Below are 54,830 nucleotides of genomic sequence, written 5' to 3'. Positions count from 1 at the left end.
TTCTTCATGGAACCTCCTCGGGAAAGGGGACGAGAAAATTCCACTTCTGGCGTCAGCTAATGGGCGGGGGGATTACCGTTCGAGGGGCGACTTCCTCAGCGGTAACCCCAACCCCGGTTACACAAAATTCTGCACACGCTCAAACAAGCATCGGCTATGCTGAACCACTCCGGGAATCCTGAGGCGGTTCATTCTATGCGGCATTTGTGGGACAGTGCCACCCGGCATTGCTGCATCCATCAACAGCGACCACACATCCCACCAATATTTAAATATAAAATAATGCAAATTATAGCTGTTAACTCCGCTCTAAGCCGGCTTGCGCTAATGACACTCGTAGCGCTGCCCTATATGGCATCTGCGGCAACTCAACGCGGCGATGTCATCAGCAGTCGCGTACTGACCACCTTTACCAGTGCTCAGATCGCCAAACAATTGGGTAAACAGGGCGATGCTCCACCACCACGCTGCGACGTCGGCGTCGCGGAAATCGTCTACGCGACCATCGGCGTGCATGACGAACCCACAACCGCTTCCGCCGCCGTGCTTATTCCCTCCGGCATCAACTGTGCGACGTTGTATCCCCTGCTGGGATGGGGACAGGGCGCACAGTTGAAAAGGAACAGTTCGCAGGCAGAAGGATTCCGCGCATCACGCGGCAACCATGAGGTGATCAGCCAGTTTGCGGCACAAGGGTATGCGGTGGTGGCGACCGACTACTTAGGCATTGGCAAGTCCAGCTATCCCTTTGCACCCCATCTTCAAGCCGCACCTGAAGCCAGCGCCATCGTGGATGCGCTACGCGCCGCGCGTGTCGTGCTTGCACAGCAGCATGCGCCGCTTTCGGGCAAGGTCATGCTCTCCGGTTTTTCCAGTGGTGCCCACGCCGTGATGGCTGCACAACGCGAGATCGAGCTGCACCTGTCCAGCGAATTCAACCTGGTCGCAAGTGGTCCTATCTCCGGGCCCTATTCCCTCTCCAAGACCGTGCTGAAAAACTGGGGCGGCCCCAAGGCCGAGGGACTCAACACGCTCACGCTCGTACTCAACACCTTTACCTTGATCGGCATGCAGCACACCTACTCCAATCTCTACACGACACCCATGCAGGTGTTTCAGCAGCCATTGGCGAACAAGGTCGAGAGTCTGTTCCCCGGGAAATTCGATGCGATCACGCTTGGGCTCGAACAACTGCCCGACGTCAAGGACGTGTTTCAGCCGGAGTTCGCGCGCGACGTCGTCAGCAACGCCAAAAACGCCTTCATCAAAGACCTCATGCGCAACGATCTGGTCAATTGGACCCCGCGCACGCCCACACTGCTATGCGGAGTGCAGCAAGACAATGTCGTGCCCTTCAGCGTTGCACAGGAGACACTGGCCGATTTCAGGCGTAATGGCAGCAACCAGGTGAAACTCATCGCCGTCACACCCGATGATTCCCCGCTTGTGCACCTCTCCAGCAAGACGCCCTGCATGGCTGCCGTGCGCACTCAATTGCTGGACCAGCAGCGCTGAATGAACCGCGCGTGCATCTACTGTTGCACGCGCGGTTCAAGCGGTGGGTCACGCTTCGAGAAAAATCCTCTTCAGACGCCAATTGCCAGCTGTGCCCGATCCATGACGTCCAGGGATGGCCAGGACATGGCACGGATCCAGGCACACAAAAGTGCAGCGACCACTGGTCTCGCACAGTCGCCGCAAGACAGTTGCAGGGTGCCGAACCTCGAAAGGGACGAGGTAGTGGATGAGCGATGGAAGCGCCGTTTTATCTGGCAACTTCATGTTTTCACAAAAGAAATTGGATTCTGTGAGTCATTTTTACACGTATGTCGGCTGAACCCCTTACACGCTTACGCGTTACTCGATGCACTAAAGACATGCCTCAATTTACTTGATCGCAGAATGCGATCTGCGATCAAGCAGGCGCTTCCGCTGGTGCGTTGATGATGTCTGCATCAACGCAGCCAGCAATCGCTCAACCCGCGATGGTAAAGACAGATCCGGAATCCACCCGGATCCCGGCGCCGTTGATGAAGCTGGCGCGCTCGGAGCACAGGAAGGCAACGGCCGAGGCCACTTCCTCCGCGCGGCCGCGTCGCTTCAGCACCATGCCGGGACGCTCTTCGTCCAGGAACGATTCGATCGCCTGCTCGAACGTGGTTCCGTTTTCGCTTGCGCGTTTGTGCATCATCTTGTCGGTCATCGGGGTGGCGATGAATGCGGGCGACACCGTATTGACCAGCACGTTGTCCGGGCCGTAGGCCTTGGACAGGCCCTTGGCCAGGCTCAGGATTCCTGCTTTCGATGCGCAATAGGCCAGCTCCTCCACATAGGGCTGCACGGCGTCTTCCGAGGCAAACAGCACGATCCGTCCCCATTGCTTGCGGCGCATCGCGGGAATGGCCTGGCGGCACATGCGCACCGCGCCCATCAGGTTGATGTCCAGCGTTTCGAGCCAGCCCGCATCGCTGACGTCCAGGAAATCACCGGTTGCGCCGGTCACGCCCGCTGCGTTGATGTAGATGTCGGGGTCACCCAGTTGTTCGCGCACCTGTGTCCAGATGGCGGTGACATCCTGCTCGCGGGTGACGTCACCCTCGATGGCGATGATCTGCCCCAGGCCAGATAACTCGGCCACGGCCTGGTCGAGCGTGCCGTCGGGCAGATCGGTGATTGCCACGCGCACGCCGGCTTCGAGCAGCTGCCGCGCGGTTTCCTTGCCCATTCCCGAGTCGCCGCCACTGATGAGGGCGATCCGATTGTTGATTCCGAGATCCATGCTGAACTCCTGGTGGTAGGGATTGGTGGTGGTACGCGCGTCACTAGCGGGCGAGAAAGCGCTCCGCCGTGCGCAGGCCAATTGCCATCTGCGTCAACGCGGGATTGGCTGCCAGTGCACTTGGGAAAATCGAGTTGTCGCAGATGTAGAGGTTGGCGATATCGAATGCGCGGCCGTCCGGGTTCACTACCGCCTGCTCCGGATCCGTGCCCATCCGGCAGGTGCCCAGCGTGTGCGCGGAGCGGGCGGCGGCGAAGATGCGTTGGGCACCTGCCGCCTCCCAGATTGCGTGCAGCGATGCGCGGGCGTGCGCATCGAGTGCGCGTTCGTTGGGTCCGTAGCTGAAGTCGATACGCGCCTTGCGCTGGCCGAAGGCATCGCGCTCGTCGGACAGGCTCAGCCGGTTGCCCTCCTGCGGCAGGCATTCGCCATTGATGCCGATGCCGGCCAGGCGGTTGTAGCGCGCCATGGTAGATACGAGCTCCCTCCCCCACAGGCCCGCGCCACGCGCCAGCGTGTTGGCCAGGGTGATCGGCTGCACGCCCAGGCTCTGCACCAGATAGCCGCCGACGAAATCGGCATTGGCCGGGCGCAGCATGTCTTCGGTGATCAGCGACGAGGGGTAGCCGCGGTTCATGCGCATGTCCGCATCGAACTCCCCCCACACCTGGGTCGCCACATGCGCCATGAAATTGCGCCCCACCTGGCCGCTGGAGTTGGCCAGCCCCAGGTTGAGCAGCAAGCGCGGTGTCTCCACGCCGCCTGCGCACAGGAACACGCTTGTGCAACGCTGGCGCAGTTCGCGCCCATCCTGTCGATAGACCACCGCGCTGACCATGCCACGGGCGTCACGCTCGATATCGATGACCCGGCAATTGGGTCGCAATTGCGCGCCGTGCGCGCGCGCCAGTGGCAGCCAGGTGGTATCGACACTCACCTTGGCGCCGTTGCTGCAACCTTGATGGCAGGCGCCGCAGTTGTTGCAGGCTGCGCGCATGCCGTGGTGCGGCTGCTGATGCGCCCTGGTCACCAACGCGGCTGGGGCATCGGTGGCGGTGATGCCCAGCGTGCGGCAACCGCGCTCCATCGCGTTGGCCGACGCATTGCGCTGCGGCGGCGCATAGGCGTAGCTGCGCTCGGGATCCCACGGATAGTGCGCCGGCCCGGAAACGCCGATGAACTCCTCGACGCGGCGGATGTAGGACAGCAGTTCTTCATGCGCGATCGGCCAGTCCATGCCGCGCTGCCCGGTCTGTGTCGACAGGCTCAGATCGCGCTTGTCCGGACGCGGGCAGAAGGCGCCCCAATGCATGGTCGAACCGCCCAGGCCCGAACCGGAATTGTTGGCGCCAAATGCGGTGGGCGTCTGCCCGCCGCTCAGGCGCTCTTCCATCCAGTAGATGCCGGTGGTCAACTCATCGGGCAGATGGGACGCGGGGCTGAAGGCCGCACCCGCCTCCAGCACCACCACCGAAAGACCTTGTTGCGCAAGCCGTGCAGCCAGGGGGCCGCCACCTGCGCCGCTGCCCACCACCACGGCATCGACTGGAGTGTCGGAAGTGGCCAGGCTCATTGAAGACCCTTGGCAGGAAGCTGCCAGGCTTCCTGTTGATCGGCTGCAGTCTGTTGATAGCCCGCGCTGTCGATACCGGCACCGCCAACCGCGAAGCCGTCGTATCCCATTGCTGCCATGGTGGCGGGAAGGCTGATCCAGATCCGCGCGGCTTCGGCGCGGACGTCCTCGAACCAGTGCGCCAGCTGCGCTGCATCCAGCCCGTGCGCCGAGGAATCACCGGCTGTCGATTGCGACACCTCGCGCAGCCAACGGTCCTGGGTCTCGGCAGGCAATCCGGCGAAGCCATTGCTCAGCGTGTCGAGCGTGTCGAGCCCCAGCGGTACCGCAAGCCGATCAGGTGGCAACGCGGCATGGCGCCAACCATCTCCGGCGCCTTCGGCAAGCTGGATATCGATACGCCGGGCAATCTCGCGTGCATCGCCGACCCCATCCAGGACACGCGCGACCACTGCGCCGAGGAGCTCCAGCTGATGCTGGCTCAACACGCCCTGCGCACTGGCGGGCGGGCCAGCATGCCGGCGGAGCAGCAGCTTGCGCATGCGCGGCGCGACCCTGTCTGCATTGAGCAGCGTGATGAAGTCATCGGGCAGGCATTTGTCCATGCTGCGATCCACATGCGCTGCGATCAACTGCGCAAGCTGTTCCGGCTGCTCATACGGAATCAGGTGCGCGGCATCGGCCACCACGGCGATACGCGCATCGTGATAGTGCGGCGCGTTCAATGCTGCCTGCGCGGCTTCGCCGAGATCGCCATCGTCACTGCCGGCGACGATCAACGCCGGCACGTCCATGCAGCCGGCCTGCGCGCTGCAGTCCTCACGACTGGCTTGCGCGAGCCATGCGATCCACGCTTTTGCACTGGCTCGCAGCACATCGTTTACAGCCGCGTCCCTCACAGGCGCAGGCAACGTCGTCGCACAGTTGTCGTCGATGAACTGCTCGGCTTCTTGCCGGGTGGAATGGCCCTTCTCGAACCAGGCCAGCATCGTGCGTCGCCGCGCTTCGTCCATCGGCTCGGGCGCCGGCGGCGATGCGGCGACCAGGATCACGCCGGCAAGACCGGCAAGCCCGGCCATGCCATCGCGTGCCTGCGTGGCTGCCAAAGTGGCGATCTTTCCACCCATGCTGTGTCCGATCGCGAGCCAGCACGTCGGTTGCCGCCGAATCACCTCGTCGACAAACCAGGCAACCAGCGCGGCGGTATCGAGATGCCCCAGCGGCGGCGCGTCACCAAAGCCTGGAATATCGAGCGCCACACAATTGAAGCGCGCCTCCAGCCGCCGGATGACACCAGACCACTCGTTGCTGCTGGACCCGAGGGCGTGCAGGAAGAACAGCGTCGGCTTCGCCATGTAACACCTCAATCCATCAGGCGCGCATGATGACCGGCGCATCGTCCACGCCTCGTGCAGATGAGTCCGACACGGTGTGATGGTTTGAGGCCTCGCGCCTGGCCGGGAACACCGCTCGTCGGATTCTGGTTGGCGTGCTTTCCGGGTGGCAGATCGGCGTCCCATCTGCTGCCTTGTTGCACGCCTCGATACCTACCCGCGCCACTGCAACTGCATCGGGTTCAATGGATAAGCGTCTGCATCTGCATCGCTCGCGCGGCGTTTCTCAAAGCGACAGAACGCCTCACACCAGGTCGCGATAATCCTGCAGGATCACCATCACCAACTGGCTGCGCGAGCGCACGTCGAGCTTGTTGAACAGCTGCTGGAAGGTCGCCTTGATCGCGCTCTCCGAACTGCCCAGCTGGCGCGCGATCAACTTGTTGGACTGCCCACGCAACAATCCCCGCAGCACTTCGCGCTCACGGTCTGTGAAGCTGGGCCGGCTTTCCTGGGTGCCCTGGGCGACCAGCGACTGCAGATAGCGCTGGTCGATCAGCACCCGGCCCATCGCCACCGCATGGATGCTGTCGATCAGTTCGTCGGTGGAGACATCCTTGCGGCAGATGCCGGATACGCCGAGCCGGATCAAGGCCAGTGCGTCGCGCTCGGGCAGGCCGGCGGTGACGACCAGCGTGGCCGGGCGGCGCGCCTGCTCGGCCTGGCGCCGCATGTAGTCCAGCGCGTTGTACTCGCCCATGTCGTAGTCGAGGATGACCACGTCCGGCGTCAGCGACGCGATCTGGACGATGGCCTGCGCCAAGGTGCCGGATTGCCCCACCACCTCGAAGCGGGCGTCGGCACCGAGCAGGCGCAGCAGGCCCTCGCGGAACAGCGTGTGGTCGTCCAGCAGGTAGAGGCGCACCGGTTCGCGCCGCGACTCATCCATCCAGCGCCTCCGCATACGGTGCATGCGCCAGCGGCAGATGCAGCTCGAAACAGGCACCTTCGCCGCCGGGCGCATGGCGCAGCAGACCGCCCTGGTTGGCCATCAGCGCACGCGAGATGTATAGCCCCAGCCCGGAGCCGTCGCTGTCGCTGCGGAACGGCTGGAACAGGCGGCCCGGCTCGGCGATGCCGGGCCCGGTGTCGCGCACGCTCAGCACCGCACGCTCCTGCTCCAGGCGCCCACTGACGATCAACTGGCGGCGTTGCGGTGGCAGCGCCTGCACCGCGCGCAGCGAATTGCGCGCCAGATTGAGCAGCACCTGCAGCAATGCATGGCGGTCGCCGTGCACCGAGGGGAAGTCGGCCGGGATCTGGATTACCAGCTGGCCATCGACGTCCTCCCAGTCCGAACGGATGATCACGTCCAGTTCGCTGCACAGCGTCTGCAGCCGGGTTTCATGCGCCTCGTCGGGCAGCTGCCGACGCAGGTTGAAGGACGCCAGTTCCATCAATGCCGCCACCAGGCTGCGCAGTGCGGCCAGGTCCGGATCTGCGCCAATGGCCGGATGCCGCGCCAGGTTGGAGGTGACCACGCCCGCCGCCGAACACAGGTTGCGGATCTCGTGCGACACCGCGCCGGCCAGCAGGCGATTGTTCTTGAGCACATCGTCAAAGTGCGCCGATTCGCGCGCGCGCACCTCCTCGCTGGTGTCGACCAGGATCGCGGCCAGGTGGCGCTCGGCGCTGTCTTCGTAGACCGAGAACCAGGTGGTGGCCGGGAAGCGGGTGCCATCGCTGCGGCAGCCCCAGGTGCTGGCGGAGGTGCGCATGCCATCCAGGTTGGCGCTCATGCTCAGCGCATCGTCCAGCAGCGGCAGGAACTCGCGCACCGCGCGGCCCTCCAGCCCACCCTCCTCGGCCATGTCCAGGATCTCGTGCGCGGCGCGATTGGCGGCCACGATGCGGCCGTCGCCGGCCACCGTCAGCAAGGCCGCCGGGCTGCTCTCGGCGAGCAGCCGCAATTGCCGCTCCAGCCGCCGGCGCAATCGCTGTTCGGCGCTCAGCTGCACGTAATGGGCCAGGATCACCCGGCGAGTGCGGCTGATTTCGGCCACGAGCAATCCGCAGCCGGCATAGGCGATCGTCGCCATGAAAAAGCGCAGCGCCTGTTCAACCAATGTTTCGTCGGTCACGAACAAGCCGCGCAGCACAGCACAGGCAATCGCGGCGATGACGATGTCGCGCCGCGACAACACCGTGGCCGCCAGTACCACCGGCAGGATGTAGAGCAGCCCCAGCGACACACCTAGATGCGAGTACCACTCCGCCCACACCAGCGAGGCCAGCATCGCCAGCGACGCCCACAGCGTCGGGCCACGATTGAGCTTGACCACCTGCCCGCGCCACTTGAATGGCAGTCTCAGTCTGTCCATTGCCTACCCCTGCACTTGCGCTGCAATGCCGCTCCTCTCTCGCTGTGGTTGATGCCACAGCATCGTGGCCAGGCCTGCGGATTTCACCCTATCGAAAGATAGCCCGGCCGCATCGTTCGGACGGTACGCGCACTGTCCAACGCTGGCGCAAGGATGGCAGACACGACCGTGGAGGCTGGGTGTAATGGCCCTACCCCACGTCGATGTTGCCTCTCCCATGATCACCCGCAATACGTTTCCGTTGCGACGCATCTGGCCCAAGACCTACAAGCGCCTGCTGGTACTGCTGGCGTTCGACTGCGCCGTGGCCGTGCTCTACACCTTCTTCGACTGGCAGTGGCTGTCGATCGAAGCGCTACCGCTGGCCCAGCTAGGCTCGGCGCTCACCATCTTCCTGGCGTTCCGCGCCAATGCGGCCTATGGCCGCTGGTGGGAAGCGCGCCAGCTCTGGGGCACGCTGGTGAACACCTCGCGCGCCATCGCCCGCCAGGCCCTGACCGCGCTGGATGTGGATCCGGCCGACCCGCGCCAGGCGACGCTGCGCGACGACATCGTGGTGCACCAGGTCGCCTTCGTGCACGCCCTGCGCTGCCATCTGCGCCGACAGAATCCGTTCCCCGAGCTAGCCGGGCTGCTCGGCCAGGCACGCGCCGACGAGCTGCGCGGCTACGCCAACATCCCCAATGCGCTGACCCTGCGGCTGGGCCAGCAACTGCAGCAGGCGCGCGACTGGGGCATGCTCGACAGCCTGCGCTGGTCGTCGCTGGACGCCAACCTCACCACGCTGGCCAACATCCAGGGCGCCTGCGAACGCATCAAGAACACCCCGCTGCCGCGGCAGTTCTCCTCGCTGCCGCGCACGCTGGTGAACATGTATTGCTGGCTGGTGCCGCTGGGCCTGATCGCCGGCATGGGCCTGGCCATGCCGATCGCCTCGGTGCTGATCAGCTTCACCCTGATTGCCATCGACAGCGCCAGCAGCGCCATCGAAGACCCGTTCGAGAACACCGTGCATGACACCCCGATGACCGCGCTGTCGCGCGGCATCGAACTCACCCTGCGCGAAATGCTGGGCCAGCGCGTACCGCTGCGCGAGGTGCGCGCCATCGACGGTTTCATCTACTGACCACGGAGCCCGCCATGCAGACCACCCCCACCCAGCTGATCTTCGCCACCAATTTTTCCGAGACCTGCCATGCCGCCATCCCGACCGTGGCGCAACTGGTGGACCGCCTGCGCGCGCGCCTGACCATCCTGCACGTGCACGCCAAAGGCAAGCGTGCGCAGGCCCAGCAATCGCTGGATTCCTTCTTTGCCGAAGCCTCCAATTACCCGGGCTGCGAGCGCGCACTCGCCGGTGGCCCCGCCGCCGCCGGCATCGTCTCGTTCTGCCGCAGCCGCGACGACGCGCTGCTGATCATGCCGCCGTCCGAGCGCACCGGCCTGCCGCGCCCGCTGCATGTCTCGCTGCGCGCGCGCGTGCTGCAGCGCGTGGCCACGCCCATGCTCACCCTGCCCTACGCCGATGCGATTCCGCGCGACGGCGCGGTCGGCGGCCATGTCGCCTGCTGGATCACCGGCCGCGAAACCAGCCTGGAATCGCTGCGCGATGCCGCCGCCCTGGCACGCCGCCGCGGCGCCGACCTGCACCTGCTGCACGTCGTGCCGGAGATCAGCGAGGGCCTGCTGGTCGACAGCCTGTTCAACGACAAGCCGCTGAGCGAAGAGGCGGCCGCCAGCTGGCTCGGCGACCTGGTCCAGCAACTGCCCGACGAAGACCTGCGCGTGCGCATCCACGTGGCCGTCGGCAACCCGCGTCGCGAGATCGCCGGCCTGCTCAAACGCGCCTGCGCCGACGTGCTGGTGGTCGAACACGATGCCGTCGTCCGCCGCGGCGTCTGGCGCTCCTCGCTGCAGTCCGCCCTGGCGAAGACGCCGTGCGTGCTGATCTGCCTGCCGCCGCCCCATCTGCGCCGCCCCATCCTGGGCACCAATGCCGACCAGGCAGGCACAGCGCCCGGCCGTAGCCTGGCAAGGCGGCTGCTGCGCGTGTGAGGGCTAGGCGACTGCCTGGCCAGGCAGCCGGCGTTGTCGGCTGCGTAATGAAGGACTTGCCGCACCCCGAAAAATATCCTGAGCACGAGGCGGTTCTACCGAAGTCATGACCCGTGCCGCGGCCCACGGGCCAGCGTGTCTGCGGACGCGCAGCTACGCCCGCCATCGGTGTATCGACCAATTCATTGATCGAGCGCGTTGGCAGCTCCGTCCGGACCGGGCGACGTGGATGTCATGCCGATGCATGGCGCCTGCGGGTCTGAGGCAGACTACGCACATGGACAAGATTCGGCCGTTTCAACCGTTGGACTTCGATGCGTGCATGGCGCTCTTTGACGCGAATGTGCCGGCATTCTTCAGTGCCGGGGAGCGCGTCGATTTTGCCGGCTTCCTGATCCAATACGCCACGGCGTGGCACTACCAACTTCTGGAGCGCGACAACCAGATCGCTGGCTGCGCCGGTTATGCGATCAGTGCCGATGGCATCACGGCCAGCTTGTGCTGGGGCATGGTCCATCCGGGCCTGCACCGCCGCGGCGTGGGAACGCAGTTACTGCTGGCCCGGCTTGACGCATTGCGCCGGATGCCGGACGTCCGGCGCGTGGTATTGGATACCAGTCAACATACCCAGCAGTTCTACGCCCGCTTCGGCTTTGTCGTGCAGCAGGTGACGGAAGATGGCTATGCGCCCGGACTGGAGCGGTGGGACATGGCGCTCGACCTGCAGTCTTGTGCAAGGCCTACAGGTCGCGCTCGGTCTGCAAAGTAACGAGATTGTTCACCGCTCGCGGGTGTCGGAGCAGTCATGCAGATGAGTAGCCTCTTCCGTAATGCCGCTTTTTTCCAGGCTGGTCACCAATTGACCCAGCGGATACGGCTTTCTTAGCAGTTCGTCCGGGCGACGCAGCACGGTTACCGCGCCGCATCCTTGTTCACCTGGGCACGCGCGAGCGCAGCGGTGGATACCAGCAGATCCGGCAACTCCTGGCGAAAGGCCTCGGCTTGCCCGGTCTGCAAGACACCGTGAAAACTCGCGTTGTCGAATACCGGCCTGCCCTGCAGGAAGAAGCCATCGCGGCCTTGCACGACGAAATTGAAACATGCCTGCCAGCGCGGGTCCGGGCTGGCCGACAACTGCACCACGACCGCGCTACCGGCCGATGCTGCGCCCGCCGGGGTGACCGTGATCGTTCGCGCGGTGATCTGAGTACTGCTGTTCATGGCGTACATGATCAGGCTTGGGGCGTCGTGGCGGAGTGAGTCGGTGATGGCACGCGAGCCGGCATCCGGAGCGGCCTGCGGGTGTCGGCGCCTGCGTTGTTGCATTGGACCAATGGCCCGGTAGCGGCTCAGCGGCCGCAACGCCATCGCACGGATGCCGGCTGTGCGCCTCTACAGGTGAGCAACCTGAAGCCGCTACGGTCGTATCGGTGCCATCCATGTGGCCGCTTGCTCAGGCTTGCCTGCCGGCCGCAGGCCGCACCGATGCACGGGCGTGCGGCGCGGCAAAGCCCTGCCGCCTGGCGGCCCATGCCACCGCCAGCGTGGCGCCAAGCAGCACCAACAGCACGGGCGAAAACGCGCGTACGCCGAACTGGTCGAGCAGGACGCCGCGGACCAGACCGCCGCCGGCGATGGCGGTATTCCAGGCGGTGACCAGCATCGACTGGGCGACATCGGCATCGGCGCCCGCCGAGGTGGCCAGCGCCGTCTGAAACAGGGTCGCGCTGCCGCCGAAGGCAAGGTCCCACGCCCCGACTGCCGCGTAGACGGTGGCCGGCATGTCGCCAGCCAGGCCCAACGCCAATGCCGCAGCGCCGAACAGCCCGATGCTGATCAGCGTCAGCACGCGCAGATGGCGGTCGATCAGAACGCCCACGATCCAGATGCCGACTACGGACGCGCCGCCGAACACCAGCAGCACCAGGTCGATGCGCTCGGCCATGCCGGCCTGCGCCAGAAACGCAGCGATATAGGTGTAGAGGATGTTGTGCGCCAGCACGAAGGCCAGCACCACCAGCAGCACCGACCGAATGCCGGGCAGCATCAGCACGCTCCCGAGCCGTTGCTGCCTGTCCCTGGCCTGCCCTGCAAAATCCGCCAGCTGCAGGCGCACCCAGACCATCAATAGCAAGGCCAGCACACTCATGATGCCGAAGCAGACACGCCAGCTCACCAAGGTGCCGAGAAACGCGCCAGCCGGCACGCCCAGCGACAGCGCCAATGGCGTGCCGACCATCGCCACCGCAATGGCACGGCCTTTCTGATGGGCAGGCACCAGGCGCGCGGCATAGCCCGCCAGCAGCGCCCACAGCAGCCCGGCCGAGACGCCGGCCAGAAAGCGCGCCAGCATCGTCAGTGCATAGCTGGTGGACACGGTCGTGACCGTATTGGCGATGGCGAAGCCGGCGATGGCAGCCAGCAGCAGCGGACGGCGGGCAATCCCCTGCGTGGCGATGGTCAAGGGAATCGCCGCCATCAACGAGCCGATCGCATAGATCGTCACGGTCTGCCCCACCCAGGCTTCGGAGACCTGCAAGCCGTTTGCCATGTGCGGCAGCAAGCCTGCGGGCAGCGCTTCGGTGAGGATGGTGATGAACGCCGCCATGGCCAGTGCCAGCAGCGATGCCAGCGGCAGGCGGTCGTTGCAAGACGACCTCACTGCCCCGCTCCCACTGCGGCATACACCGCATCACGCAGATCGGTGACGAAGCGGCCCGAGATGCCCTCGTAGAGCGTATTGGTGAAGGCGACCACACTCAATCCTGCCGCCCGGTCCACGCACCAGGAATGACCATAGGCTCCTCCCCAGCGCCAGCTACCTACGGACTCGGGCGATCCGGCAAGCACTGGGTCACGCAAGACCGAAAAGCCCAGTCCAAAACCGACGCCTGGCAGATCCGGCAGTGCAGCGCCATCGGTCTGATCGCGTGCCATCTCCTGCACCAGCGCGTCAGGCAGCAACCCACCGCCGCCGGCACGCAAGGCTTCCAGTAGCCGCAGGAAATCATCCGCGGTCCCCACCATGCCCGCCCCGCCGGAGGCAAACGCGCCCCGATCGAAACTACGCGCCGGGCTGTAGGCGATGCCGACCGCACCTTCAAAGGCGGAGACGGTTTCTCCTTCTTGCAGGCGATGCGGCTGCGGCCGATCACTGACATATGCGGTGGTCATGCGCGCCGGACTGGAGGTGAAAAAATCGGTGTCCGACATGGCGAGTGGCCCGGTGACCAGGGTGCGCACCGCCTCGTTCAACGGGGCATCGAGCACCCGCTCGATCAACGCACCCAGCACGTCGCTGGCCAGCGAGTAGCCCCAGGCCGTGCCGGGAACGTAGAGCAAGGGCACGCTGGCGATACGGCGCAGATTTTCCTGCAGGCTGATGCCGGAGGCATCCATGCCGTCGGACACGCCGGCCAAGGCATAAGGCCCGTCTGCGTCGGGCTCGAGGAAACGGTAGCCTAGCCCGGCTGTGTGGCTCAGCAATTGACGTGCGGTCATGCGCGCACGGCGGCCATCGGCCAGCCGTGGCTGGAAATCGGGCAACCAACGCGCGATGTCCGCATCGAGCTCCAGGCGACCTTGCGCCACCAGCACCAACGCCGCCGTCGAAACGATGGGTTTGCTGACCGATGCAAGCCGAAACAACGCATCCACGCGCATCGCACGGCGGCGCTCCCGGTCCGCCCAACCGGCTGCCTGGCGATGCACCAGCTCACCGTTGCGGGCAACCAGAACCACCGCTCCGACCAGGCGCTGATCGTCCAGTGCCTGTTGCACGACAGCCTCGATTTGTTTGGATGACACTTCAGCGTCGAGGTCCGGATGCCGCGAAGAAGGGAGAGTGGTCATGAGGAAATGCGTTGCCAGTGACTGATCCGTGCAGGTTAGACAGCACTTGATTGCAGAAAAACTGGGGTAGAGTTCCTGGATGTGCGGACGTGGATGTCCGTAATCGGGAGTGCAGTGGAAAGTCTCAGCGGGTTCGTGGTGTTCGTACAGGTCGCCGAAACGCGCAGCTTCGTGGCGGCGGGCCGGCTATTGGGCGTCTCTGCCTCGGCGGTCGGCAAGCGCGTGGTGCGGCTGGAGGACAAGCTCGGCGTGCGTCTGTTCCATCGCAGCACGCGCAGCGTCACGCTGACCGCCGAAGGTGCGCTGTTTCTGGAGCGGAGCCGCCGCATCCTTGCCGAGATCGAGGCCGCGGAGCTGGAACTGTCGCAAGCGACCGCGACGCCGCGTGGACGCCTGCGCGTCAGCCTGCCGCTGGTCAGTTCGCTGATGCTGCCGGTGCTGGCTGAGTTCATGCGGCAGTATCCCGAGATCGAACTGGACCTCGATTTCAGCGAACGGATGGTGGACGTGATCGAAGAAGGCTTCGACGCAGTGGTACGTACCGGCGAACCGAGCGATTCGCGCCTGTCGGCCAGGCGCCTTGGGCGCTTCCAGATGATGTTGGTCGCTTCGCCCGATTACCTCGCACAGCGCGGGGTGCCGCGCCTGCCAGGCGATCTGCTGCAGCACGCCTGCCTGCACTACCGCTATCCGAACTCGGGAAAGCTGGAAACCTGGCCGCTACGCCTGCGACGGCATGCCACCGAGCTGGTGCTGCCCACCGCGATGATCTGCAACAACATCGAGACGCGCATGCATTTTGCGGCACGGGGGCTGGGGATCGCCTGCCTGCCGGACTTTGCCATCGGCGATCTGCTTGCAGACGGACGCCTGCTGCCAGTGTTGGCGGATCACGTCGAGCGGACCGGCGTATTCAACGTGCTGTGGCCTGCAAGCAAGCATCCATCGCCGAAGGTACGCGCGTTTGTCGACTTTCTCAGTGCCCGCGTTTTCCCCGACAACGCGGGCAGGCCACGCAAGCGAACCAGGCGATGACGCGGCAGGCTTCGCGGCTTATCGACACTGCGGCGAAGATTACTCTGCACGGCGGCGTAGAGCGCAATGACTCGGACGACGCGATCTTCCACGACCGACTGTTCGCCGTTGCAGTTGCTTGATCGTACGAATACGCCCAAGACCAGATGCGATGCCGATGCAAACAACGTCAGCATTGTCACGTAGATAATCGCTGCGCCGCCAGTCGGTTTTTTCCCGACCTGTGTGAACGAAAATGCGAGCTAAATGCGGCCTGGAGCGGGCCGTTTAAGTTTCTCATTTCCACGTCGTTATCACGTTGCCGAGGCATTCACGCGAGCATCACGGGGCTGCCAGCCGGTGCCACCCACTGGACATCAGGACGACTCGCATGACTGCCTATTTGCAACGCTATAACGTCGGGCGCCGTCTCGGCGTCGCCTTCGGAATCCTGATCCTGCTGTCGAGCCTGCTGGTGGCGACCGGCCTGGTTACGATGGCCAACGCAAGACAGCAATTCGATTTCATCGTGCTCGATCGCATGGCCAAGATCCAGATCGGCAACGGCATGCTGGACGCCAACTCATCGATCCTGATCGCCCTTGGCACCTATGCCATGGCCACCAGCGATGAACTCAACAACGAAGCGCTCACCACCATCAAGGCGCAGCGCCAGCGTTATAGCGAGCTGCGGGCCAAGCTCGACACGCTGTCCAGCTCCGAAGAAGGCCGCAAGATTCGCGACGAGATGGATGCGCGACGCGCCATCTCAGGCAAGATCAACGACCAGGTCATGGCGCTCGCCGCGCAAAACGACAACGCGCCTGCGCAGGCCTTGCTCAGCGAAAAGGCGCGCCCGGCGACGATGGCGTGGCAGGACAAGATCCGCGAGCTGGTGACGCGTCAGGAAGGCCAGAGTCAGCAAGCCTATGCCGATGCCGTGGCGTCGATGAATCGCGGCAAGCTGCTGATCATCTCCGGTGGCATTGCCGTGGTGGTCATCAGCAGCCTGCTTGCCTGGCTGATCACCCGCAGCCTGACCCATCCGCTCGCACGTGCAACCCGGGCCGCAGAGGCGATTGCCAACGGCCAGCTGGACAACGACGTGCAGAGCGATGCCAGGGATGAAACCGGCCGCCTGCTGCGCGCCATGCGCGCCATGCGTGGCATGCAGACGCAGCTGCAAGCCTTGCTCAGCGCGCAGAGCGACATGGCCAGGCGCCACGATGATGGCCAGACCAGTTTCCGCATTGATGCCGCGGCGTTTCCTGGCGACTATGGCCGCATGGCCACGGACACCAACATGCTGGTGGCGTCGCATCTGGCGGTGCAGACGAATCTGGCACGCATCATGGGGCGCTACGCCATCGGCGACCTCAGCGAGAGCATGGAGCGCCTGCCCGGCGAGAAGGCCGTGCTCACGCAGACCATGGACGAAGTGAAGGCCAACCTGTCTGCGATGAACCGCGAGATCAAGCAGCTGGCGCAATCCGCGGCCAATGGCGACTTCAGCGCACGTGGCGATGCCGAGCGTTTTCAATACGATTTCCAGGTGATGGTCGATAGCCTCAACCAGCTCATGGCCACTGCCGACGGCAACCTGCAGTCGCTGTCGTCGCTGCTGCAATCCATCGCCGCAGGCGATCTCACCGCGCGGATGACCGGCGAGTTCAAGGGCGTGTTCGCGCAGATGCGTGACGACGCCAACGCCACTGCCGCGCAACTGGCGGAGATTGTCGGCCGCATCCAGCACTCGGCCGTGTCGATCAATTCTGCCGCCAGCGAAATCGCCGCCGGCAATCAGGACCTGTCGCAGCGGACCGAGCAGCAGGCCGCCAATCTGGAAGAAACCGCCGCCTCGATGGAAGAGCTGACCTCCACCGTGCGCCAGAATGCCGAACATGCCCGCCAGGCCAACCAGTTGGCGATCGGTGCAGCGGGCGTGGCGTCGCAGGGCGGCGAGATCGTGAGCAAGGTCGTGGGCACCATGGCCGGTATCGAAGCCTCGTCCAAGAAGATCGCCGACATCATCTCCGTCATCGACGGTATCTCGTTCCAGACCAACATCCTGGCCTTGAACGCGGCGGTGGAAGCGGCACGTGCCGGCGAACAAGGCCGCGGCTTTGCGGTGGTGGCATCGGAAGTGCGGACGCTGGCCCAGCGCTCCACTGCGGCGGCGAAGGAGATCAAGAGCCTGATCGACGATTCGGTCGAACGGGTCGCCGAAGGCTCGACGCTGGTACATACGGCTGGCTCCACAATGGCCGAGATCGTGGCCAGCGTGCAGCGCGTGACCGACATCATGGGCGAGATCTCCGCCGCCTCGCAGGAACAGTCGGCCGGTATCGAGCAGGTCAATACCACCGTGACGCAGATGGACGAAACCACGCAGCAGAACGCCGCCCTGGTGGAAGAAGCCACCGCCGCCGCACGCTCGATGGAAGAACAGGCCGTGCAGCTGACGCAGGCAGTATCGGTGTTCAAGATCAGCGACGACGGCACGCGCACCACGCGGCCGGCAGCGCCGGTTGCGGCAAAGCTCAGCGAGATTGCCGGCCGCCCCGCCGCCACTGTCAAAAGCCCGCTACGCCGGGCACCTGCAGCGAAACGGGCGGTGGCCGCGGGCTCCGCGCACGATGCAAGCGACTGGCAGGAGTTCTGATCTGTCGCATCGCAAACGGCCCGGCTCGTCCGGGCCGTTTGCTTTTGAGGGCTAAGCGAATCTGCAGCTGACCCAGGCGCCAAAGCGATCTATTACCGCAAGTGCGAGCGCGTGCACGATGCCTTCACCCGGCGGCCTATGCTGCGCCGGGCTGGACCGCTGGCGGCGCTCTGTTCGCCCTGCGTTGATCGCCGTTGCCGTCCACGCCCCCGGAAGATCAAGGACATCGCAAAGGAGATTGTATGAAGAAGCTGCACACACTTATGGCTGTCGGTTGCCTGTTGGCTCTGAGTTCGCCGGCATTTGCCGAGGTCGCCAATCTGACCAATAGCGCCGATGGCGCCAATCGCGATGCGGGCATCGCGGCGGTGAAGCAGAAATTGCAGGATGCCTGCAAGTCGCGTAGCGGCACCGTGGATCTGGATTCGTTCGAGGTGGTGTTCGAGAAGACCAGCAAGAACCCGGAGGTTCCCAAGCCCTATTATGTGGACGCGAAAATCAAATGCGATCTGCCATAAGCTGGCGGTGCCACAGCGCATCCAACGCGTACTGAGCATATAGATCACCACAACGCCCCGCGCAAGCGGGGTTTTGTTTTACTGCGGCAGGCCTTGCAGACGCGCCGCCTGTCATCCCAGCTGCGCCCGCGCTGTGTCCAGGGTGGTCATGATCTGGATCACTTCCTCCAGGGGATGCAGTGGAGATTCCTTGCGCCCTTCCCCGATGTAACGCGCAGCGGCCGTGGCTTGCCATGATAGGCCCGCGTAGACGCTGATTCCGGTCGGATCCGTCCACACCGCGGGCGTGCCGGCGTGGTCGTTGCCGACCAGGCTCAGCGAGGTCGGGTTGTGGAACTCGCCTGCAAGATCGATGCGGCCTCGGCTGCCGGTGACATAGGCGGTGGAGCTGCTGCGGGCCACGATGGAACTGATCAGCGTGGATTGCGCGGTGCCGCCATGCGACAGCACCATGGTCGAAAAGGCATCCACCCCGGTATCAGTCAGCGCTCCGGTCGTGGCGATGGCGGTCGGTGCGCCCAGAATCATCGAAGAGAACTGCACTGCATACACGCCAAGGTCCAGCAGCGCGCCGCCGCCGAGCGCAGGATTGCGCTGGCGATGCGCGGCATCGTCAGGGCCGCGTTGGCTCAGGTCGGCAAATACATGGCGAAGCTCGCCCAGCACTCCATCTGCCAGCAGTTGTCGCAGCACCGAGGTGTGCGGCAGGTAGCGGCTCCACATGGCCTCCATCAGGAACAGACCGCGCTGTCGCGCCTCCTGCACCAGTACGCGCGCATCGTCGGCGCGGGTGGTCATGGGTTTTTCGATCAACACATGTTTGCCCGCGCGCAGCGCCAGCAAGCCATGCTGCAGATGTTCGCTGTGCGGGGTGGCGATATAGACGATATCGACATCGCGGTCCTCGACCAGTGCCGCGTAGCTGTCATAGACACCCGGCATCGCCCACGTTTTTGCAAAGGCCTCGGCACGCGCATGCGTACGCGAGGCCACTGCGAATGGCTGCTGCCTGGTATGGCTGCGCAGCGCGCTCACGAACGCGGAGGCGATCGATCCAGGCCCCAGCACTCCCCATCGCAACGACGGCTCGCCGTGATCCGGCAGGAACAGCTCGGGCTCGGGAAACAAGGTTGGTGGCATGCGCTTGGCCTCCTGGGTGGCAAGTGCGCATCCTAACAAAGCGGGACCAGCGTTCCTGGTGGTGCCGGCTTGCGTAGCGGCATCAACCGCTTTGGAGACGGGCCACGGCAGGCTCAGCGTGCAGCGGCTTGCATCGCCGTGCCGAAGATACGCTTGCAGTAAGCGCGCAGCAGTTCCGGCGCATCGGCACGGCCGCGGAAGGCGATGTGGCCATCCGGCCGCACCACGATCAGCGCGCTGGTGTCCGCAATGCCGTAGGCGGTGTGCGCGGCACCATCCATATCCGAGAATGCGGTGGCATCGTCCGGCTGCGGCACGGCTGCGGCCAGGATGAGCCTGGGCCGCAACCACGGCCACGCATCCAGCTCGGCAAGCCCCAGGCGCAGTTGTGGCATGGCATCGTGCTGCCATCCGTCGAAGGCAAGCAGCGACCATCCCCAACTCCATCCATCCGGGTTGTAGAGATGCGCGAACAATGTTGTCGAGGTGCCATCGGCGGCAACGACATTTGCATCGGGTGCACGATCGCCGCAGTGCGGGACGCGGCGCTGAAGCAGTTCGCGCAGGCCGCCGAGATGATCGTCGTTGAGCGGGCTTTGCGGATAGGCCACCGACAACTGCTGCAGATCGTCCGAGCCCTGAATCAGCGTGCCGATGGTGGGAATGAGCTTGGCGGCGATGCCCATGGCTGCATCGGTGATCGGGCCGCGGTAGACGCTGTTGTGGAAGCCGCGCGTTTGTCGCGCGTCGAGCGCACGGTGCTCGCCGCCGCGCTCCACATCGTAGGAGTCGAGCACCACCGGCGCGGCCTTGCCTTGCAGGGTCATCGCCAGCCGCCATGCCAGGCCGATCGCATCGTGCAGACCTGCATTCATGCCCTGCCCGCCGATCGGCAAGGTGCGGTGGCCGGCGTCGCCGACCAGCAGCACGCGCCCCTTGGCGTAATGCGCTGCAGCGCCATGCTGGAAGCGGCTATGTGTCAGCCAGATCGGATCGCTCAACGTCAGTGTCGGGTCTTCGGTCACCTCGCGCGCGATGGCCTGCATTTCCTCCAGGGTCGGGTCGCGTTCCGGGATGCCGGCGTCGTCGGCCAGGAAAAACAGGCGGTGGTAGCCGCCCCACACCGGCAGGACACCGCAAAAACCCTTTGGGTAATAGAAAAACCAGAGTTGATCGAAATCGGTGGAGCGTCGCCATTGCAGCTTGGCATCAACCTGCCGGTTCATGCGGTTGGGCAACTTCTTCGCTTCGAAATCCAGCCCGAGCTGTTTGCGCACCGCACTGTCGCCACCATCGGCGCCGATCAGGTAACGGCAGCGCAATTGCTCGGTCGGGCCGTCGGCTTCACCGTCGCTGCATGTTGCAAGCGTGACGGTGACGCCGTCGGCATCCTGTTCGAAGCCGACGATCCTGCGGCCGCGCTCGACGCTGCCACCTTTCGCCGCGAGCTGTTCGGCCAGGACGGTTTCGATGACGTCCTGCCCGCTGTAAAGCACCTGCGCATACGGACTTGCGATATCGGCAATGTCTACCGGATCGACGGTCTGCCCGTTGAGCAGGGTGCTGACCTTGGTGATTCGATACGACTTTTCCGCCAGCGCGTCGCGGATGCCAATGCTGTGAAGCAGCTCCTGCGGCCGCGCCCAGAGATTGTTGGCGCGCGAATGGGGTCTGGCTTGCACGCGTTGTTCGAAGACGCGAAAGTCGACGCCGTGATGGGCGAGCGCACAAGCGGTGGTCAATCCGATCGGGCCACCTCCGACAATGATGACGTCGGTGTCGACATCGCGGTGGAAGGCAGCGTTCATGGTTTGCCCTTCTTTCGGGAGACACGTGTTGCGTCAGGGGTCGCGGTCGGCACAGCGAGGTCCTGCGCCATCACCTCGTTCATTTCGACAAGGACCGCGAGCGCGGTTGCCAAGCGCCTGGCTCCGATGCGATCCAGCATCCGCTGGTCGAGCGGAGCGGCGGCGGCTTCGGCGGCGTCCAGTGCGACGCGACCTTTGGGCGTGAGCACCACCAATTTTGCGCGCTGGTGATGAGGGTTGGGTTGGAGCGCGACGAATCCCTGCTCCAACAATAGATCGACGACGCGCTGCACCGCCTGCCGCGTGATGCCCATGTTGCGCGCGATATGCGCCACCGGCAGTGGCATTGGCGAATAGCCCAGGGCGCCCAGGACCTGCCACCACGCAGTGGTCAGCCCGGCCGAACGTACCAGTGCATTACCGGTCTCGACCAGGCGGCCATTGGTCTCGAAGATCTTGATGACCAGGTTGCGGACAGCCAGTAAATCGTCTTGGGTGCTCATGTGCAACATGCTGCCTATTCGACAATATGTTGTCAATCATGGAGCGTGAGGCTGCAGCAACTTGCGGCCGGTGTCCTGCATCATTGGACACTCCGCGCATCCGAACCCGAGCCACGTCGCACAGCGCCATCGTCGAGCACGTAGGCAATCAAGTTCGTCATCGTGTCGCCGTGATCGCTCCCGATTCGGATCCTGTGATTGGCAGACGTCTCACTGGACCGCCTTGGTGCTGTTGGCGGTGACACGACGCAGACGAGTCGGTGGCCGCACTTCCCACCAGAACGCTGCCGTCGTCTGCGCATCGATCCAAATAGCACATTGCAACGATGTCCCTGCACTTCCGTCCGCTTTGCTTGCCGAGAACCATCGTTACGCGTCACGCGCCTTGCACCGTGCGCTGCTTAGCTTGTTCCGATGAGCGCACGTATTTCATCGAACACCCTTGCCTTTGCATCGAACACGGATTCAGCCCTCGCCGACGGACTCAAGCATTCGACTGCGGACAAGTGGCTCAGCACACACCCAACGCTGCCGCTTCCCGGGCGTGGCCATACCGCGCAGCGCTGGCAGACGCTTGCCGATATCGCGGCAGAAGACCTGTGCGTGGCCAAGTTGCTGGAGGCGCATTACGACGCGCAAGCCATCTGCGCCGACCTGGGCGTGGACATCATGACGCCGACACAGCGCTGGGCGGTATGGGCGGCTGAGCCGCCCGGTTCCGATATGCGTTTTTCCGGGCAAGCGCTCAGCGGCACCAAGGCGTGGTGTTCCGGCGCCGCGCAAGTGACGCATGCGCTGGTGACGACGTCCCATGCAGGCGCAAGTTGCCTGTTTGCCGTGGCACTGGATCAGCCCGGGGTAGAGATCGATGGCAGTGCATGGCAGGCAGTCGGGATGCAAGGCATCGAGACGGCCAATGTCCGCTTCTTGGATACGCCAGCGCGGCAGATTGGTGCACCCGATGCATACCTGACCCGACCTGGATTCTGGCATGGAGGCGCCGGCATCGCCGCGTGCTGGTTCGGCGCCAGCGTTGCGGTTGCCGATGTGCTGCGCGCCTCTGCACGCCTGAGCAAGGACCCGCACGCGGCCGCGCATCTGGGCGCCATCGACGCAGGCCTGGCATCTGCCGCTGCGTTGTTGCGTCAGCTTGCCTTGCAAATCGATGCGCAGCCGGAGCAGGCACATCTGCGTGGCGTACTGCAGGTACGCAGTGTGGTCGAAGCGGTCGCACGCGACACGCTGGACCGGGTCGCGCGGGCATTGGGGCCAGGGCCGCTGTGCGGCAACCGCGCACATGCGCAGCGCTGCGCCGACTTGTCGGTGTTCATTCGCCAGCATCATGCCGAACGCGACCTGCAAGCCTTGGGCGAGTTGTGCCAACAGGAGGAGTTGCCGTGGAAGATCTAGCCGGTCGGCCCATCGAGGGTGCAGGGACGCCGGAAGCCGCATGGCGCGCTGCGCCGTGTTTGAGCGAGCTGCCACGCGCCACGCTGTTGCAGCTGATGCAAGGCAGCCAGCGCCTGGTGGTGGTTGCACCGCATCCGGACGACGAAGTGCTCGGCTGTGGCGGGTTGATTGCCGCCGCGCGTGCCGCCGGCATGCCGGTGCTGATCATCGCGCTGACTGATGGTGAGCAGGCCTATCCGCATGAACCCGGCTGGCGCCCTCAGGTGCTGGGCCCGGCACGGCGCCTGGAGCTGGATGCAGCAGCGCAGCAGTTGGGCGTATTGCCCAGCGCATTGGTCCATCTCGCGTTGGGCGATGGTGCGCTGGCGGCCTGCGAAGCGCGCATGGCAGAGGCCATCGGCGATCTGATCACTGCGCAGGACACGGTACTGGTGACCTGGGAGCGCGATGGTCATCCGGATCATGAGGCGGCGTCGCGTGCGACCAATACCGCATGCAAGGCGCAGTCTGCCCGGCGTCTGCAGTACCCGGTCTGGGGGTGGCATTGGTCGCGTCCGGACGATGCCGTGTTTGCCGATGGCACTGCCATGCGCCTCGATCTGGCGCCTGCGATGCTGAGCGCCAAGCAAGCTGCCATCGCTTGCTTTGCCACCCAGTTGGGCCATTGCACGCCGGCGGTTGCAGAACCGATTCTGCCGCCGTCGGTGCTGGAGCGCTTCGCTCGGCCGTTTGAGGTATTCATCCGATGACGGCGCTGAGCATTGAGCACTTCGAACAGATGTATGCCGATGAAGACCCGTTCGGCTATCGCTCGCGCTGGTACGAGCAGCGCAAGCGCGACATCCTGCTCGGTGCCCTGCCCTACGCAAGGTTCGCGCGTGGCTGGGAATTTGGATGTTCCAACGGCGAGCTGACCGCGCAATTGGCACCGCGCTGCGGCACGCTGCTGGCCACGGATCTGTCGCAGCAGGCGGTCGAGCTGGCGAGCATGCGTGTGCAAGCGCTGCCTGCGGTCACGCTGCAACAGGCTGCACACCCGTCGGACTGGCCGGAGGGTCTGTTCGACCTGATCGTCTTCAGTGAGGTGGGCTATTACCTCGACGATCCGGCGTTCGAAAAAACCGTCGCGCTGTTCGTCCGCTCGCTCACCACCCGGGGCTGCCTTGTGGCGTGTCACTGGCGGCATGCCTTCGAGGGTGCGTTGCGCAGCGCCGAGCAGGTCCACGGCGCGCTGAACCAGGCATTGGCGATGGACACGCTGTGCGCCTATCAGGACGCGGACTTCGTGCTGCAGGCCTGGATGTCAGGGCCGTCGATTGCGCAACAGGAGCAGCTGCGATGATTGCGGTCACCATCCCGGCGCATAACGAAGCGGATCTGATCGGCGACTGCCTGCGGTCCATTCTGGTGGCGGCCGCGCACCCGCACTTGTCTGGAGAGCGCGTGGAAATCCATGTCGCGCTAGATCGCTGCAGCGACGGTACCGGCGCCATCGCACGCGCGCATGGCGCAAGAACCGTCAACACCTGCGGTGGCGTCGGCATTGCGCGTGCAGCGGCGGCATCGGCCGCGATCGCGCGCGGGGCGCGTTGGCTTGCATTTACCGATGCCGACACCTGCGTGCCGCCGGATTGGCTCTCGGCGCAGCTCGATTGCGCCGCCGATGTGTTCTGTGGCGTGGTGGAAGTGACCGATTGGCACGACTTCCGCCCCGAAACACGGCAAGCCTTCCTGGCCAAGGAAATTCGTCGCGACGGTCACCCACATGTGCATGGCGCCAATCTCGGCATGAGTGTGGCCGCGTATGTGGCAGCCGGTGGTTTTTCTGCGCTGAAGTGCAGCGAAGACGTGGCGCTGGTCTCGGCATTGGAGCGCGCGGGCATGCAGATTGCCCGCCTGGTGCAGCCGGTCGTCAATACCAGCGCCCGCCGCATCGCCCGTGCGACCGGGGGATTCAGCGATCACCTGGCTCGCCTGGAGATGGCCATGCTGTCAGGCGAGCCGGTGCTGGGTAATTAGATTTCGTCGCTGGGAGCGTCGGGAGCTGTTGTGCGTAGCAAGCAGCCGCATCGGTTGCCGGTATTGGATGCGAGTGCCTTTGCAAGCATCGCAGATAACTCGGTTTGCTCAGTTGATCGATGGTTCGATCACAGTCAGCTGTCGCGAAAATGGAAACTACGTTTATCTGTATAAGCGAGCTGTGCATATTCTACTGCGGTCGCGTTCTTTTGATGCCGTCGCCACCTGCATATTATTATCCATATCGCTTGCAAGTTGAAAAAATAGCGATCAAGGTGCAACTGTTTATTGACTGACTGCAACCGGCAAGGCGGCCACTGCCGCTACCGAGGTTATGATGGACCCCACAATGTTTCGACAAATCGGTCGTTATCGATTGACTGCACATACGGTTCCGGTGGACGGCGTCTTTTCCCCGGAAATCCTGGTGTCGTTCGATGATGGAATCACCTTGTACGGCCACAGGCGTGAGGTGCGATTCGACACGCAACTTGCCGCGCACCATTACGCCAGACAATGGATGGGCAGATGCACCATCACGCCGCTGGGCATTCTTGAGAGTGTATGAGCGCCGCGGTCGGCATGTCTGATGTCAGGAACCAGGCAACCCTGCTGCCGGGAAGCCCAGCGTGAAGCACGCGCCCTGGCCAGGCACCGATTGCACCTCGATGTAGCCGTCGACCTGTCGAACAGCCCCATCCACTTGCGCCAGCCCCAGGCCCGTGCCCTTGCCTGCCGGCTTGGTGGTGAAGTAGGCGTCGAACAGCTGGTCGCGGATCTCGGGTGCAATACCGCTGCCATCGTCCTTGACAGAAACGGTGACGTAGTCGCCGCCACGACGACCGGCAACATCCACGTTGGCGAGCGTACGCCTCTCCACCGTGATGCAAACCTTGCCACGCTCACCGCAGACATCGCGCGCATTGATCACCAGGTTCAACAAGGCGCGTTCCAGCGTGTGTGGATCCACCAACACGGCACTGCTGGATGTGGTGGTCTCCCACTCCACCGATATCGCATTTCCCGCCGCCTGTTGAAGCAGGGGCAGCAGGCGTGCGACCAGCGCGGCGAGCTCTACACGTTCGGGCGCGTAAGGATGCTTGCGCGCGAAGCCCAACAGGCGTTGGGCCATGATCGAGCCCTGCTGCAGTGCACTCTCTGCCATGCGCAGAATCTTCTGATCTTCTTCGACAATGGCGCCTCGCGACTGAACCACATCGATGGCGGCGCCTGCGGTCTGCAGCACATTGTTCAGGTCATGAACGACACCGGCCAACAGTAAACCGACCGCCTCGCCCTCCTGCGCACGTTCGGCCACGCGCTCGGCCAGACGCTGCGCGGCACGCGCAATATCCAGTTCGGCTTCGATGCCAGGAGGCTGCACCTCCGCACTCGCCTGCTCGTGCGTAACCGTAGCAACGTGTTCATCGGGTCTGGTCGCAGACGCGGTGCGCGCCTGCAGCGTCTCGTTGAGCGTGCGTAGCGCCTGCTGCGACTGCCGGCGTTCGGTGATATCGCGATTGACTGCCAGCACGCCCTCGATCTGGCCATCAGCGTTACGCAGCGGGCTTGTCGATACCAACCAGCACTGGCGCCGCCCGTCTGCATTCGTACATTCGGCCTCGAACTGCTGCGACTCGCCGCACTCGGCGGCAGCGAGCGCTTGCTGCACGCGTGGCCTGAATCGCTTCGGCCATAACGACGCCCACAGCCGGCCCACGACAGACGCGGCATCGACACGCGCCACACGTGCCAGAGCATGCGCGTTGACGAACCTGACGCGTCCATCCAAGGCGATTTCCTTGATGGAATCCAGCGACAGCTCGACGACTTGTCGATAGCGATGGTCTGGAAAATCCTGCGAGTTGTTCATAGTGGCCGAATCGATCACGTGTCTTTCGCGTGGGAAACGTAGTGTGATGCATGCATTCTCGGAAAACCTGCTTTATGTGCTCTCACAACGAAAAACTGATCCTGGTCGTCGAAGACGATGCCGACACCCTCGAGATCGCCACGTTGTTGCTGACCGAAAGTGGTTATGCGGTCGTGACTGCAACCGATGCCCAAGGCGCGCTGGAACATATCGATCATTTTCCTGCGATAGCGCTCGTTTTCACCGATCTGCAAATGCCGGGTTTATTGGATGGATACGGCCTGATTTCGTATCTGCGTGCGGATGGCAACAATCTTCCGGCGATCCTGACATCGGGATTGGGGCATTCTCCCAAGGGCTTGCCCAGCCGGACGATGTTTTTAAGCAAGCCCTACACCCGCCGCAGCCTGGTCCAGAATATCGAGGCATTTGTCGGCCATTAGTGTGGCCGGCTGCGATGCAACTGCGCACCTGTCGGTACGTGTGCATGCTTCAGTTCGGGGTGATTACGCTTCACCGGATTGGTTGATCACGACCACCCAGTGAAGAGTCGATAGCGGTCATCGCAAGACCGCTGCACCACGGTAAATATCGATCACTGCCAGGTATCATCTGGCCGCATGTCGCCAGCCCGCATTGATCGCTTCCTGGCTGGTGCAGAAAAACCGCTCGCCCTTGGCGGGTGAGATGCTGGTCCGCGCATAGTCGCGTTGCCCGGGCATGTGGAAGATCTTGCTGCCCTTGCTCGAGATGTTGCCCTTGATGGCGCAGTGCGCAGGCTGTTGGGTTTGCGCTGCCGCTTTAACGCGCTGTGCAGACTGGTTGCGCTTGCCGCGACGGTACTCGGCAGGCATCTGGAAGGTGCCGGCCCAGAGGTTGCGCCGCTGTTGCTGCGCGCTGCGTTCATCGGCGACAAACGCAGTGGCATACTCCCGGTAGGCCACCGCCCAACCCGACTGCACCATCCAGCGATTGACCGACTGCCCCTGCACGTAACACTCGGCAACGATCCGTCCGTAGCGATCGGTGTCCTTGGGCTGGCAGCGAACCGTCTTGTCGAGCAGATAGCCATCCAGGGCGGCGGCGGAACGTCGGCCGCAAGGCCATGCGCTGCCAGTGTTGCTGGTGCATTGCTGCGCACTTTCGGGTGCATCGACACCCCACAGGCGAATACGTTTCTGCGCCACTGTGATGGTGTCGCCATCGGTGACGGTTGCCCGGCCAACCAGTTCTGCTGCGACAAGGGGTGAGGCGAACAGCGCAACGACAACAACCACCGAACATCTGAACAACATCAACAACAAGCCTCGGGTGATCGGCAGAGCGTGGTCCGTGTGTTCTTGCCTTGGTGACAGCGTCTAGCCGATTGGCTCACCAGCGTTCCATCGCACTGGTGCCTGCATCGGCCAAGCCGACGCGGGGCCGGCACTGTATGCCAACGGGACGGCGATGCCTATCCCTTGCGGTGGACCGCGAAGATGCTATGGCGTGCGGTGTTCATCCACGCAGGTGCACGACAGCTGCAGTTGAGGCCGATCAACTGCGGCGAATTGATGCGGTGGACTGGGGCATCGTTCCCCAGAAACCTTTGTTATTTAACAGCTGCATTCCACCTAATGCGCTGTAGGCCGTTCCTGCCCTATCGCAGCCTTGGCGCGAGCAGCGCACCACGCGCTGCCCGGTTCTGTGCAGAACCGGGCAGGCAGCAGGCAGGCAGGCAGGCAGGCAGGCAGAACTATAGCGCAGCCGGTGACGGCGATGCAGGCGCCTTGTCCGGCGTCACTCGCCAGATCGTATTGGCAAGATCGTCCGCGACGATCAATGCACCCCGCGGGTCGAGCGTGACGCCGACCGGACGGCCGCGGGTCAGGCCATCGTCGCCGTGGAAGCCCGAGACGAAGTCGATCGGGTCGCCCGCAGGGCGGCCATCGCGGAACGGCACGAACACCACCTTGTAGCCCACGGGCGGGTCGCGATTCCAGCTGCCGTGTTCGCCGACAAACACACCGTCGGCAAACTGCGTCCCCATCGCGGTCGACGAAAACGCGACACCAAGTGCGGCGACATGCGAACCCAACGCGTAATCGGGCACGATGGCCGATGCGACCTTCTGCGGATCCTGCGGCATGACCCGCGTGTCTACATTCTTGCCCCAATAGCTGTAAGGCCAGCCATAGAAGCCGCCTTCGCGAACCGAGGTAAGGTAGTCGGGCACCAGGTTGGGGCCGATCTCGTCGCGCTCGTTGACCACCGCCCACAATACGCCGCTACCAGGCTGTATCGCCAATGCAGTGGGATTGCGCAAGCCGGTGGCATAGCTCTTGTGGGCGCCGGTTGCCGGATCCACCTGCCAGACCTGGGCGCGGTCGACCTCGGCAATCATGCCGCGCTCGGTGATGTTGCTGTTGGAGCCGATCGCAACATACAGATAGCGTCCATCGGCACTGGCGGTGAGGGCCTTGGTCCAGTGGTGGTTGATGGCCGACGGCAGGTCGGTGACCTTGGTGGGCGCAGCACTGGCCTTGGTCTGCCCTTCCTGATAGTCGAAGCGCACCAGTGCATCCTGATTTGCCACATAAAGTAAGTTGCCGATCAGTGCCAGCCCATACGGTGCGTTGAGCTTGTCGGCAAAGACGGTCTTCAGTTCATACGTGCCGTCGCCATCGGCATCGCGCAGCAGCGTCAGACGGTTGCCGCTCTTGACCGAAGTGTTGCCCTTGGCCTTGATCGCTCCGGCAATCACGTCCTTGGGCTTGAGGTTGGGTGCGTTGCCGCCGCGGCCTTCGGCGACCAGAATGTCGCCATTGGGCAACACCAGCGTTTGGCGTGGAATGCCCAGACCGGTGGCGATTGCAGCGATGCGGTAACCCGCAGGCACGGTAGGCTTGCGCTCACCCCAGGCTGCCGGCTCGGCGATGGTCATGTCGGGCAACAGGCCACGATCCGGCGCTGGCAGCTCGGGGCTGGCGCCATGTTGCGCGAGCTCGGGCGCCTTGCCGCAGGATGCGAGCGCGGCAGCGAGAATGGAGACCGACAGGACAGTCAGGGTATGACGCTTCATCGAGCACCTCCCACGCGCAGGCTGGACAGCCCCGACCAGGTTGCAACGAGCGCGAATGCGGTCGCAATCGCCGAAAACACCAACGCCGCCGGCATGATGGCCCAGGCATCGCGCGCATGATGCAAGGCGTCGAAGAAGCCGACGATCCATGCGGCACCGAGTGCGATCACATAGATCACGTTGCGGCTTCCGCGAACGAAGCCAACGATCGCACACAGCAGCGCGATGGTCGTCAACACCATCGCACCGATCAGCAGCCATGCGGCGAAATTGGCCCACTGGATCTGATAACTGCTCCAGTACGCGTAGTCGCTCAGCAAGGCGCCGAGAAACAGCGGCCACACACCGCCGAGCACGGCTGCGTGGAACGGATGGATGGCCCAGGATCGGGCGGGCATGGCAGTGGAATTCATGGCGGACTCATTGGGAGCGTCGGTGAAACGTGCCCCGATGCTGCCAGCTGCCACGTGATGAGCGCGGTGATGCTGGGTCTTCTCTGCGCGATGGAGTGCCATGGCAACAGTCATCCCCGCTTATCCTGCAAAGCGACCGCTGTAGCGCTGCCGCGACCAGAGGTCATAGAATGCTGTGCGGGCTCCAGGCCGCTCCCTACGCTGGCTCCATCCACTCGAGGAGCAGGCAGATGAAAGCAGTCGCAAGGATGTTGCTGGTAACCGCGTTAACCATGACCGGCCGCGCTGGCGCGACCGACAGCGCGGCCACCACACACACGGTCGCCGCCCTGGCGCGTGAGGCCGGCAGCTTCTTCGAGGGCAACCAGCCCGGCGGTGTCGTACTGATCACCCGCGGGAACGAGGTGTTGTTGCGCCAGGCCTCCGGAATGGCTGATGTCGAGAACCGGGTGGCGATGCAGCCGGACGCCGCGCTGCGCCTGGCGTCGATGAGCAAGCAGTTCACGGCAATGGCCGTGTTGCAGCTGGTGCAGGCAGGCAAGCTGCGCGTGGATGCAAGCGTGGTGTCGCTGGATCCGGCCTTGCATGGCCCGCTGGGCAAGGTGACGCTGCAATAGCTGCTCACGCAGACCTTGGGTATCAGAACATCAGCAGCATCCCTGTCTCGCGTGCGGCACGGCGGGAAGACACCGACGCGTTGAGCCTGATGAACTACTTCAAGGACCTGCCACTGGTCCAACTACATCGTGCTGACCCACCTGATCGAGCGTGTGTACGGGCAGCACTATGCCCACTACCTGCAGCGAGCGCTGTTTCAGCTGCTGGGGATGCAGCACAGGCGCTACGACAACCACCTGGCGGTGATCGCCAACCGCGCGCACGGCTACCGTCGCAGCAAGGGTCAGCTGCAGAACGCGGATTTCATCAGCATGTCGCAGCCACAGGACACGAGTGGGTTGATCAGCACGGTGGACGACCTTGCACGCTGGCACCGGGCGTGCGCGACGGCGTACCGGTTGTCGCTCCGCTGCTGGCGCAGGCGATGCGCAAGGCCACGCTGGCCGATGGCAACTCCTGGCCGTACGGCTTCGGCTGGATCATTGGCCAGGTACACGGTCTGAAGGATGTGGAACACGCCCGCAGGTCTGCAGTGATGAGTACCGGTCATAGGACCATGCAAGCTGGATGGATGGAGCGGCGTTGCATCTGCCTCATGCTTGTTGTCGGTTTTTACGGCAAGGAGACAGCGATGAAAAGCGCAGCCTTGATGCGTTCGACTCGGCATGCTGTGCGCACGGCTAAGGTGCCATCTGCACCACATAGTGTGGCGTCGGATGCTTGGATTCGCGCTGCCTTGCCCCTAGATCGGTGGAGGGATGCGATGCCACGCGCGAGCGTGCTCCCCTGCATGGCTGCACTGTTGTTGGGTGCAGTTGCCTTGTTCTCTGTTGCCCCCTCCCCCGCGGCAGCACATCCTTCGGAGATCACGTCCATGACGACACACGCCACCTTGTCGCCCAGGCAGCAGGCCATTGCGCCGATTGCCGCGTTTGCGGCCACCGGCGACATCGAACGCTTGAACACCGCATTGGCGGCGGGACTCGATGCAGGCTTGAGCATCAGCGACTGCAAGGAGGTATTGGTCCAGCTCTATGCGTACGCCGGGTTTCCACGCAGCCTCAATGCACTGGCCGCGCTGATGCAGGTCACCGATGCACGCAAGCAGCGCGGCATCGCCGATGCGCCGGGACGCGACCCCGGCCCGGTACCGAGTGGCGATGCGCTGCTCGCACTGGGTACCGCCAACCAGACCCGTCTGACCGGCGCGCCGGTGACCGGGCCGTTATTCGCCTTTGCGCCGGCAATCGATCAGTACCTCAAGACGCATCTGTTCGGTGACATCTTTGCCCGCGACAACCTGGACTGGGTGAGCCGTGAACTGGCCACGATCAGCGTGCTCGCCGCCCTGGAAGGCGTGGAGGCGCAACTGCAGTCGCATTTGAAGATCGGCTTGAACATCGGTGTGACCGAGGCGCAGCTCCACGAACTGGCCCAGGTACTGGACAAGCGTGTCGGTGCGGCCGCGGGCACACGCGCCAAGGCCGCCCTGGCCAAGGCCAGGGCCCAGTAAGCCTGCGGCAGTCTGCCAAGACCGCAGCGCATGCTGCCGGTACGAATGCAGCTGCCGATGGCGGCGCCATGTCGAAACCGACTGGACCCCGCTAAAGCGGCGCCGGGCCGGCCGCCAGTGCGGACCGTCCGCCGGCCTGTTTGACAATCAACTGGCCGATGTACTGCTCGGCCAGCCTGGTGCCGATCTCCAGCGCGGTCTGCAGCGAGCCGAAGGTGGGCGCAGCCGGCAGCGGTACGGGGTGCCCACAGACCTGCAAGGTCTCCAGCACGATGCGCCGATGCCCGAGCTGTCGAGCGACCACGCGGTACGGCAGGCCCTGGTCGGTGCCTTCCGTGGACATGCTTTCGGTGCAATAGGTGTTCATCGGACTCGAGCATAGCTGCGATGCCCAAATTCGGTGCAGCGGAACTTGAACAATTTATGCAGACGCTAGCGCTGCAGCAGCAATGCACCGCCGACATGGCGGATGCGACCTGATCAGGCTCGCCCGTGCTGCGATGACACCGATGTCGCGCACCAGCTGGTGCACGCACCGCTGCCGACCAGGTAAACATCAGAACAAGCTGCTGTAGGGGGATACAGAATTTCGAGTCCGCATCCGGAAATATCGGCTTGAATATTCCCCCTGCATTCAGCTTGGCAGCATTGGATCGACATGCGCCAGCCTCGCGGCTTATTAGGAACACAAGCCACCCACCGTTTTATCGATTCCGGTTCCTTGCGAATTTCGTGCGGAATCTGCGAGGAATTGGGCACAATGGCCGGGGCCGCTCGCTTTCGGCCATTATAAATTTGGCGGATATAATCGTCCTGCGGCAGCAAATTTAATATAACACCGGTGTCATTTACGATAACCCTTAATCCGGCGAGCCTGATACGGAAGAGTCCGTTAGACCTGCTAACCTACAGTCGAATCCGCTACAGCCTGTAGGCAATTCACCGACATCTTCGACGCATTTCCTGATTACCTGCGCTATTCATCGCATTTAGGATTGCCGCCCCCGGAGATTCGTGACCGCTTATTGTTGCGTCCGCTCTGACATTTCTTTGCGGTCGGGCCTGATAAGGGATTTTCTAATCCGATTTGGCTATGGATTAAATCGTAAAACCCTATGCGCGATGTTTTTCTCTGAATAGCAACTGTCCGTTCAGGCTTTAGAGTTTACCGATAGCGCCGTTAAACAATCTCGCAAGCACATGGTTGAATGCATCGGCGCATCACCGTGTTATCCGGAGCGCTTATCTGAGGGGACAGATTCGCGGCGGATAAAGTGAATAACACGTGAAATCAAATGCCACACCGGTAATCCCCGGTGCTGGAATCGTCTGCGCCAAATTTTAGAGTTTTGCAGTTGCGGCGCGCCACTACCGGAATCGACCAACCTATGAATCGCTCGCTACTCGCAACCACGATCGCCTCCTGCCTTGTCCTGACTGCCTGTGGCGGCGGTGGCGGTGGCGGCAATGTCCGCAGTGATCCGCCGCAGACCACAGTGGTCGCTCCGACGCCGTCCACGCCTGCACCGACGACACCGACCGCGCCGACCACGCCGACCACGCCGACATCCCCCACAACTCCGACGACTCCGACGACTCCGGACACCACCACGGCCGACCCGTTGCCCAAGACCGCTCCGACGCCGGCACCTGCGCCCGCCCGCTACCAGGGCCTGGGCAGCAACCTGCTGGTGCCGACCAATGCGGATCTGGCGCAGCAGGCCGGTGCCAGGGGTCAGGGCGTCAAGCTGGCAGTGCTGGACGACAATCTCTACGGCAGCTATGCGCCGATCAGCGGCAAGGTCGATGCGTCCAACGATTACACCGCCAGCCCCGGCACGCCGGAATCGGCGTCGAATGCGCTGCGCGGCCACGGCACCGTCATCTCGGCGCTGGTGTTGGGCAACGCGCAGGATGGCTTCGCCGGTGGCATCGCTCCGGATGCGGACCTGTTCTATGCACGCATCTGCGCAGAAAATTCCTGCGGTACCCAGCAGACCCGCAGCGCCGCGGTGGATCTGGCCGCTGCCGGCGTGCGGATCGCCAATCTGTCGATCGGTGCCTCGTATGCAGATGCGGCCAGCAGCGCGAATGCTGCGTTGGCCTGGAAGTACGCGCTGACCCCGCTGGTGCAGGCCGATGCGCTGATCGTGGCCGCCACCGGCAACGACGGCGCGGCGGAAGCCTCCTACCCGGCAGCGACGCCGGTGCAGGAAGCCAGTCTGCGCAACAACTGGCTGGCCGTGGGCGCGGTCAACATCGACAGCGCCGGCAATGCTGCCGGCCTGACCAGCTATTCCAACCATTGCGGCGCCGCTGCGCAGTGGTGCCTGGTGGCGCCGGGCAGCTACTTCGCACCGGCATTGGCCGGCACCGAGCTGCAGGGTCAGATCGCCGGCACCTCGTTCTCCACTGCCGCAGTGAGCGGCATCGCGGCGCAGGTGCTCGGTGTGTATCCGTGGATGAGCGCCTCCAACCTGCAGCAGACCTTGCTGACCACCGCCACCGACCTGGGCGACCCCGGCGTGGACGCGCTGTACGGCTTCGGCCTGGTCAATGCGGCCAAGGCGATCAAGGGCCCGGCGCAGTTCATCAACAACTGGTCGGCCAACGTGACGTCCGGCTACGACAGCACCTTCAGCAACGACATCTCCGGCGCTGGCAACCTGACCAAGAACGGCGCCGGCAAGCTCACGCTGAGCGGCAACAACAGCTACACCGGCGGCACCAGCGTCAGCGACGGCGTGCTCGCACTGTCCGGCAGCCTGCGCTCGGACGTCATCGTGCTCAACTCGGCCACGTTCGAATCGCACGGCGGTGTGATCAATGGTAACTACAGCCTGGTCAACACCACCGGCACCACCGCCCTCGAATTGGGCAAGGGGCTGACCGTCACCGGCCAGGCCAGCTTGAAGGGCAATCTGTTGTTGCTGCCGGAAGCGGCCGGCTACAGCGTCGGCAGCAGCGAGAAGATCGTCAACGCCGGCACGCTGCAAGGCAGCTTCGACCGCGTGCAGTACGCCAACAATTTCTTCTGGACCGCCTCGCTCGCCTATGACCCGACCACCGTCACCGCCACACTGACCCGCAATGCCTCCGCTGCCAGCGCGCAAGCGGCCGGTGCGCCGCAGTCGGTGGTCAACGGTGCCACCCAGGCCGATGCGCTGGTCAAGGTGCTGGATACGCGTGTGGCCTCCGGCGATACCGACAATCTGGGTGGCCTGATCAGCGCCACCGGCGCGCTGCTGGCGGCCAACGATGCGCAGGTTGCTGCATCGCTGCCGACCCTGGCTGGCCAGGTGCACGGCATCGAGCGCACGCTGGGCTTCCAGTCCGCACTCAACGATGCGCGCGTGGCGGCCGATCGCCTGCCCTACCTGGCCGACACCACCACGCTGACCACCTGGATGCAGGGCAGCTATCTGGACGGCGAGTTGGGCGGCAAGGGGTTCGACTCGGCCGATTACACCCAGCAGGCCACCACCGTCGGTGTGGATCTGCCGATGGGCAACGCCGGCACCATCGTGGGGGCGGCGCTGAGCTCGGGCCAGGATCGTGCGCATATCGACGCATCGGCCAGCCGTTTGCGCTCGGACCGTTATGCGATGACCGCGTACCTGTATCAGCCGATCGGTCAGGCGTATGTGTCCGGAATCGGTTCGTACGGCATGAGCAATGTGGACACCGAACGCACGGTGCAGGCCGGCAGCATCGGCGAGCGCCTGCAGGATCGCCGCCACGACACCAACTGGTCGCTACGCGCCGAAGTCGGCCTGATGCCGCATGCAGGGTTATCGCCGTTCATCGCCGCGGGCGTGGTCAGTCAGACCCAGGATGCCTTCAGCGAGGCGTCGGTCACCGGCCTGGGGTTGAGCGCCAACAGCGATACGCTGCGCGCCGGCTACGGCGAGGTGGGCGTGCGCGGCCATCTGGTGCGCGGCAAGTGGGGCTTCGATGGCTTGATCGCTTACCGTTCGCTGCTCGGCAATCCGAACTCGGACTTCACCGCGTGGTTCACCGGTCTGCCGGAAGCGCGCTTCAACGTGGCCGGCGAGCCGGTGTCCAAGCAGTCGGCGCGTGCGTCGGTGGGCGTGCGTTACCAGCTCAACGATGCCTTCTCCCTCTACGGCAACGTGGGTGCCGAGCGTGGTCGTTCCGATGCCAACAGCATCAATGCCAATGTCGGCCTGCGCTGGCAGTTCTAAGCGCCGGCTGCAGACCGGCCGTGCGGCCGCAAGGCTGCGTGGCTGGTGTGCGGAGTGGGCATGCGTTACGCCCAAGTTGCCGACGCAGCCAGCCAGCGCCTGCCAGTGCGGGTGCGCTGCAGGCGCAGGTGCAGGTGCAGGTGCAGGTGCAGGTGCAATCGTGACGATGTACGTGCGTGCGGTTGTATCGGCCAAAAAAAAGCCCCGGCAATGCCGGGGCTTTTTGGTCTGCGATGAATCAGAAGTTCCAACCCAAGGTGACCTGGCCGCCGTATGCGGTCTGGCCATCGCCGTTGAGTCCCTGCAACGACAATGCCATGCGGCTGTTGGGCGAGGTGATCAGGCTGACACCCAGTTCGCCGACCACCGCGTTCTTCGCCAGCGTGACGCTCTGCACCGAGAACTGCGAACCGGTGCCGATGAAACCGGCCGAACGCTCCACGGCGCGGTCGCCGAATGCATGCCGCCAACCCACCGAGGCATATACCCCAGCGGCCGGACCCAACTGCCAACGCCCGCGCACACCCACGGTGCTGGTGGTGTACTCGTCCTTGGCACTGTCCACCGACAGCCCGGCAATGCCGCCGCGCTCGTTGAAACCATCGGTCTTCAGATGCGTGTAGTCGGCTGCGATGAAGGGGCTGTACACCGCATTGCCGGTGCGCAGATTCCAGGCTGCTTCCAGCGACACGGTGATGGCCTTCGCATCGTAATCGCTGGTCAGCCGCTCTTCGAGCACGCCGGGCAACATCACCCGACGGCTGCTCTCCACGCTGTAGTCCGCATAGTCGACCGCAGCCTGCAGGGCGAACGCGGACCAATCGGCCTGGGCGTAGATGCCGGCATGGGTGCCATCGATATCGGAACGATCAAAGGACTCGCGCGAGCGGGTTTCGATGTCCTGGTTACCGACCGCCACACCGACCACACTGCGCTCGCCGATGCGCCGTTCTGCACCAGCCATGATGCCGTTGTCCTCGCGTCGCACCGAGGCGGTGTTGGCATCTCCATCGACACGATTGGGCAGGCTACGGCCGGTGATCCAGACCGTGGTGTCGCCCACCCGCGCGTCCTGAGTGTCGCCACGCAGATGATTGCCGACGCCGCTCAGCAGGAAGCGGCTATCCAGCAAAGCGGTCGCCGTGCTGGCATGGCTTTCGCCTGACAGCGATGCAAACGCGGTGCTGATCGCCTGCGGGTCATCGGGCAGACGCACCACTGCCTGGTAGACCGGGCTGGTGGTCGGCAAGCCGTCCACCGCAGCTGCGGCAGCCTGCTGGTTTGGCGCGGTGACCGCATCGACCATGGCCACGGTGTTGCGGCCAAACGACACCGACAACGCCGTGGCACTGGCGCTGACATTCGGCGTGACGAAGGCGTAGTCGGAAACGACGTTGGTGAATTGCCCGGTCAGCCCGCCAGCGGCGCTGATGACCGGGATCTCGGTGAACAACGGCAGATCGGTCGCACGCACCAGTTGCAGGGTGCTGCCCGGCGCCAGCGTGACCGCACCGCCCACGCTGATCGGTGTGACCGCGCCGCCTGCGCCTGGCGTGACCTGCAGGGTGGAACCACTGCCGAGCGTGGCATTGCCGCCGACACTGATCGTGCCGGCGCCGCCACCGATCGCCACAGTACCGCCCGAGGTCAGGCCACCGACGCTGCCGCTGCCGGTGAGCGTGCCGCCCGGGCCCACCGTGACCGGCCCGCCCAACGCGGCGCCCGGATTGGCCGGGTTGCCCAGGCTCAAGGTGCCCGCAGCAATCGTGGTCGGCCCGGTGAACCCACTGCTGTTTGCGGTGACCAGCAAGGTGCCCGCACCATCCTTGAGCAGACTGCCGGTACCCGACAAGGTCCCTGCGTAGGTGCCATTGGCGGTCTGCTGGAACACCAACGCGCTGGCATTGGCGATGTTGCCCTGCAGGCTGTCGGTATCGCCGATCAATGTACCCGCGTTGATCGTGGTGCCACCGAGATAGGCGTTGACACCATCCAGCGTCAACGCACCCGCGCCGTTCTTGATCAACGTACCGCTACCGGTGACGTTGCCGGCAAACGTGCCATCGCCGGCCTGGTCAAACACCAGTGTCGCATTGTCGACGATGTTGCCCTGCAGGCTGGTGGTGTTGCCGATCAGGCTGCCGCTGGCAATGGTGGTGCCACCGCTATAGGTATTGGGCGCCACCAGCGTCAACGCACCTGTCCCCTGCTTGACCACACTGCCCGTGCCGCTGACTGCACCGGCGAACACACCATCGCTGGCCTGATCGAACACCAGCGTGGCGTTGTCCACGATGTTGCCCTGCAGGCTGGTGGTGTTGCCGATCAGGCTGCCGGCGCTGATCACGGTGCCGCCGGTGTAGGTATTGGGCCCGAGCAATTGCAGCGCGCCGGTACCGGCCTTCTGCAGCGAGCCGGTGCCGCTGAGCGTACCGGCATACACGCCGCCGGTGTTCTGGTTGAACACCAGTGCCGCGTTGTTGGCGATATCGCCCTGCAGGCTAGTGGTGTCGCCGATCAAGGTACCGGCCGCAATCGTGGTGCCGCCGGTGTACCCATTCGCACCGTTGAGCAACAGTGCGCCGGCGCCGTCCTTGATCACGTTGCCGGTGCCGGTGATCGAACCGGTGAACACGCCATCGGCCAGCTGGTTGAATGCCAGCGTCGCGTTATCGACGATGGCTCCCTGCAGGCTGGCGCTGTCGCCGACCAGCGTGCCGGCATTGACCGTCGTGCCACCGCTGTAACTATTGCTGCCGTCCAGTGTCAGCGTGGAAACCCCATTCTTGGTCAACCCACCGGTGCCGGTCACCGGACCGGTCAAGATGAGATCGTTGCTGCCCGCAAATGCGACTGCACCTGCCAGCTCGACTGCGTTGGCCACCGTCAATGCTTGATCGGTATCCAAGGTGGTGCCGGTCGCGGCGGTCAACGTCCCGGTGCCCAGTGCTTGTGCATCACCTAGCACCAAGCTACCGCTGGCAAGCGCAGTGCCGCCGCTGTAGCTACTGGCTTCGGCAAGCGTCAACGCCCCTGCCCCCTGCTTGACCACACTGCCCGTACCGCTGACTGCACCGGCGAACACGCCATCGCTGGCCTGATCGAATACCAGCGTCGCGTTGTCGACGATATTGCCCTGCAGGCTGGTGGTGTTGCCGATCAAGCTGCCGGCGCTGATCACGGTGCCGCCGGTATAGGTGTTGGGCCCGAGCAGTTGCAGCGCGCCGGTGCCGGCCTTCTGCAGCGAGCCGGTGCCGCTGAGCGTACCGGCATAGACGCCGCCGGTGTTCTGGTTGAACACCAGTGCCGCGTTGTTGGCGATATCGCCCTGCAGGCTGTTGGTGTCGCCGATCAAGGTGCCGGCCGTGATCGTGGTGCCGCCGGTGTACCCATTCGCACCGTTGAGCAACAGTGCGCCGGCGCCGTCCTTGATCACGTTGCCGGTGCCGGTGATCGACCCGGTGAACACGCCATCGGCCAGCTGGTTGAACGCCAGCGTCGCGTTATCGACGATGGCCCCCTGCAGGCTGGCGCTGTCGCCGACCAGCGTGCCGGCATTGACCGTCGTGCCACCGGCATAGCTATTGCTGCCGTCCAGTGTCAGCGTGCCGGTGTTGGTCTTGATCAGCGCGCCGCTGCCACTGATATCGCCGGCAAGCGTGAGGTCTGCCGGGTTGTCGACACTCAGCGCAGCGCCCAAAGTGACCGCATTGCCCACTGTTGCGGCAACAGGGTTGGTCAGCACCGCATCGCCGACCACCGCCAAGGTGCCGGTGCCCAGCGCGTTGTTGCTGCCGATCGACAACGTGCCATCGCTCAGCACGGTCCCGCCGGTATAGCTGTTGTTGCCACTGAGCGTGAGCGTGGACGCGCCGGCCTTGATCATGCCGCCGGCACCGCTGATCGCGCCGGTCAGGGCGAGATCGTTGCTGCCAGGCAGCGTCACCGCACCGTCGAGCACCACCGCGTTGCCCACTGCCAATGCCTGATCAGTATCGAGGCTGGTGCCGGCTGCCGCGGTCAACGTGCCGGTTCCCAATGCCTGCGCATCGCCCAGCACCAGCGTGCCGCCGCCAAGCGCGGTGCCACCGGTGTAGGTATTGGCGGCGCCCAGCACCAGCGTGCCGGTGTCGAGTTTCTGCAGCGTGCCTGTCCCGCCGATGCCGACGTCGATGGTGCCGGTGACGCCAGGGTCGACACGGATGATGGTGGTCTCCGCATTGGCGCTCAGCGCACCGGCGCCGGCATCGCTCAGCACATAACCGTCGCTGATGAACTGCATGCCGGTGATGCCTTGCGTGCCCTGCACGCCCACAGTCCCGGCGGTGCCGGCGAACACGGCAAAACTGTTCTGCCAGTCGCTGTTGCTCAGCCCATCGATCGAGGTCCAGTTGGTGGAGCCGGCGGCCCACACGCCAGCGCCACCATCGATGCTGCCATTGGCGATGGTCTGCGTACCATCCCAGAACTGCACGTTGCTGCCGGGCGACACCACCACCACGTTGACCTGCTGGGCCAGCGCGGTCTGCAGGGTCAGCTGGGCCGGGTCCACGCTGCCGGGCAGCGTGCCGACGCCCATCCCGTTGTCGGTCAACCCACCGGTGTAGTCGATCAGGCGATACACACCGGTGCCGAACCCGCCGATGTCGGTGATGTTGAGCGTGCCGTCCAGGGTGAGATCACCGTTGACCGCCAATACGCCAGTCTGGCTGGGGATGCCCAGGAACGCGTCGAGCGTGGCGTTGGGAGCCAGGCTCAGGCTGCCGGTGGTCAACACTGCACCACTGCTCACCACCAGACGACCGCCGTCGCTCACCGTCACCGCTGCATCGACCACACCGCTGCCATTCAGGCTGCCACCGCTGCCCACGGTCAGGCCGCCGGCACTGGCCAGCGTGCCATCCACATCCAGCGTGCCGGCGGTGACCTGGGTGGTGCCGCCGAGCGTGCTGGTGCCGGTGAGCTGCAACGTCCCGGTGCCCACCTTGTCCAGATTGCCTGCATCGCTCAGGCTGCCGGCGAAGGTGCTGCCGACGTTGTTGGCGCCGAGCTGCAGCGTCGTACCGCCCGACACCGCGACGTTGCCCTGGCCTGTCACCGCGCCCAATGTCGCATTGCTGCCGAGCGAGAGCCCGGCACCTGCGGCGATGTCCACGGCGCTGGTGTTGCCCAACGCGCCGGGGGCAGCGGTGGCAAGCACGCCTGCCTGCACCGAGACCGGGCCGGTGAACGAGTTGACGCCAGACAAGGTCAAGGTGCCCAAGCCCGTCTTGGTCAAGGCACCCGCGCCACTCAGCACCCCGGTCAATGCCAGATCGTCCGCGCTGGCAATGGTCAGATCGGCGCCCAGGTTGACGCTATTGCCCAATGCCAGCGCAATCGCATTGCTCAACGTGGAGTTGCCCAGCACCGACAGGCTGCCGACGCCCAGCGCCGTGTTGCTGCCAACCGCCAGGGTGCCTGCGTTCAACACGCTGCCGCCGACGTAGCTGTTGGCACCGTCGAGCGTGAGCGTGGAAGTGCCGTTCTTGATCAGACTGCCCGCACCGCTGATCGGGCCGGACAGGCTCAGATCGTTGCTGCCGACCAGGGTGAGCGCACCCGTGAGCGCCACCGCATTGCCGACCGCCAATGCCTGGTTGCTATCGAGGCTGGTGCCGGCTGCTGCGGTCAACGTGCCGGTGCCAAGTGCCTGCGCGTCGCCCAGCACCAGGGTGCCGCCGCTGAGTGCGGTGCCGCCGGTGTAGCTGTTGGCCGCGTTGAGCACCAGCGTGCCGGTGTCGAGTTTTTCCACGCCACCGATGCCGGACATCGCCAAATCGATGCTGGCGGTTGCACCTGGATCCACACGCATCGCGGTCAACGGAGCGGTCACCGCCAGCCCACCCGCGCCGGCGTCGGTCAACTGATAGCCGTCGGTGACGAACTGCAGGCCGCCGATGCTCTGCGTGCCCGCCACGCCCACCGCGCCGGCGCTGCCGGCGAACACCGCGAAATCGCCTTGCCAGGTGCTGTTGGCGCTGCCGTCCTGGCTGGTCCAGTTGGTCGCCGCACCCCACGTCCCTGCACCGCCATCGACAGTGCCGTTGGCCGTGGTCTGCACGCCATCCCAGAACTGCACGATGCTGCCCGGCGCGGTCACGACCAGGTTGAGTTGCTGGCCGATGGCAGTCTGCAGCGCAAGCTGGCTGATATCCACGCCGCCGGGAAACAGGCCGATCGCCAGACCGTTGTTGGTGAGCAAGCCGGTGTAGTCGATCAGGCGATACACGCCCGTGCCGAACCCACCGATGTCGGTGATGTTGAGCGTGCCGTCCAGGGTGAGGTCGCCATTGACCGCGAGCAGCCGCGTATTGCTCGGCGCTGCCAGTGCGACATCGACGAACGCACCCGGCGCCAGGGTCAGGCCACCCACGCTGAGCGAGGAGCCGCTGGTCAATGCAAGCCGGCCGCCGTCGGCGATGGTCACGTTGCTGCCCACGCTGCCGGTGGTGCCGGTGCCGGTCAAGCTGCCGCCCAGCGCCACGTTCAACGCGCTGGTGCCGAGGCTGCCGATCACATCCAGGGTGCCAGCGCTGACCTGGGTGGCACCACCGATCACGCTGTTGCCAAGCAAGCGCACCGTGCCCGCGCCGACCTTGTCCAGATTGCCACCACCGCCCAGGCTGCCGGCAAAATCGCCGCCACCCAACTGCAGCGTGCCGCCGGCATCGGTATTGACATTGCCGGCGCCGCTGAGCGCGGTGATCAGGCCACCGGTGCTGAGATTCAGCACCGCACCTGCAGCGACATCGACGTTACTGGCGTTGCCAAGCGACGCAGCCGTGCTGGCCACCAGCGTGCCGGCCTGGATCGCCAGCGGGCCGGTGTAGCTGTTGCTGCCATTCAAGGTCAGGGTGCCGGCGCCGGTCTTGATCAAGTCGCCGGTCCCGCTGATGTTGCCGCTGACCAGCATGTCTGCACCGTTGTCCACGGTGAGTGCTGCGCCAAGCGCGATGTCGTTGCCCAATGCCACTGCAATCGCATTGCTCAGCGCCGCATTACCGACCACCGACAGGCTGCCGGTGCCGAGTGCGTCGTTGGCGCCGACTGCGATGGTACCGGCCGTCAACGTAGTGCCACCGCTATAGCTGTTGCCCGCGTTGAGCGACACCGTGGTGGTGCCATTCTTGATCAGGCTGCCGGTGCCGGTGATGGGACCGTTCAAGCCCAGATCGTTGCTGCCGATCAGCGTGAGCTGATCGTTCAACTGCACCGCATTGCCCAGCGTCAATGCGGTAGTGGCATCCAGTTCGGCAGGGCCGCCGACCAGCAGCGCACCCACACCCAACGCAGTGTCGTTGCCGAGCACCACACGCCCTGCATCCAGCGCAACACCACCGCTGAAGGTATTGGCATTGGCCAGGGTCAGCGTGGCAGCGCCTTGCTTATCGAGACTGCCAGTGCCGCTGATGACGCCATTGAGCGTGATGTCCTGCGTGCCTGGCAACGTGAGGGCGCCATTCAAGGCAAGCGCATTGCCCAGTGTCACCGCAGTGCTGGCATCCAGCGTGGTACCAGCCGCGGCGCTGAGCGTGCCCAACCCCAGTGCGGTGTCGCTGCCGACCACCACTGCGCCGCCCTGCAATTGCAGTCCGCCCGCCCAGGTATTGTTGCCATTGAGGGTGAGCGTTTGCGTGCCGTTCTTGATCAGGCTGCCGGCGCCGTCGACCACGCCATCGAGCGTGAGGTTCTGGCCATCGATGCCGAGTTGACCGGCGACGTTGACCGCGTTCTGCAGCGTCACCGCAGTGCTGGCCGTGAGCTGGGTGCCATCGGCAGCCGTGAGCGCGCCGGTGCCGAGCGCAGTATCGCTGCCGACCACCAGGGTGCCGGTGTCGAGCAAGGTACCGCCGGTGTAGACATTGTTACCGGTGAGCGTCAGCGCACCAGCGCCCTGCTTGATCAGGCTGCCTGCGCCACTGACGATGCCGGTGACGCCAAGATCGTTGTTGCCGGTGAGCGAGAGCGCACCGTTGAGCACCACAGCGTTGCCGATCGTGGTCGCGGCGGTGGCCTGCAATTGCGTGCCATCGGCAGCGGTCAGCGCTCCGGTGCCCAATGCTGCGCCGTTGCCGAGCAGCAAGGCGCCTGCATTGAGATCCACGCCACCGGCGAAACTGTTCGATCCAGCCAACGTCAATGCAGCGCCACCGTCCTTGACGATGCCACCCACGCCGCTGACCGCACCGGTGAGGGTGAGATCCTGGCTGCCGCCGAGTTGCAGATCCGCTTCCAGCGCGACGTTGTTGGCGAGCACACGTGCGGCGGTATTGTCGAGCAGTCCGCCGCCGACGGTCAGGGTGCCAAGCCCCAAGGCGGTGTCGCTGCCCAGGATCAGGCTGCCTGCACTCAGGCGTGTGCCACCGGTATAGCTGTTGTTGCCGGCCAGGGTCAGGCTGGCGGGACCCAGCTTGTCCAGGCTGCCCACACCGGTGATGGCGCCGGTGAGCGTGAGTGCGTTGCTGCCACCCACATTGACCAGACCCGCCAATGCAATGGCATTGGCCAGTGTGCTGACGGTTGCGTTGTCCAGGGTGGTGCCAGCCGCTGCGCTGAGCGCGCCGACACCGAGCGCGGTGTCGCTGCCTACTGTCAACGTGCCCGCGCTGAGCGTGGTGCCACCGCTGTACAGATTGTTGCCGCTCAGCGTGAGATCGCCGCTGCCGGATTTGACCAGGCTTCCGATACCGCTGATCGCACCGCTCAGTGTCAGTGCCTGCGTCCCGTTGAGTGTCAGCGCACCTGGCGTCAATGCGATCGCGTTGCTCAGCGAGGTGGCCGCAGTGGTTTGCAGGGCCGCATCGCCGGTGACGTTCAACGCACCCGTGCCCAGTGCCGTGCCGCTGGCCACCTGCAGGGTGCCGGCATTGAGGTTGGTACCGCCGGCATAGGTGTTCAGGCCACCCAGGGTCAGGCTGCCGGTACCGAGCTTGGTCAACGCACCGGTGCCGCCGATGGCACCGGTCAGATTCACGGCATTGCCGCTGCTGCCCACCCCTAAGGTACCGGTGAGTGCAATCGTGTTGCCCAGGGTTGCCGCAGCGGTGGCATCCAGCTCGCCGCCGCTTGCGGTCAACGTACCGGTGCCCAGTGCCGCGTTCGCGCCCACCACCAGGCGCCCGGTACTCAGGGTGGTGCCGCCGGTGTAGGCGTTGTTACCGCTCAGCGTGAGGTCGCCCGCGCCGCTCTTGATCAGGCTGCCGCCCCCGTTGATGGCACCGCTCAACGTCAGCGCCTGCGCGCCGGTCCAGTTCAAGGGACCGCCCAGGCTGATGCCATTGGCCACTGTCAATGGCGCACTGGTGCTGAGGTTGGACGCGCCGGTGACATTCAAGGCGCCGGTGCCCAGTGCCGAGGCAGTGCCCAGTTGCAAGGTGCCCGATGCCAGCGTGGTTCCGCCGGCGAAGGTGTTGGTGCCGCCGAGTGCGAGCGTGCCGGTGCCGGTCTTGTTGACACCACCGGCACCGGCGAGCGTGCCGGTCAGCGTGAGCGCGTTGCCGCTGGCGCCCAGGCCCAGCGTATTGGTCAGTGCAAAGTTATTGGCCAGGGTCAGCGGAGCGCTGGTATCCAGCTGTCCACCGGCGGCTGTCACCGTGCCTGCTCCAAGCGCGGTGTTGGTTTCGATCAGCAGCGTGCCCGCAGCCAGCGTCGTGCCACCTGCATAGGTATTGCTGCCGCCAAGGGTGAGCGTGCCGGTACCGATCTTGTTCAGCGCGCCAGCGCCGCTGATTGCGCCGCCGAGCCGCAGGTTGCTGGTACCGCCGATGCCGATGAAATCGTTGAGCACGAACGCGTTCGGCAAGTTGACGGCAGCACTTGCAAGTACGCTGCCAGCAGATGCGTTGACGGTGCCCGTTCCCAACGCGCTATTGGTGCCCACGGTCAGTGACCCGCCGAGCAGGTTGACGCCGCCGCTGAAGGTATTGGTGCCGGTCAGGCCCAGCGTAGCGGTGCCGGTCTTGGCCAACGCACCGATGCCGTTGATGGGGCTGGCCACCGTCAGCGCATTGGCGCCCTGCAAGGTCAGGCCACCTGTCCCCAACGTGATGCCGGCGGCAGGCGACAAGCTCAGGCCGGCGGCCGTCGCCTCCAGCGCACCGCCGTTGCCGGTGATGGCAGTCCCGAGCTGCGCGGGGTTGGCGAACTGCAACACGCCGCCATTGAGCGCGCTGCTGCCGAAGTTGCTTCCGCCTCCCACCGACCAGGTGCCGCTGTTGACGCGCAGGTTGCCGAAATTGATGTATTGCGCTGTGCTGAGCGTTCCGACGCCAGTGCTGCCGCTGCCGGTTCCGCTGGCCGAATTCTGCAGGATCAGCGTATTGGTGCCGCCTGCACCGCCGTCCACCACACCCGTCTGCGCGAAGCTCAGCAAGCCGCCTGGTCCAAGCAATTCGAGCGCCAGCCCGCCGCCGCTGTTGACGCTGCCACCAGTCACCGCAGTGAAGGTGTTGGTACTGCCCGCCCCCATCGACACGCTGCCGTTGATGGTGCCGGCGTTGACGAAGCTGTTGCCGGTGGCCGAGCTCTGGAAGCCCACGCGCCCGTTGATGGTGCCGGTGTTGACCGCATTGACGGTGCCGCCGCCGCTGACCGCAATCACCGGCGTATCCGCACTCAGTACCGACAGGTTCAACAACGCACGGCTATCGATCAGGCCGGCATTGTTGATCTGCACGACGCCATTGCTGGCCGAGGTGATGCCGAGCGCCATACCGTCGAGATTGAGCAGGTTCGCCCCAAGCAGGCCGCCGGTGCCGTAAATCGCGCCGGTGGCGAGATTGTTGGCGGTTACCGTGGTGGAACTGGCGTTCCCCATGGTGACGCCGGTGCTCAGCACCGACAACAGGCCGAGCACCGATGGATCGATCGTACCGCTGTTATTGAGCGTGGCATTGGTGCCGCTGAGCGCAATGGCGGTGCCACCGAGCAGCCCGGCGGTCATCTGCGTGCCTGCCGCAACGTTGACAGTCAGGTTGTTTGCGCCGCTTGCAAAGCTGTTGCTGGTGATCGGCAGCCCCGTGCAAGTGACGGTGGCGCCCGCTGCAGGAAGTGCAGGCGTGCATGCCCCCCAGGCCAGCATCGGTGCGGCGGCTCCCACCGCCAGGACCACAAGGCTCGACACGCTGCGGCGAGTTGCCCCAGGCTTGCGCCGCCGACGTACCAGCTCGTGCGTCACCACCCAATTGCCAATCGCCGCGTCCCAGACCAGCGCAAATGCACGATTCATTTTATTCCCCCTGTATCGCCGTGCAGAGACTCACGCACACACACACGCGCTCTCCAACAGCAGAAAGTTGATTTACTGTCGAGTCGGTTTAAAACAGCTTGTGCCGTACCAACCGATGTCACCTACGGATGAGGACGTTTAATACCATTCCCTGCGAAGAATAGTGGGAGATTAATAGGCAAAGCGCCATGCTTGAAACTGTGCTGAATATCACTAACCACAGAACTATCCACGAAACACGTCGAAACTGTCGACTGGTTTGCTCGTGCCCGCCAGTCTGCTTTCGCCACCTCATGTGGCGGGCGCCACATGCCATGCACTGCAGGCGTCAACAAACAAACATGCACTATTCGGCTCTAAAGCGGAATGTGATTGGATGAGATCGAATGTTCGAAGCGATCTGATGCGGTCATCAAGAGACTGGCGAACCGAACCATTTTGATTGCATACCTCGCGCAGCATGCTGCAACGCGGAACCGAAAATTCCGGTCTATATAGTGCTGCGAGCTCTTTAATGAGTCCGCTTTCATCATTAAGACCACCGCCAGCTGTCGACGCCGATCAATGATTACGGTATTTGTGTGCGGCCGCACCGGCAGTCTATTTTATTGTCGTGTTCGATAGCACGCGGTGGAGTTTATTGAGTGGACTGGCTTATTCGGAACGGTTTCGTGCCTCATGATCGTCACCTGTCGATGACCTCGGTTTGTTTCTAGTAGCCATGCAGTGTGTGATCTTCAACACGGAACCTGACGACATGACGCTTGCTTTGGATACCAAACAGCAGGAACAGCACTTCGACTGGTCAGGTGTGCCGATCGACCTGGGTGGCATGGAGCCGCTCGATCAGATTGCGCGTCTGCTATGTCACGCACTGGTTGCGCCTGCGGCCGCATTGACCATCATCGAGGGTGGCCGCGTGCGCGTGCTGGCGGCGCGCGGCATCAGTCCCGAGCATGTCGAGCAAGCCATCGAGTTGTGCCGGCATGCGTCCGCCGCAGCCAATGGTGTGAGGGAGCTGATCGAACCTGCCGCACTTGCCCCGATCCAGTTGGGCGACGCTGCCTTCCCGGGCTTGCCGGCGCGCTTTATCGCGTGCGTCCCGGTCGGAGCGCCGCAGACCGGCGTGGCCGGCACCTTGTGCGTGATCGATACGCGCGAGCGTCGCCTGGCCAGCCAAGAACACCAACAGCTGTTGATGTTCGCCAATGTGGCGGCGGCGCAACTGGAACTGCAATTCGGCGCCGGGCGGCGCGAACCGCATAGCGGCTTGCTCAATGCACGCCAGCTGCAGTCGGATCTGGATGCCCTCGCCTTCGGCAGCCACTGCGTACCGACCATTGCCGCCTTCATCGAGGTCTACGACACCCAGGCGGCCAATGAAGCGCGTCAGGCGCTGGGCATGCAGCCGCTGGAAGAACTGGTGCGCCACGCCAGCTATGTGCTGACACGCGCCCTGCGCGGCAAGGCCACCGTCTATCACGTGGCACCGATGCGATTTGCGTTTTTTCTATTGAATTCCGCGCCTGACGAGATGGAAGACCTGTTGCTCGATCTGCGCGACATGTTGCATGCACCGATGGATGCGGCCGGCGTCCCCATGTCGTTGACCTTTCATGCCGGCGTCGTGCGCTTTGCACCACAGCAGCCGGACACCAACGATGTCATGCGCAAGGGGCTGGTGGCGCTGGGCGATGCGATCAACAACCACGCCATCGTGTGCTGGTACAGCGCCTCTCACGACGATGCGATCCAACGTTCGTACCGGTTGGCGCTGGATGCCGAGAAGGCACTGGAAGCGGGCGATTTCCGCCTGGTCTTCCAGCCCCGGATCAACCTTGAAGACTTGTCGGTGACCGGCTTCGAGGCACTGTTGCGCTGGCGCCATGCCAGTCTCGGCCCGATCGGTCCGGACGAATTCATCCCCTTGTTCGAAAAAACCGCCTTGATGTGCACCGTCACCAACTGGGTGATCGAGAACGCATTGGCGCAATTGGCGAGCTGGCGTGCGCAGGGGCTGGATTTCTCCATGTCGATCAATCTGTCTTCGCGCGATTTCGGCAACCTCAATCTCGCCGCAGACGTCATCCATCGCTGCAGGGAACTGGCCATTCCCACTGAGCGGATCGAGCTGGAAATCACCGAAGGCCGTTGGCTGCGCAGCAATGTGGAGGCCGTGCCACGGCTGCGCGCCCTGCGCGATGCCGGGGTCAGTGTGGCCATTGACGACTTCGGTACCGGCTACAGCAACTTCGGTTACCTCACCGAGCTGCCGGTCAACGTGCTCAAGCTCGATCGCTCGCTGGTGACCGGCATCGCCACCAAGGCCGGCATGCAGATGCGTGCCGAGGCCGTGGTCCGCCTGGCCAGTGCGCTGGGATATCGCACCGTGGCAGAAGGCATCGAGCATGCCGACGAAATTGCACTGCTACGCAGTTGGGGATGTGATGAAGCCCAGGGCTATCTGCTGGCCCGGCCGATGGAGGCAGAGCTGGTCGCGGCGTATGTGGCAAGCGCCGTTGCCGAACAGCGCTTGCCGTAATGCGATCTGTTCGAGGCGCAATGCGCGCGTGCATGGTGCTTGATCGATGCGCGCAGCACCGCCCTCGCCTCCTGCAGTGAGACACGTGGCAACGCAGTGCACACGCTACGTTGCCGTGCGGCGCTCAGCTCAGATCGTGCAAGTCCTTGCCCAGCGGCGGACCAAGCGTCCAGTCCGAAAAACGCACCTTCAGCCCGTCACGCTCCGGCGTGCAGCACATAGGCCCGACCTGGTATGCGTCAGCGACAGGAAACGGGCAAAGTCTGACCAGCGGCCAGGTACGACCATCGGCCGACACCTGCAGGCGCAGCACGCCGTCGGCGACGGTGGCGCGGATCCAGAAATCCTTGGGGTCGGCCTCGTAGGGGCCGGTCGCCCAATCCGAGACCGGGTTGGTCAACACGCTGCTGAGCATGGCGCGGCCATCGCTTAGCTCGATGCCCGCCTTGACCCAATGCTGCTCGTCCACGCGCACCATGATGCCAGCCTGGTCGTAGAGCGACTCGTACTGCGCGCGCACCCGCACCTGTGCGGTGAATCGCGCTGCGGCGGTGATACCGAGAAAATGCCCGCTATCGCGGGTGAACCCGTAATGCGTTTTACGCCAGAAATCGGTGGCCTTGTCGGTGACCACATCCAGCGTGCCGCCGTTGATTACGACGGTCCGTGGCCGATTGAGCCAGCTGCCATCCTGCCATTGCGTGCCCTGTGCCATCGTGTTCTCCGTGTTGGGTTGCCTGGCAAGCACACCGCCGCTGACGGCCATTCCCATTGCGCCGCCCAGCAGGCGTCTGCGTGTACTGTCTATCGCATCGTGGGTCATCCAATGTCGTCCATGCATTTGAAGAACTGCATAGTCTAGCCGCGCAGTGGGCCAAAACGTGCGCACGCGTAGTACTGCAGATGGTTGGCGTCGCCGCGACGACGGCTTCGATGCTCACGCCAGCTCATGTTGTCAGCGCTGTGCGAGCGCGTAGTCCAGCGCCGCGCAAATGGCCGCCACCTGCGCGGCGTTGCACTGGGCGGGCGTCGCGCGCGGGCTGTCCGGATACACCTCGGTGGTGGTGCGATAACGTGCGTCGGTGACGCCCGCGCACAGGCCCAGACGCCGCACCGGATAGTTGATGACGCCAGGAGCAGCCACCGCTGCGCCAATGATCTGGCCGTTTGCGTCAGCAGGTGCGATATGGGTGATCTCGGCGACGGCGGCAATGATCGCCTGCTGAAACTGCGGTTGCGGATCCTCGCTATCGCCCACCAGATAGAATCCGTCCGGAATGCTGCCCGGCACGAACGCGACGCCGTCACGCGCGGCCAGGGCCGGGCGAAATTCGCTCTCGTCGCTGTCGGTGGTTTCGTGCAGATCGATGTGCACCAACATCTGCCCGACCACCGAGGCGACCAGTTGCATCAATGCTGCCGACTCCGCGGCCGGGCTGTCCTGGCGAAACGCACGATTGGGGTCGATGGCTTCGGCATTCCAGCGCTGGACCCGTTCGTAGCCCCACGGATTGACACAAGGCGCCACCAGCAGATTGAGCTTGCCTGCATAGGCTGCGGCGCGTTGCTGCAGGAACTGCAGCGCGCCCTGCACGCCGCTGGTTTCATAGCCATGCACGCCACCGGTCACCAGCGCGCAAGGCAACCTGGCATCCCACTCGGCGCTGCGCAGCGCGATCAACGGATACTGCTCGGACCCCGCCTGGATCGTTCCGTAATGCACACGCTCGAAGCAGGCATCCAGTGCATCAATGACCTGCACCACATCAATGGCATGACTGCGCTGACTTAGCTGGCGTGCCCGCCATGCGGCGCGCTCTGCCTCGCCCCAGGGCTGATGTGGAATGCCGATCGGATACGCCGTGCGTTCTGTCATTACCGGTGCCGTCCATTGAAAGACGGCCAGGGTAAGTGCTACGCGCCGAGCGGTCCATCCGGCGGCAGAGGCGATGACAGTGACGGCGCCTAAGGCCGAGCCCGGTTGCGGCTGACCATCAATTTCGTTGTCGAACCGCCTGTGTCGACCATGGGCGCGATACCGCCTTGCATGCGGGCTACCGCGACCGCGGCCGCAGTTGGGGCATGCAATGGTCACTGATCCGGTTTCGGTGTTGGACATCCGGACGTTGCAATGCAGCCGAGCTGCCATGCAAGGGCATTCCCAGGCCTTCCACTCAACACCCTGGGATCCAAGCCCAGCTGCCGATTTTGAAATTTCTGCAGCGGATGCAAATCCTGCATTCGCTTGGGGTCAGTGCACCAAGCAATCGCGAAATATTTCCCTGCAATCGATCGCGAGTGGGCGAGAACGGGTGAAAAAACTTCCGACGCCGCGGTGATGCATGGCACATCGATATCTTCGTCAGGTCTCGATCAACCCAAGCAAGGCATGAGCACACCGAAAACCACACGCAGCTGCAATCGATTGTTCCGGACGCACTGTCAGCTCTGCAGACAGCTCCGCAAAAATAAGCAGGCCCCGCACGTGGCGTGCAGGGCCTGCAATCCGCTGCAGCAAGAACGGCGCGCCAGATGCGCGCCGCACTCTTGCCTAGACGGCCTCTTCCTGAGGTTTGGCCTGCTTGGAACGCCCCCCCTTGCTGCCGATCCGCGACATATGATCGCGATCGCGGCTCACGGCCTGGCCGCCCTTGCGGCCAGCTTCGCGTGCTTCGTCGCTGGTAAATTCGTGCGCATTGCCGCTGGCATGCGCTGCCTTGCCGCCGCTGCTTGCCAACACGCGGCGCTTTTCAGGATCCAATGCGGCAAAACCGCGCCGGCTACGAGTACTGCTTTGTCCGTCTTCCACTGTGCCTCCTCTCGATGCGTCGATCACGCCACTGGTAGGGGGGTCAACGCAACTATCGTGCCAACCCGCAAAGCCATGCACGCCGGTGCCACGTCGCGCGATGCAGGAAAAAACAGCTGCGCTCGCTGTGCAAATCTTGCACTCCTGGCATGCGCTGGCCGGCGCTTCGTACGCGATGCGTGGATAGCGCTACCACTCGCCAGTGCGAGCGCCTGATCGTGCTGACACCGCCAGCAATATCCAGGCATGCAGCACCGTCAGATCGATCGATGTTGTGTCTCGCCCAACACGGCGAGCCGGAACCAGGAGCAAGGCTCGGCGACGTCAGGCAGGCACCGCAGGCGCGCAGCGCCCGGCAGCCAGCAACGCGGTCACATGCCGTGCGATGCTCAGGCAACAGGTCAGGCCTGGCGACTCGATCCCGAACAGGTTCACCAGGCCGGCGATGCCGTGCATGGATGGACCATCGATACGGAAATCGACCGCCGCCTCGCCAGGTCCGCTGATCTTGGGGCGCACACCGCAATAGCCGGGCTGCAATGCGCCGTCCGGCAGGCCAGGCCAGTAACGCCGGATCGCTGCAGCAAAACGCGCGGCATGCGCTGGCGCGCAGTGATAGTCGGGCTGCGCGACCCACTCCACGTCGGGGCCGAAGCGCGCACGCCCGTGCAGATCCAGCGTGAGATGCACGCCCAGGCCACCGGGTTCGGGCATAGGGTAAATCAACTGCTGGAATGGCGAGCGCCCTGCCAGGGTGAAGTAGCTGCCCTTGGCAAAATAGCCGCGCACCTGCGCATGCGCAGGCAGGCCATCGATCCGTGCGGCCAGCGGCGGCGCACCATGACCGGCTGCGTTCACCAGCCAGTCGCAGGTCAGCCGTGCCGATGGCTGACCTGCGACGGTCACGCGCAGCCCTTGCGCAAGCGGCTCGACCTGCGCGACGTGCGCACGCAGCGCCACGGTGGCGCCATGCGCTTCGGCATCGCCCTGCAACGCCAACATCAGCGCATGGCTGTCGATGATGCCGGTGGTGGTGGACTCCAGCGCCGCGACGCAGCGCAAGGCCGGCTCGCGTGCCTGTACGTGTGCCGCGTCGAGCGGCAGCAAGCCGTACGCACCGCTGGCGACGGCACTGCGGTGCAACTGATCAAGCTGGTCGCGCTGCGCCTGATCGCAGGCGATGATCAATTTGCCGCAGCGCCGATATGGCACGTGGCGCTGCTGGCAATACGCATACAACAGCGCATTGCCGCTGAGGCACAGCTGCGCTTTCAACGAACCGGCCGGATAGTAGAGCCCGGCATGAATCACCTCGCTATTGCGTGCGCTGGTGCCGGTGCCGACGGCACCTTCCGATTCCAGCACCAAAACCTCGTGCCCTTGCATCGCCAGCTCGCGCGCAATTGCCAACCCCACCACTCCGGCCCCTATCACGATGCACTCGACGTCTTGCATGGCCGCTCTCACACGATGGTCGAT

Annotated in this window: 39 protein-coding genes; 18 read left to right on the top strand and 21 right to left on the bottom strand. The window is 64.3% G+C overall.

What is annotated here, in order from left to right; all coding sequences use genetic code 11:
* Window positions 1-351: 351 nt before the first annotated feature.
* Entirely contained in the window at window positions 352-1,515 is a 1,164-nt protein-coding gene (locus LL972_RS07845; protein WP_228327109.1) for a lipase family protein, read from the top strand.
* A 460-nt stretch (window positions 1,516-1,975) separates the two neighbouring features.
* Here LL972_RS07845 and LL972_RS07840 read toward each other — a convergent pair whose 3' ends face one another.
* The 5 genes from LL972_RS07840 to LL972_RS07820 all read right to left on the bottom strand — a co-directional run bounded on the left by LL972_RS07840 (window position 1,976) and on the right by LL972_RS07820 (window position 8,067).
* Window positions 1,976-2,779, bottom strand: coding sequence for an SDR family NAD(P)-dependent oxidoreductase (locus LL972_RS07840; RefSeq protein ID WP_228327101.1), 804 nt, complete (start codon window positions 2,777-2,779; stop codon window positions 1,976-1,978).
* Between the two features lie 43 nt (window positions 2,780-2,822).
* Window positions 2,823-4,352 carry a GMC family oxidoreductase gene (locus LL972_RS07835; RefSeq protein WP_228327100.1) on the bottom strand — a complete coding sequence of 510 codons (1,530 nt, stop codon included), beginning with the start codon at window positions 4,350-4,352 and terminating at the stop codon, window positions 2,823-2,825.
* A complete protein-coding gene (locus LL972_RS07830; protein ID WP_228327099.1) occupies window positions 4,349-5,707 on the bottom strand; it encodes an alpha/beta fold hydrolase in 1,359 nt (452 codons plus the stop codon). The genes LL972_RS07835 and LL972_RS07830 overlap by 4 nt, the downstream gene beginning before the upstream one ends.
* 283 nt (window positions 5,708-5,990) lie before the next feature.
* On the bottom strand, window positions 5,991-6,635 hold the full coding sequence (locus LL972_RS07825) for a LuxR C-terminal-related transcriptional regulator (protein ID WP_104582609.1): 645 nt from the start codon (window positions 6,633-6,635) through the stop codon (window positions 5,991-5,993).
* The gene (locus tag LL972_RS07820; RefSeq protein WP_228327098.1) at window positions 6,628-8,067 is read right to left on the bottom strand and encodes an ATP-binding protein; all 1,440 of its coding nucleotides are present in this window, start codon (window positions 8,065-8,067) and stop codon (window positions 6,628-6,630) included. Before LL972_RS07820 ends, LL972_RS07825 begins: the two co-directional genes overlap by 8 nt.
* Window positions 8,068-8,284: 217 nt before the next feature.
* Between LL972_RS07820 and LL972_RS07815 the strand changes: the two genes are divergently transcribed.
* From LL972_RS07815 to LL972_RS07805, 3 genes are all read left to right on the top strand, one after another.
* Window positions 8,285-9,193, top strand: a complete 909-nt coding sequence (locus LL972_RS07815) for a bestrophin family protein (protein ID WP_228327097.1) — start codon at window positions 8,285-8,287, stop codon at window positions 9,191-9,193.
* Window positions 9,194-9,207: 14 nt separating this feature from the next.
* Window positions 9,208-10,122, top strand: coding sequence for a universal stress protein (locus tag LL972_RS07810; RefSeq protein WP_228327096.1), 915 nt, complete (start codon window positions 9,208-9,210; stop codon window positions 10,120-10,122).
* A gap of 277 nt (window positions 10,123-10,399) precedes the next feature.
* Window positions 10,400-10,891 (top strand): GNAT family N-acetyltransferase, encoded by a 492-nt coding sequence (locus tag LL972_RS07805; RefSeq protein ID WP_228327095.1) that lies wholly within the window; start codon window positions 10,400-10,402, stop codon window positions 10,889-10,891.
* A gap of 143 nt (window positions 10,892-11,034) precedes the next feature.
* On the opposite strand, the gene LL972_RS07800 is transcribed toward LL972_RS07805, so the two are convergent.
* From LL972_RS07800 to LL972_RS07790, 3 genes are all read right to left on the bottom strand, one after another.
* Complete coding sequence (locus LL972_RS07800; protein WP_228327108.1) at window positions 11,035-11,343, bottom strand: hypothetical protein; 309 nt, start codon at window positions 11,341-11,343, stop codon at window positions 11,035-11,037.
* Window positions 11,344-11,575: 232 nt separating this feature from the next.
* On the bottom strand, window positions 11,576-12,730 hold the full coding sequence (locus tag LL972_RS07795) for an MFS transporter (protein ID WP_228327107.1): 1,155 nt from the start codon (window positions 12,728-12,730) through the stop codon (window positions 11,576-11,578).
* Between the two features lie 50 nt (window positions 12,731-12,780).
* Entirely contained in the window at window positions 12,781-13,929 is a 1,149-nt protein-coding gene (locus LL972_RS07790) for a serine hydrolase domain-containing protein (protein ID WP_228327094.1), read from the bottom strand.
* Between the two features lie 138 nt (window positions 13,930-14,067).
* On the opposite strand from LL972_RS07790, the gene LL972_RS07785 reads away from it, so the two are divergent.
* The 3 genes from LL972_RS07785 to LL972_RS07775 all read left to right on the top strand — a co-directional run bounded on the left by LL972_RS07785 (window position 14,068) and on the right by LL972_RS07775 (window position 18,168).
* Window positions 14,068-15,009 carry a LysR family transcriptional regulator gene (locus tag LL972_RS07785; protein WP_228327093.1) on the top strand — a complete coding sequence of 314 codons (942 nt, stop codon included), beginning with the start codon at window positions 14,068-14,070 and terminating at the stop codon, window positions 15,007-15,009.
* A 370-nt stretch (window positions 15,010-15,379) separates the two neighbouring features.
* Window positions 15,380-17,650: a methyl-accepting chemotaxis protein gene (locus LL972_RS07780; RefSeq protein WP_228327092.1), complete on the top strand. Its 2,271-nt coding sequence runs from the start codon at window positions 15,380-15,382 to the stop codon at window positions 17,648-17,650.
* 242 nt (window positions 17,651-17,892) lie between these two features.
* Window positions 17,893-18,168, top strand: coding sequence for a hypothetical protein (locus tag LL972_RS07775; protein ID WP_228327091.1), 276 nt, complete (start codon window positions 17,893-17,895; stop codon window positions 18,166-18,168).
* Between the two features lie 111 nt (window positions 18,169-18,279).
* Here LL972_RS07775 and LL972_RS07770 read toward each other — a convergent pair whose 3' ends face one another.
* The 3 genes from LL972_RS07770 to LL972_RS07760 all read right to left on the bottom strand — a co-directional run bounded on the left by LL972_RS07770 (window position 18,280) and on the right by LL972_RS07760 (window position 21,619).
* Entirely contained in the window at window positions 18,280-19,308 is a 1,029-nt protein-coding gene (locus tag LL972_RS07770; protein WP_228327090.1) for a Gfo/Idh/MocA family protein, read from the bottom strand.
* A gap of 113 nt (window positions 19,309-19,421) precedes the next feature.
* A complete protein-coding gene (locus tag LL972_RS07765) occupies window positions 19,422-21,116 on the bottom strand; it encodes an FAD-dependent monooxygenase (protein WP_228327089.1) in 1,695 nt (564 codons plus the stop codon).
* A complete protein-coding gene (locus tag LL972_RS07760) occupies window positions 21,113-21,619 on the bottom strand; it encodes a MarR family winged helix-turn-helix transcriptional regulator (RefSeq protein WP_228327088.1) in 507 nt (168 codons plus the stop codon). The genes LL972_RS07765 and LL972_RS07760 overlap by 4 nt, the downstream gene beginning before the upstream one ends.
* 414 nt (window positions 21,620-22,033) lie before the next feature.
* On the opposite strand from LL972_RS07760, the gene LL972_RS07755 reads away from it, so the two are divergent.
* From LL972_RS07755 to LL972_RS07735, 5 genes are all read left to right on the top strand, one after another.
* On the top strand, window positions 22,034-23,029 hold the full coding sequence (locus tag LL972_RS07755; RefSeq protein ID WP_228327087.1) for an acyl-CoA dehydrogenase: 996 nt from the start codon (window positions 22,034-22,036) through the stop codon (window positions 23,027-23,029).
* Complete coding sequence (locus LL972_RS07750) at window positions 23,017-23,778, top strand: PIG-L deacetylase family protein (protein ID WP_228327086.1); 762 nt, start codon at window positions 23,017-23,019, stop codon at window positions 23,776-23,778. The genes LL972_RS07755 and LL972_RS07750 overlap by 13 nt, the downstream gene beginning before the upstream one ends.
* Window positions 23,775-24,371 (top strand): class I SAM-dependent methyltransferase, encoded by a 597-nt coding sequence (locus LL972_RS07745; protein WP_228327085.1) that lies wholly within the window; start codon window positions 23,775-23,777, stop codon window positions 24,369-24,371. The genes LL972_RS07750 and LL972_RS07745 overlap by 4 nt, the downstream gene beginning before the upstream one ends.
* Window positions 24,368-25,048: a glycosyltransferase gene (locus tag LL972_RS07740; protein ID WP_228327084.1), complete on the top strand. Its 681-nt coding sequence runs from the start codon at window positions 24,368-24,370 to the stop codon at window positions 25,046-25,048. Before LL972_RS07745 ends, LL972_RS07740 begins: the two co-directional genes overlap by 4 nt.
* A gap of 349 nt (window positions 25,049-25,397) precedes the next feature.
* Complete coding sequence (locus LL972_RS07735) at window positions 25,398-25,616, top strand: hypothetical protein (RefSeq protein WP_228327083.1); 219 nt, start codon at window positions 25,398-25,400, stop codon at window positions 25,614-25,616.
* Window positions 25,617-25,640: 24 nt separating this feature from the next.
* Here the strand turns inward: LL972_RS07735 and LL972_RS07730 are convergent, their stop codons facing one another.
* Window positions 25,641-26,921, bottom strand: coding sequence for a two-component system sensor histidine kinase NtrB (locus LL972_RS07730; RefSeq protein WP_228327082.1), 1,281 nt, complete (start codon window positions 26,919-26,921; stop codon window positions 25,641-25,643).
* A gap of 74 nt (window positions 26,922-26,995) precedes the next feature.
* Here LL972_RS07730 and LL972_RS07725 point away from each other — a divergent pair, with 74 nt between their 5' ends.
* The gene (locus LL972_RS07725) at window positions 26,996-27,364 is read left to right on the top strand and encodes a response regulator (protein ID WP_228327081.1); all 369 of its coding nucleotides are present in this window, start codon (window positions 26,996-26,998) and stop codon (window positions 27,362-27,364) included.
* Between the two features lie 165 nt (window positions 27,365-27,529).
* Here LL972_RS07725 and LL972_RS07720 read toward each other — a convergent pair whose 3' ends face one another.
* The 3 genes from LL972_RS07720 to LL972_RS07710 all read right to left on the bottom strand — a co-directional run bounded on the left by LL972_RS07720 (window position 27,530) and on the right by LL972_RS07710 (window position 30,395).
* On the bottom strand, window positions 27,530-28,216 hold the full coding sequence (locus tag LL972_RS07720) for a thermonuclease family protein (RefSeq protein WP_228327080.1): 687 nt from the start codon (window positions 28,214-28,216) through the stop codon (window positions 27,530-27,532).
* Window positions 28,217-28,656: 440 nt separating this feature from the next.
* Window positions 28,657-29,982 carry a PQQ-dependent sugar dehydrogenase gene (locus LL972_RS07715; RefSeq protein ID WP_228327079.1) on the bottom strand — a complete coding sequence of 442 codons (1,326 nt, stop codon included), beginning with the start codon at window positions 29,980-29,982 and terminating at the stop codon, window positions 28,657-28,659.
* A complete protein-coding gene (locus tag LL972_RS07710) occupies window positions 29,979-30,395 on the bottom strand; it encodes a hypothetical protein (RefSeq protein WP_228327078.1) in 417 nt (138 codons plus the stop codon). Before LL972_RS07710 ends, LL972_RS07715 begins: the two co-directional genes overlap by 4 nt.
* Window positions 30,396-30,625: 230 nt before the next feature.
* On the opposite strand from LL972_RS07710, the gene LL972_RS07705 reads away from it, so the two are divergent.
* From LL972_RS07705 to LL972_RS07695, 3 genes are all read left to right on the top strand, one after another.
* Window positions 30,626-31,012 (top strand): serine hydrolase domain-containing protein, encoded by a 387-nt coding sequence (locus LL972_RS07705; RefSeq protein WP_228327077.1) that lies wholly within the window; start codon window positions 30,626-30,628, stop codon window positions 31,010-31,012.
* A gap of 129 nt (window positions 31,013-31,141) precedes the next feature.
* Window positions 31,142-31,516, top strand: coding sequence for a serine hydrolase (locus LL972_RS07700; protein ID WP_228327076.1), 375 nt, complete (start codon window positions 31,142-31,144; stop codon window positions 31,514-31,516).
* 371 nt (window positions 31,517-31,887) lie between these two features.
* Window positions 31,888-32,526, top strand: a complete 639-nt coding sequence (locus LL972_RS07695; protein ID WP_228327075.1) for a carboxymuconolactone decarboxylase family protein — start codon at window positions 31,888-31,890, stop codon at window positions 32,524-32,526.
* A gap of 91 nt (window positions 32,527-32,617) precedes the next feature.
* On the opposite strand, the gene LL972_RS07690 is transcribed toward LL972_RS07695, so the two are convergent.
* The gene (locus LL972_RS07690; RefSeq protein WP_228327074.1) at window positions 32,618-32,893 is read right to left on the bottom strand and encodes a hypothetical protein; all 276 of its coding nucleotides are present in this window, start codon (window positions 32,891-32,893) and stop codon (window positions 32,618-32,620) included.
* Window positions 32,894-33,914: 1,021 nt separating this feature from the next.
* Here LL972_RS07690 and LL972_RS07685 point away from each other — a divergent pair.
* On the top strand, window positions 33,915-36,731 hold the full coding sequence (locus tag LL972_RS07685) for a S8 family serine peptidase (RefSeq protein WP_228327073.1): 2,817 nt from the start codon (window positions 33,915-33,917) through the stop codon (window positions 36,729-36,731).
* A gap of 238 nt (window positions 36,732-36,969) precedes the next feature.
* On the opposite strand, the gene LL972_RS07680 is transcribed toward LL972_RS07685, so the two are convergent.
* Window positions 36,970-48,000 (bottom strand): autotransporter-associated beta strand repeat-containing protein, encoded by an 11,031-nt coding sequence (locus tag LL972_RS07680; protein ID WP_228327072.1) that lies wholly within the window; start codon window positions 47,998-48,000, stop codon window positions 36,970-36,972.
* A gap of 730 nt (window positions 48,001-48,730) precedes the next feature.
* On the opposite strand from LL972_RS07680, the gene LL972_RS07675 reads away from it, so the two are divergent.
* Entirely contained in the window at window positions 48,731-50,542 is a 1,812-nt protein-coding gene (locus tag LL972_RS07675; RefSeq protein WP_228327071.1) for an EAL domain-containing protein, read from the top strand.
* 124 nt (window positions 50,543-50,666) lie between these two features.
* Here the strand turns inward: LL972_RS07675 and LL972_RS07670 are convergent, their stop codons facing one another.
* The 4 genes from LL972_RS07670 to LL972_RS07655 form a co-directional block, all read right to left on the bottom strand.
* A complete protein-coding gene (locus tag LL972_RS07670) occupies window positions 50,667-51,365 on the bottom strand; it encodes a DUF1349 domain-containing protein (protein WP_228327070.1) in 699 nt (232 codons plus the stop codon).
* 132 nt (window positions 51,366-51,497) lie between these two features.
* Window positions 51,498-52,418 (bottom strand): M14 family metallopeptidase, encoded by a 921-nt coding sequence (locus tag LL972_RS07665; protein WP_228327069.1) that lies wholly within the window; start codon window positions 52,416-52,418, stop codon window positions 51,498-51,500.
* Between the two features lie 675 nt (window positions 52,419-53,093).
* Window positions 53,094-53,351 (bottom strand): KGG domain-containing protein, encoded by a 258-nt coding sequence (locus LL972_RS07660; RefSeq protein WP_024940389.1) that lies wholly within the window; start codon window positions 53,349-53,351, stop codon window positions 53,094-53,096.
* A gap of 324 nt (window positions 53,352-53,675) precedes the next feature.
* Window positions 53,676-54,806, bottom strand: coding sequence for an NAD(P)/FAD-dependent oxidoreductase (locus LL972_RS07655; protein ID WP_228327068.1), 1,131 nt, complete (start codon window positions 54,804-54,806; stop codon window positions 53,676-53,678).
* Between the last annotated feature and the right edge of the window lie 24 nt (window positions 54,807-54,830).

The organism is Xanthomonas campestris pv. asclepiadis (assembly GCF_020784175.1).
GTDB lineage: Bacteria > Pseudomonadota > Gammaproteobacteria > Xanthomonadales > Xanthomonadaceae > Xanthomonas > Xanthomonas campestris_D.
Note: the sequence above shows the minus strand (reverse complement) of the source record. Positions and strands in the feature narration are given on the sequence as shown.

Coding starts and splice junctions, on each gene's coding strand:
- LL972_RS07845 (WP_228327109.1), top strand. CDS start 352: ATGGCATCTGCGGCAACTCAACGCGGCGATGTCATCAGCAGTCGCGTA.
- LL972_RS07840 (WP_228327101.1), bottom strand. CDS start 2,779: ATGGATCTCGGAATCAACAATCGGATCGCCCTCATCAGTGGCGGCGAC.
- LL972_RS07835 (WP_228327100.1), bottom strand. CDS start 4,352: ATGAGCCTGGCCACTTCCGACACTCCAGTCGATGCCGTGGTGGTGGGC.
- LL972_RS07830 (WP_228327099.1), bottom strand. CDS start 5,707: ATGGCGAAGCCGACGCTGTTCTTCCTGCACGCCCTCGGGTCCAGCAGC.
- LL972_RS07825 (WP_104582609.1), bottom strand. CDS start 6,635: ATGGATGAGTCGCGGCGCGAACCGGTGCGCCTCTACCTGCTGGACGAC.
- LL972_RS07820 (WP_228327098.1), bottom strand. CDS start 8,067: ATGGACAGACTGAGACTGCCATTCAAGTGGCGCGGGCAGGTGGTCAAG.
- LL972_RS07815 (WP_228327097.1), top strand. CDS start 8,285: ATGATCACCCGCAATACGTTTCCGTTGCGACGCATCTGGCCCAAGACC.
- LL972_RS07810 (WP_228327096.1), top strand. CDS start 9,208: ATGCAGACCACCCCCACCCAGCTGATCTTCGCCACCAATTTTTCCGAG.
- LL972_RS07805 (WP_228327095.1), top strand. CDS start 10,400: ATGGACAAGATTCGGCCGTTTCAACCGTTGGACTTCGATGCGTGCATG.
- LL972_RS07800 (WP_228327108.1), bottom strand. CDS start 11,343: ATGAACAGCAGTACTCAGATCACCGCGCGAACGATCACGGTCACCCCG.
- LL972_RS07795 (WP_228327107.1), bottom strand. CDS start 12,730: ATGGCGGCGTTCATCACCATCCTCACCGAAGCGCTGCCCGCAGGCTTG.
- LL972_RS07785 (WP_228327093.1), top strand. CDS start 14,068: ATGTCCGTAATCGGGAGTGCAGTGGAAAGTCTCAGCGGGTTCGTGGTG.
- LL972_RS07780 (WP_228327092.1), top strand. CDS start 15,380: ATGACTGCCTATTTGCAACGCTATAACGTCGGGCGCCGTCTCGGCGTC.
- LL972_RS07775 (WP_228327091.1), top strand. CDS start 17,893: ATGAAGAAGCTGCACACACTTATGGCTGTCGGTTGCCTGTTGGCTCTG.
- LL972_RS07770 (WP_228327090.1), bottom strand. CDS start 19,308: ATGCCACCAACCTTGTTTCCCGAGCCCGAGCTGTTCCTGCCGGATCAC.
- LL972_RS07765 (WP_228327089.1), bottom strand. CDS start 21,116: ATGAACGCTGCCTTCCACCGCGATGTCGACACCGACGTCATCATTGTC.
- LL972_RS07760 (WP_228327088.1), bottom strand. CDS start 21,619: ATGAGCACCCAAGACGATTTACTGGCTGTCCGCAACCTGGTCATCAAG.
- LL972_RS07755 (WP_228327087.1), top strand. CDS start 22,034: ATGAGCGCACGTATTTCATCGAACACCCTTGCCTTTGCATCGAACACG.
- LL972_RS07745 (WP_228327085.1), top strand. CDS start 23,775: ATGACGGCGCTGAGCATTGAGCACTTCGAACAGATGTATGCCGATGAA.
- LL972_RS07740 (WP_228327084.1), top strand. CDS start 24,368: ATGATTGCGGTCACCATCCCGGCGCATAACGAAGCGGATCTGATCGGC.
- LL972_RS07735 (WP_228327083.1), top strand. CDS start 25,398: ATGTTTCGACAAATCGGTCGTTATCGATTGACTGCACATACGGTTCCG.
- LL972_RS07730 (WP_228327082.1), bottom strand. CDS start 26,921: ATGAACAACTCGCAGGATTTTCCAGACCATCGCTATCGACAAGTCGTC.
- LL972_RS07725 (WP_228327081.1), top strand. CDS start 26,996: ATGTGCTCTCACAACGAAAAACTGATCCTGGTCGTCGAAGACGATGCC.
- LL972_RS07720 (WP_228327080.1), bottom strand. CDS start 28,216: ATGTTGTTCAGATGTTCGGTGGTTGTTGTCGTTGCGCTGTTCGCCTCA.
- LL972_RS07715 (WP_228327079.1), bottom strand. CDS start 29,982: ATGAAGCGTCATACCCTGACTGTCCTGTCGGTCTCCATTCTCGCTGCC.
- LL972_RS07710 (WP_228327078.1), bottom strand. CDS start 30,395: ATGAATTCCACTGCCATGCCCGCCCGATCCTGGGCCATCCATCCGTTC.
- LL972_RS07705 (WP_228327077.1), top strand. CDS start 30,626: ATGAAAGCAGTCGCAAGGATGTTGCTGGTAACCGCGTTAACCATGACC.
- LL972_RS07695 (WP_228327075.1), top strand. CDS start 31,888: ATGACGACACACGCCACCTTGTCGCCCAGGCAGCAGGCCATTGCGCCG.
- LL972_RS07690 (WP_228327074.1), bottom strand. CDS start 32,893: ATGAACACCTATTGCACCGAAAGCATGTCCACGGAAGGCACCGACCAG.
- LL972_RS07685 (WP_228327073.1), top strand. CDS start 33,915: ATGAATCGCTCGCTACTCGCAACCACGATCGCCTCCTGCCTTGTCCTG.
- LL972_RS07680 (WP_228327072.1), bottom strand. CDS start 48,000: ATGAATCGTGCATTTGCGCTGGTCTGGGACGCGGCGATTGGCAATTGG.
- LL972_RS07670 (WP_228327070.1), bottom strand. CDS start 51,365: ATGACCCACGATGCGATAGACAGTACACGCAGACGCCTGCTGGGCGGC.
- LL972_RS07665 (WP_228327069.1), bottom strand. CDS start 52,418: ATGACAGAACGCACGGCGTATCCGATCGGCATTCCACATCAGCCCTGG.
- LL972_RS07655 (WP_228327068.1), bottom strand. CDS start 54,806: ATGCAAGACGTCGAGTGCATCGTGATAGGGGCCGGAGTGGTGGGGTTG.